58 protein-coding genes (1 of these 58 running past the window's edge) are annotated in these 53,090 nt (G+C 68.4%); 21 read left to right on the top strand and 37 right to left on the bottom strand.

Annotated features, from left to right (window positions below):
* Positions 1-1,412 carry the 5' portion of an amidase gene (locus tag ACN6PJ_RS26050; RefSeq protein ID WP_427998681.1) on the bottom strand. It extends 160 nt beyond the left edge of the window, so only the first 1,412 of its 1,572 coding nucleotides appear in the window; its start codon is at positions 1,410-1,412; its stop codon lies beyond the left edge, outside the window.
* A 164-nt stretch (positions 1,413-1,576) separates the two neighbouring features.
* On the opposite strand from ACN6PJ_RS26050, the gene ACN6PJ_RS26045 reads away from it, so the two are divergent.
* On the top strand, positions 1,577-2,266 hold the full coding sequence (locus tag ACN6PJ_RS26045) for a FadR/GntR family transcriptional regulator (RefSeq protein ID WP_427998680.1): 690 nt from the start codon (positions 1,577-1,579) through the stop codon (positions 2,264-2,266).
* 20 nt (positions 2,267-2,286) lie between these two features.
* On the opposite strand, the gene ACN6PJ_RS26040 is transcribed toward ACN6PJ_RS26045, so the two are convergent.
* The 3 genes from ACN6PJ_RS26040 to ACN6PJ_RS26030 are packed head-to-tail and all read right to left on the bottom strand — an operon-like array spanning position 2,287 to position 4,823.
* Positions 2,287-2,868 carry an amino acid synthesis family protein gene (locus tag ACN6PJ_RS26040; protein WP_427998679.1) on the bottom strand — a complete coding sequence of 194 codons (582 nt, stop codon included), beginning with the start codon at positions 2,866-2,868 and terminating at the stop codon, positions 2,287-2,289.
* Between the two features lie 34 nt (positions 2,869-2,902).
* Positions 2,903-3,871, bottom strand: coding sequence for a Bug family tripartite tricarboxylate transporter substrate binding protein (locus ACN6PJ_RS26035; RefSeq protein WP_427998678.1), 969 nt, complete (start codon positions 3,869-3,871; stop codon positions 2,903-2,905).
* A 43-nt stretch (positions 3,872-3,914) separates the two neighbouring features.
* Positions 3,915-4,823 carry an NAD(P)-dependent oxidoreductase gene (locus ACN6PJ_RS26030; protein ID WP_427998677.1) on the bottom strand — a complete coding sequence of 303 codons (909 nt, stop codon included), beginning with the start codon at positions 4,821-4,823 and terminating at the stop codon, positions 3,915-3,917.
* Positions 4,824-4,948: 125 nt separating this feature from the next.
* Here ACN6PJ_RS26030 and ACN6PJ_RS26025 point away from each other — a divergent pair, with 125 nt between their 5' ends.
* A complete protein-coding gene (locus ACN6PJ_RS26025; protein WP_427998676.1) occupies positions 4,949-5,848 on the top strand; it encodes a LysR family transcriptional regulator in 900 nt (299 codons plus the stop codon).
* Between the two features lie 17 nt (positions 5,849-5,865).
* Here the strand turns inward: ACN6PJ_RS26025 and ACN6PJ_RS26020 are convergent, their stop codons facing one another.
* Positions 5,866-6,729, bottom strand: coding sequence for a pirin family protein (locus ACN6PJ_RS26020; protein ID WP_427998675.1), 864 nt, complete (start codon positions 6,727-6,729; stop codon positions 5,866-5,868).
* A gap of 174 nt (positions 6,730-6,903) precedes the next feature.
* Between ACN6PJ_RS26020 and ACN6PJ_RS26015 the strand changes: the two genes are divergently transcribed.
* From ACN6PJ_RS26015 to ACN6PJ_RS26000, 4 genes are all read left to right on the top strand, one after another.
* Positions 6,904-7,443: a DNA-deoxyinosine glycosylase gene (locus ACN6PJ_RS26015; RefSeq protein WP_427998674.1), complete on the top strand. Its 540-nt coding sequence runs from the start codon at positions 6,904-6,906 to the stop codon at positions 7,441-7,443.
* Positions 7,444-7,570: 127 nt separating this feature from the next.
* Positions 7,571-8,341, top strand: coding sequence for a sulfate reduction electron transfer complex DsrMKJOP subunit DsrO (gene dsrO / locus ACN6PJ_RS26010; RefSeq protein WP_427998673.1), 771 nt, complete (start codon positions 7,571-7,573; stop codon positions 8,339-8,341).
* A 19-nt stretch (positions 8,342-8,360) separates the two neighbouring features.
* Positions 8,361-9,395 (top strand): NrfD/PsrC family molybdoenzyme membrane anchor subunit, encoded by a 1,035-nt coding sequence (gene nrfD, locus ACN6PJ_RS26005; RefSeq protein ID WP_427998672.1) that lies wholly within the window; start codon positions 8,361-8,363, stop codon positions 9,393-9,395.
* A gap of 30 nt (positions 9,396-9,425) precedes the next feature.
* Entirely contained in the window at positions 9,426-12,626 is a 3,201-nt protein-coding gene (locus ACN6PJ_RS26000) for a tetrathionate reductase subunit A (RefSeq protein WP_427998671.1), read from the top strand.
* 4 nt (positions 12,627-12,630) lie between these two features.
* On the opposite strand, the gene ccmI is transcribed toward ACN6PJ_RS26000, so the two are convergent.
* From ccmI to ACN6PJ_RS25920, 16 genes are all read right to left on the bottom strand, one after another.
* The gene (gene ccmI, locus ACN6PJ_RS25995; protein ID WP_427998670.1) at positions 12,631-13,884 is read right to left on the bottom strand and encodes a c-type cytochrome biogenesis protein CcmI; all 1,254 of its coding nucleotides are present in this window, start codon (positions 13,882-13,884) and stop codon (positions 12,631-12,633) included.
* Positions 13,881-14,348 carry a cytochrome c-type biogenesis protein gene (locus tag ACN6PJ_RS25990; RefSeq protein ID WP_427998684.1) on the bottom strand — a complete coding sequence of 156 codons (468 nt, stop codon included), beginning with the start codon at positions 14,346-14,348 and terminating at the stop codon, positions 13,881-13,883. Before ACN6PJ_RS25990 ends, ccmI begins: the two co-directional genes overlap by 4 nt.
* Complete coding sequence (locus tag ACN6PJ_RS25985; protein ID WP_427998669.1) at positions 14,348-14,869, bottom strand: DsbE family thiol:disulfide interchange protein; 522 nt, start codon at positions 14,867-14,869, stop codon at positions 14,348-14,350. The genes ACN6PJ_RS25990 and ACN6PJ_RS25985 overlap by 1 nt, the downstream gene beginning before the upstream one ends.
* Positions 14,869-16,878, bottom strand: coding sequence for a heme lyase CcmF/NrfE family subunit (locus tag ACN6PJ_RS25980; protein ID WP_427998668.1), 2,010 nt, complete (start codon positions 16,876-16,878; stop codon positions 14,869-14,871). The genes ACN6PJ_RS25985 and ACN6PJ_RS25980 overlap by 1 nt, the downstream gene beginning before the upstream one ends.
* The gene (ccmE, locus tag ACN6PJ_RS25975) at positions 16,875-17,339 is read right to left on the bottom strand and encodes a cytochrome c maturation protein CcmE (RefSeq protein ID WP_427998667.1); all 465 of its coding nucleotides are present in this window, start codon (positions 17,337-17,339) and stop codon (positions 16,875-16,877) included. Before ccmE ends, ACN6PJ_RS25980 begins: the two co-directional genes overlap by 4 nt.
* The gene (gene ccmD, locus ACN6PJ_RS25970; protein ID WP_427998666.1) at positions 17,336-17,527 is read right to left on the bottom strand and encodes a heme exporter protein CcmD; all 192 of its coding nucleotides are present in this window, start codon (positions 17,525-17,527) and stop codon (positions 17,336-17,338) included. Before ccmD ends, ccmE begins: the two co-directional genes overlap by 4 nt.
* Entirely contained in the window at positions 17,524-18,306 is a 783-nt protein-coding gene (gene ccmC / locus ACN6PJ_RS25965) for a heme ABC transporter permease CcmC (RefSeq protein ID WP_427998665.1), read from the bottom strand. Before ccmC ends, ccmD begins: the two co-directional genes overlap by 4 nt.
* A gap of 22 nt (positions 18,307-18,328) precedes the next feature.
* Entirely contained in the window at positions 18,329-18,994 is a 666-nt protein-coding gene (gene ccmB / locus ACN6PJ_RS25960) for a heme exporter protein CcmB (protein ID WP_427998683.1), read from the bottom strand.
* Complete coding sequence (gene ccmA, locus ACN6PJ_RS25955; protein ID WP_427998664.1) at positions 18,960-19,643, bottom strand: heme ABC exporter ATP-binding protein CcmA; 684 nt, start codon at positions 19,641-19,643, stop codon at positions 18,960-18,962. The genes ccmB and ccmA overlap by 35 nt, the downstream gene beginning before the upstream one ends.
* On the bottom strand, positions 19,630-20,268 hold the full coding sequence (locus ACN6PJ_RS25950; protein ID WP_427998663.1) for a cytochrome c3 family protein: 639 nt from the start codon (positions 20,266-20,268) through the stop codon (positions 19,630-19,632). The genes ccmA and ACN6PJ_RS25950 overlap by 14 nt, the downstream gene beginning before the upstream one ends.
* Positions 20,269-20,284: 16 nt before the next feature.
* Positions 20,285-20,761 (bottom strand): nitrate reductase cytochrome c-type subunit, encoded by a 477-nt coding sequence (locus ACN6PJ_RS25945; RefSeq protein WP_427998662.1) that lies wholly within the window; start codon positions 20,759-20,761, stop codon positions 20,285-20,287.
* Between the two features lie 20 nt (positions 20,762-20,781).
* Positions 20,782-23,277 (bottom strand): periplasmic nitrate reductase subunit alpha, encoded by a 2,496-nt coding sequence (gene napA / locus ACN6PJ_RS25940; RefSeq protein WP_427998661.1) that lies wholly within the window; start codon positions 23,275-23,277, stop codon positions 20,782-20,784.
* A complete protein-coding gene (locus ACN6PJ_RS25935; RefSeq protein ID WP_427998660.1) occupies positions 23,261-23,578 on the bottom strand; it encodes a chaperone NapD in 318 nt (105 codons plus the stop codon). Before ACN6PJ_RS25935 ends, napA begins: the two co-directional genes overlap by 17 nt.
* 23 nt (positions 23,579-23,601) lie before the next feature.
* Positions 23,602-23,760 carry a periplasmic nitrate reductase, NapE protein gene (napE, locus tag ACN6PJ_RS25930; RefSeq protein WP_042793085.1) on the bottom strand — a complete coding sequence of 53 codons (159 nt, stop codon included), beginning with the start codon at positions 23,758-23,760 and terminating at the stop codon, positions 23,602-23,604.
* 200 nt (positions 23,761-23,960) lie between these two features.
* The gene (locus ACN6PJ_RS25925) at positions 23,961-24,815 is read right to left on the bottom strand and encodes a 3-keto-5-aminohexanoate cleavage protein (protein ID WP_427998659.1); all 855 of its coding nucleotides are present in this window, start codon (positions 24,813-24,815) and stop codon (positions 23,961-23,963) included.
* On the bottom strand, positions 24,812-25,774 hold the full coding sequence (locus ACN6PJ_RS25920) for a 3-hydroxyacyl-CoA dehydrogenase family protein (RefSeq protein WP_427998658.1): 963 nt from the start codon (positions 25,772-25,774) through the stop codon (positions 24,812-24,814). Before ACN6PJ_RS25920 ends, ACN6PJ_RS25925 begins: the two co-directional genes overlap by 4 nt.
* Positions 25,775-25,895: 121 nt before the next feature.
* Here ACN6PJ_RS25920 and ACN6PJ_RS25915 point away from each other — a divergent pair, with 121 nt between their 5' ends.
* The gene (locus ACN6PJ_RS25915; RefSeq protein ID WP_427998657.1) at positions 25,896-26,804 is read left to right on the top strand and encodes a LysR family transcriptional regulator; all 909 of its coding nucleotides are present in this window, start codon (positions 25,896-25,898) and stop codon (positions 26,802-26,804) included.
* Positions 26,805-26,846: 42 nt separating this feature from the next.
* Here the strand turns inward: ACN6PJ_RS25915 and ACN6PJ_RS25910 are convergent, their stop codons facing one another.
* The 4 genes from ACN6PJ_RS25910 to ACN6PJ_RS25895 all read right to left on the bottom strand — a co-directional run bounded on the left by ACN6PJ_RS25910 (position 26,847) and on the right by ACN6PJ_RS25895 (position 29,435).
* A complete protein-coding gene (locus ACN6PJ_RS25910; protein ID WP_427998656.1) occupies positions 26,847-27,233 on the bottom strand; it encodes an AraC family ligand binding domain-containing protein in 387 nt (128 codons plus the stop codon).
* Positions 27,234-27,301: 68 nt separating this feature from the next.
* Positions 27,302-27,667: a hypothetical protein gene (locus ACN6PJ_RS25905; RefSeq protein ID WP_427998655.1), complete on the bottom strand. Its 366-nt coding sequence runs from the start codon at positions 27,665-27,667 to the stop codon at positions 27,302-27,304.
* A 113-nt stretch (positions 27,668-27,780) separates the two neighbouring features.
* Entirely contained in the window at positions 27,781-28,335 is a 555-nt protein-coding gene (locus tag ACN6PJ_RS25900; protein ID WP_427998654.1) for a cytochrome b, read from the bottom strand.
* Positions 28,332-29,435 (bottom strand): catalase family peroxidase, encoded by a 1,104-nt coding sequence (locus ACN6PJ_RS25895; RefSeq protein WP_427998653.1) that lies wholly within the window; start codon positions 29,433-29,435, stop codon positions 28,332-28,334. The genes ACN6PJ_RS25900 and ACN6PJ_RS25895 overlap by 4 nt, the downstream gene beginning before the upstream one ends.
* A 155-nt stretch (positions 29,436-29,590) precedes the next feature.
* Between ACN6PJ_RS25895 and ACN6PJ_RS25890 the strand changes: the two genes are divergently transcribed.
* Both ACN6PJ_RS25890 and ACN6PJ_RS25885 read left to right on the top strand, forming a co-directional pair.
* Positions 29,591-30,160, top strand: a complete 570-nt coding sequence (locus tag ACN6PJ_RS25890; protein WP_427998652.1) for a sigma-70 family RNA polymerase sigma factor — start codon at positions 29,591-29,593, stop codon at positions 30,158-30,160.
* Entirely contained in the window at positions 30,157-30,906 is a 750-nt protein-coding gene (locus ACN6PJ_RS25885; RefSeq protein WP_427998651.1) for an anti-sigma factor family protein, read from the top strand. The genes ACN6PJ_RS25890 and ACN6PJ_RS25885 overlap by 4 nt, the downstream gene beginning before the upstream one ends.
* Here ACN6PJ_RS25885 and arsH read toward each other — a convergent pair.
* The 6 genes from arsH to ACN6PJ_RS25855 form a co-directional block, all read right to left on the bottom strand.
* A complete protein-coding gene (gene arsH, locus ACN6PJ_RS25880; protein WP_427998650.1) occupies positions 30,903-31,601 on the bottom strand; it encodes an arsenical resistance protein ArsH in 699 nt (232 codons plus the stop codon). The genes ACN6PJ_RS25885 and arsH overlap by 4 nt on opposite strands.
* A gap of 119 nt (positions 31,602-31,720) precedes the next feature.
* Positions 31,721-32,908 (bottom strand): MFS transporter, encoded by a 1,188-nt coding sequence (locus ACN6PJ_RS25875; RefSeq protein ID WP_427998649.1) that lies wholly within the window; start codon positions 32,906-32,908, stop codon positions 31,721-31,723.
* A gap of 3 nt (positions 32,909-32,911) precedes the next feature.
* Positions 32,912-33,991: an ACR3 family arsenite efflux transporter gene (arsB, locus tag ACN6PJ_RS25870; protein ID WP_427998648.1), complete on the bottom strand. Its 1,080-nt coding sequence runs from the start codon at positions 33,989-33,991 to the stop codon at positions 32,912-32,914.
* 4 nt (positions 33,992-33,995) lie between these two features.
* On the bottom strand, positions 33,996-34,496 hold the full coding sequence (locus ACN6PJ_RS25865; RefSeq protein WP_427998647.1) for an arsenate reductase ArsC: 501 nt from the start codon (positions 34,494-34,496) through the stop codon (positions 33,996-33,998).
* Positions 34,497-34,504: 8 nt separating this feature from the next.
* The gene (locus ACN6PJ_RS25860) at positions 34,505-34,999 is read right to left on the bottom strand and encodes an ArsI/CadI family heavy metal resistance metalloenzyme (RefSeq protein ID WP_427998646.1); all 495 of its coding nucleotides are present in this window, start codon (positions 34,997-34,999) and stop codon (positions 34,505-34,507) included.
* Between the two features lie 13 nt (positions 35,000-35,012).
* Positions 35,013-35,339, bottom strand: a complete 327-nt coding sequence (locus ACN6PJ_RS25855; RefSeq protein ID WP_427998645.1) for an ArsR/SmtB family transcription factor — start codon at positions 35,337-35,339, stop codon at positions 35,013-35,015.
* A gap of 225 nt (positions 35,340-35,564) precedes the next feature.
* Here ACN6PJ_RS25855 and ACN6PJ_RS25850 point away from each other — a divergent pair, with 225 nt between their 5' ends.
* Positions 35,565-37,244 (top strand): methyl-accepting chemotaxis protein, encoded by a 1,680-nt coding sequence (locus ACN6PJ_RS25850; protein ID WP_427998644.1) that lies wholly within the window; start codon positions 35,565-35,567, stop codon positions 37,242-37,244.
* 27 nt (positions 37,245-37,271) lie between these two features.
* Here ACN6PJ_RS25850 and ACN6PJ_RS25845 read toward each other — a convergent pair whose 3' ends face one another.
* On the bottom strand, positions 37,272-37,661 hold the full coding sequence (locus ACN6PJ_RS25845) for an OsmC family protein (protein WP_427998643.1): 390 nt from the start codon (positions 37,659-37,661) through the stop codon (positions 37,272-37,274).
* A gap of 160 nt (positions 37,662-37,821) precedes the next feature.
* Between ACN6PJ_RS25845 and ACN6PJ_RS25840 the strand changes: the two genes are divergently transcribed.
* Positions 37,822-39,558, top strand: a complete 1,737-nt coding sequence (locus ACN6PJ_RS25840; RefSeq protein WP_427998642.1) for a SulP family inorganic anion transporter — start codon at positions 37,822-37,824, stop codon at positions 39,556-39,558.
* A 46-nt stretch (positions 39,559-39,604) separates the two neighbouring features.
* Here the strand turns inward: ACN6PJ_RS25840 and ACN6PJ_RS25835 are convergent, their stop codons facing one another.
* Positions 39,605-40,336, bottom strand: coding sequence for an IclR family transcriptional regulator (locus ACN6PJ_RS25835; protein WP_427998641.1), 732 nt, complete (start codon positions 40,334-40,336; stop codon positions 39,605-39,607).
* Between the two features lie 137 nt (positions 40,337-40,473).
* Between ACN6PJ_RS25835 and ACN6PJ_RS25830 the strand changes: the two genes are divergently transcribed.
* The 8 genes from ACN6PJ_RS25830 to ACN6PJ_RS25795 all read left to right on the top strand — a co-directional run bounded on the left by ACN6PJ_RS25830 (position 40,474) and on the right by ACN6PJ_RS25795 (position 47,716).
* Positions 40,474-41,721 (top strand): CaiB/BaiF CoA transferase family protein, encoded by a 1,248-nt coding sequence (locus ACN6PJ_RS25830; protein ID WP_427998640.1) that lies wholly within the window; start codon positions 40,474-40,476, stop codon positions 41,719-41,721.
* Positions 41,721-42,881 carry a thiolase family protein gene (locus ACN6PJ_RS25825; protein ID WP_427998639.1) on the top strand — a complete coding sequence of 387 codons (1,161 nt, stop codon included), beginning with the start codon at positions 41,721-41,723 and terminating at the stop codon, positions 42,879-42,881. The genes ACN6PJ_RS25830 and ACN6PJ_RS25825 overlap by 1 nt, the downstream gene beginning before the upstream one ends.
* A gap of 9 nt (positions 42,882-42,890) precedes the next feature.
* Complete coding sequence (locus tag ACN6PJ_RS25820; protein ID WP_427998638.1) at positions 42,891-43,292, top strand: Zn-ribbon domain-containing OB-fold protein; 402 nt, start codon at positions 42,891-42,893, stop codon at positions 43,290-43,292.
* A gap of 27 nt (positions 43,293-43,319) precedes the next feature.
* Positions 43,320-44,474: an aminotransferase class V-fold PLP-dependent enzyme gene (locus ACN6PJ_RS25815; protein ID WP_427998637.1), complete on the top strand. Its 1,155-nt coding sequence runs from the start codon at positions 43,320-43,322 to the stop codon at positions 44,472-44,474.
* Between the two features lie 67 nt (positions 44,475-44,541).
* On the top strand, positions 44,542-45,444 hold the full coding sequence (locus ACN6PJ_RS25810) for a transporter substrate-binding domain-containing protein (protein ID WP_427998636.1): 903 nt from the start codon (positions 44,542-44,544) through the stop codon (positions 45,442-45,444).
* 16 nt (positions 45,445-45,460) lie between these two features.
* Positions 45,461-46,240, top strand: coding sequence for an amino acid ABC transporter permease (locus tag ACN6PJ_RS25805; RefSeq protein ID WP_427998635.1), 780 nt, complete (start codon positions 45,461-45,463; stop codon positions 46,238-46,240).
* 5 nt (positions 46,241-46,245) lie between these two features.
* A complete protein-coding gene (locus ACN6PJ_RS25800; protein ID WP_043545821.1) occupies positions 46,246-46,938 on the top strand; it encodes an amino acid ABC transporter permease in 693 nt (230 codons plus the stop codon).
* Positions 46,939-46,966: 28 nt separating this feature from the next.
* A complete protein-coding gene (locus ACN6PJ_RS25795; RefSeq protein WP_427998634.1) occupies positions 46,967-47,716 on the top strand; it encodes an amino acid ABC transporter ATP-binding protein in 750 nt (249 codons plus the stop codon).
* A 31-nt stretch (positions 47,717-47,747) separates the two neighbouring features.
* Here the strand turns inward: ACN6PJ_RS25795 and ACN6PJ_RS25790 are convergent, their stop codons facing one another.
* On the bottom strand, positions 47,748-48,173 hold the full coding sequence (locus ACN6PJ_RS25790; RefSeq protein ID WP_427998633.1) for a GNAT family N-acetyltransferase: 426 nt from the start codon (positions 48,171-48,173) through the stop codon (positions 47,748-47,750).
* Between the two features lie 146 nt (positions 48,174-48,319).
* Here ACN6PJ_RS25790 and ACN6PJ_RS25785 point away from each other — a divergent pair, with 146 nt between their 5' ends.
* Positions 48,320-49,132, top strand: a complete 813-nt coding sequence (locus ACN6PJ_RS25785; RefSeq protein WP_427998632.1) for a class I SAM-dependent methyltransferase — start codon at positions 48,320-48,322, stop codon at positions 49,130-49,132.
* 112 nt (positions 49,133-49,244) lie between these two features.
* On the opposite strand, the gene ACN6PJ_RS25780 is transcribed toward ACN6PJ_RS25785, so the two are convergent.
* Positions 49,245-50,474 (bottom strand): GGDEF domain-containing protein, encoded by a 1,230-nt coding sequence (locus tag ACN6PJ_RS25780; protein WP_427998631.1) that lies wholly within the window; start codon positions 50,472-50,474, stop codon positions 49,245-49,247.
* Positions 50,475-50,866: 392 nt separating this feature from the next.
* On the opposite strand from ACN6PJ_RS25780, the gene ACN6PJ_RS25775 reads away from it, so the two are divergent.
* Positions 50,867-51,442, top strand: coding sequence for an isochorismatase family cysteine hydrolase (locus ACN6PJ_RS25775; protein ID WP_427998630.1), 576 nt, complete (start codon positions 50,867-50,869; stop codon positions 51,440-51,442).
* A gap of 59 nt (positions 51,443-51,501) precedes the next feature.
* Here ACN6PJ_RS25775 and ACN6PJ_RS25770 read toward each other — a convergent pair whose 3' ends face one another.
* Together ACN6PJ_RS25770 and ACN6PJ_RS25765 are read right to left on the bottom strand one after the other, a co-directional pair.
* Positions 51,502-52,185: a GntR family transcriptional regulator gene (locus ACN6PJ_RS25770; protein ID WP_427998629.1), complete on the bottom strand. Its 684-nt coding sequence runs from the start codon at positions 52,183-52,185 to the stop codon at positions 51,502-51,504.
* Positions 52,186-52,196: 11 nt separating this feature from the next.
* Positions 52,197-53,090: dihydroxy-acid dehydratase (locus ACN6PJ_RS25765; RefSeq protein WP_427998628.1), on the bottom strand; the 894-nt coding region annotated here is incomplete at its 5' end.

The following is a 53,090-nucleotide window of genomic DNA, read 5'->3' as shown; positions in this document are numbered from 1 at the left end:
AGCCCGGTGACGGCGGTGTGCAGCGGCACTTCCTGGCCGCCGATGACCACCGCGCCGGCGCCCGAACGCGGCGGCTCGATGCGCAGGGTGGGCGTGACCAGCACGTCCACCGCCTCCATGGCCTGGTCGAACGCGCGCGCCAGCACCGCGCGGCCGCGCTGCGCCCGCGTATACCAGGTGGCGGGAAAGAACTGGCCGATCTCCAGCCGCACCCGCACGTCGGCGCCCAGGGTGTCCGGCTGGTCGATGAGCCGGCGCCAATGGATGTCGGTGGCTTCGCTGCACAGGGTGGCGAACTGCAGCGCGGCGCTGTGCTCGACGCCGGGCAGGTCCACCGGGACGAGCGTGGCCCCGTCCGCCTGCATCAGCGCCAGGGCGCGGTCGACGGCCTGGGCCACGTCGTCGGCCAGGGGGGCATAGAAGTAATTGCGGGGCACGCCCACGCGCAGCCCGGTCAATGCGCCGACGCTGACCGTGCGCTCAGCCTGGCCCGCCATGATCGAAAAGGCCAGCGCCGCATCCGCCACGCTCGCCGCGATCGGCCCGAGGTGGTCCAGGCTGGCGCCCAGCGCCTGCGCGCCGTCGCGAGAAATGGCGTCGAAGGTGGGCTTGAAGCCGACCACGCCGCAGCAGGAAGCCGGGATGCGGATGGAGCCGGCCGTATCGGTGCCGATCGCCAGCCGCACGATGCCAGCGGCCACCGCCGCCGCCGAACCGCCGCTGGATCCGCCCGCCGTATAGCCCGCCGCCCGCGGGTTGCCCACCCAGCCGTAATGCGGGTTCTCGCTGGTGATGCCGTAGGCAAGCTCGTGCAGATTCGTCGTACCGACCACCAGGGCGCCGGCGTCCCGCAGCCGCGCCACCGCAAGCGCGTCGCGCAGGGCGGGGGGCGGCTTCAGGCCGCCGCTGCCGTTGGTCTGGGAGAAGCCGGCGACCTGCATCAGGTCCTTGACGGCGAACGGCACGCCCATCAGCGGCATGGCGGCGCCTTCGCGCAGCTTGCGGGCCGCGGCGGCGGCGGCGCCGTCCAGCGCCGGCGTGTCCGACAAGGCGATGAAGGCGTTCAGGCCGGCCTGCTGGCGCGCGGCGGCCAGCGCGGCCTTGGCCGCCTCGGCCGCGCGTTCGGGGGCGTCCCGGCATTCGCGCGCGATGGCGGCGATGCCGGCCACATGGCGCGAGACGGCGATGCCCCGGCCCGCCTGCGCGGCGGGGAGCGCGTCGCCGGGCGCGGCCGGGGGCGGGGCCAGGTAGCCCAGATCCGCATCCGGCGCCAGCGCATCCAGCATTTCCAGTTCGGGGAGGTTGACGCGCAGCCGGTCCAGCCAGGCCTGGCGCCGCTCGGGATAGGGGTAGTCGCCCAGTCGGGCGAGGGCGTCGACGGCGCGGGCGAATCGGTCGTGGAGGTCGGTCATGAGCGGCGCTTAATAGAGGTTGGGGCGGGGCCCCGGCGGCGCGCCGGGGGTGTTGTCCGGCCCGGTTTTATCCTTACCGGTCAGACCAGTTGGGTGTCATAATGCCCAGGCAGGATTTGGCTGTCAACGACCTCCGAGGCGCCCGCGCATTGAGGAATTCCACGATGAACACCGTCGAACACATCGCCCAGCAATTGCAGGCCCGCATCCGTTCGAGCGAATGGGCGGCGGCGGGCAAGCTGCCGGGGCAGCGCCAGCTGGCCGAGTCGCTGGGCGTCAGCCGCGCCTCGCTGCGCGAGGCCATCACCATGCTGGAAGGCCTGGGCATGCTGCGCAGCGAGGCCGGCCGCGGGGTGTTCATCGCCAGGCCCGGGGAAAAGGGCCTGGGCAGCGCCTACGGACGCTGGCGCTTCCAGGGACGCTATGCGTTGCGCGACGTCTATCTGGTGCGCAACCAGCTCGAGGAACTGGCGGCCGGCCTGGCGGCCAGCGTCGTGACCCAGGCGGGGCTGAGCCGTCTGCACGCGACCATCGAACAAATGGAACAGGCGGCCGACGCCGGCGACCTGGTCACGATGTCGGAGGGCGACCACGCCTTCCATGCCTGCCTGTTCGAGATCGCCGGCAGCCCGATGCTGCTGGATCTGGCCGAGAGCATCGGCGATGTGGTCGACGGCAGCCGCCAGGTTGCGTTCGCGGATCCGGCGAGGGTGCGCGAACCCATCCGCGAGCACGCCGAGATCGTCGGCGCGCTGGCCACGGGCTCCCCCGAGGCGGCGCGCCGCGCGATGCGGGCGCACATCTGCAACGTGGCCGACCGCGCGGGGCTGTCCCTGACGATTCCGGGCGCCTAGGCCTGGCGCCCGGCCCGGCCTTAGCGCTGGCCGTCGTGGACGCAGACCGCTTCCTTGGTCAGCCCGCCCAGGCGCGAATGCACGCGGCCGCCCGTGCCCATGACCAGCGCGAACAGGATCTCGTTGGCGCGCGGCGCGTCCTGGATGCCGATCTCGATGCTGTTGAAATGGCTGCGCACATAGGAGGCGTGGATGTAGTGCACCGGCACCATCATCCGGTAGCCCGCCACGGCCACGGCCTTCACTGCGGGCACCATGGCCTTGGGTTCGCCCAGCACGCTGCGCATCGCCCAGCCGCCGGCTTCGTGCCAGACCGCGCCGTGTTCCATTTCTCCGTCCAGGCCGACGATGGCGGCCTTGCTGTAGACCTCGACCTTTTCCTTGCCGCCCAGCGTCTCGACCAGTTCCGTGGCCAGCAGCGTGCCCAGGCTGCGCAGTTCGGCCATGAAGGGCATGAGATCCGCCTCGTACCGGCCGGCGTAGGGATTGCGGATGACGGCGCAGGAGGCGGCGAGCTTGAGGGGCTGCGCCGGCGCCGGGCCGTTTTCATGGAAGGTGGTTTCGACGATGAGGCAGCGCTTGCGGATATCGATCAGCGACATTGAGGGAATTCCTGGAAGGGGTTGAAGGCGTGGATCATTGCGGCGGAATGCCGGTTTCCTTGACGATGGCGGCCCATTTGTCGATTTCGGTCCGGACGAAGCCGCCGAATTCGGCAGGGGTCTGCGTCTTGACGGTCAGGCCCTGGCGCGCATAGGTCTGCTTGAGTTCGTCGTTGGCCAGGGCCTTGCGCAGCGATTGGGACAGGCGGTCGAGCACCGGCCCCGGCAGGCCCGCCGGACCCATCAGGCCGAACCACACGGTCAGGTCGAAGCCGGGCGCGCCGGTTTCATTGAGCGTAGGGATGTCCGGCGCCAGCGCGAAGCGTTCCGGCGTGCTGACTCCATAGGTCTTGACCTTGCCGGCGCGCGCCTGCTGCAGGCCGTTGGCCAGGTCGGTGAAGGTGAGGTCCACGGTGCCGCCGATCACGTCGGTCAGCGCTTGAGGGCCGCCGCGATAAGGCACCGGCGTGACGTTGATCTTGCCCATGGCGGCCAGCTTGGCCCCGAAGACCTGGGCGCTGCCCGATCCGTACGCATAGGTCAGCTTGCCCGGATTCTGGGTGCCGTAGGCGAACAGATCGGACACCTTGGTGCCCGGCATGCGCGGCGAGCCCACGAGCAGATACGGGGTCTCGGCCACGGCGCCGATGGGGGCGAGATCGGTGGCGGGGTTGTAGGGCAGGTCCTTGAAAAGGCTCACGCCGCTGGCGGCCGTGGACACGCCCACCACCACCAGCGTGTAGCCGTCGGGCTTGGCGCGGGCCACGTCGTGGGTGCCGATGATGCCGTTGGCTCCCGGTTTGTTTTCCACCACCACGGGCTGGCCCAGGTCGTCGCTCATGGCCTTGCCCAGGCTGCGGGCCACCACGTCGGTGATGCTGCCTGGCGGAAAGGGCACGACCATGCGGATGGGGTGGTCGGGATAGGGCGCGGCGCGGGCGCCGGCGGCGGCAAGCAGGGCCGCGCCCAGGCCGAGCGCCAGCATGGCGGCGGATCGTTTCATGTCTGTCTCCTGTCGGTGTCGTTATGGTCGGCGCGAGGACGGTTCAGTCCGGCGCGGGGGCGTTCAGGCGCCCCAGGTAGCGGTGGATCTCGGTGTTGTCGGCCCCGGCGGGCAGCGCCTCGCGGGCGCGCTGCCACAGTTCCGTGCACAGCGACAACTGCGTCGCGGACACGCCGGCCAGCGCCTGCAGCGAATCGGCGGTGCGCAGGTCCTTGGCCATCAGCGCCAGCGCGAAGCCGCCGTTGTAGGCGCCCGGCACGATGAACTGGCGCAGCTTGGTCTCGGTGGCGACGTTGCGGCCGCTGGAGGCGTTGAGCACGTCGGTGAATACGTCCAGGTCCAGGTCCATGCGCTGCGCGATCAAGAGCGCTTCGCTTGCCGCCAGCAGGCCGGCGGCGTAGACGTAGTTGTTGAGCGCCTTCATCGCATGCGCCGAGCCCACCGCGCCGGTATGGATGAGCGAGGCGCCCATGCGCGAGAGCACCGGGCGCACGCGCTCCAGGCCGGCGGCATCGGCCCCGATCATGATGGCCAGCGTTCCCGCGGCGGCCTTGGCCACCGCGCCCGACACCGGCGCATCGATCAGCGTCACGCCCGCTGCGCGCAACCGCGGCGCCAGCCGCAGCGTCTCGGCGGGGTTGGACGAGCCCATGTCCAGCAGCACCGAGCCCTCGCGCATGACGGCGGCCAGGCCGTCCTTGCCTTCGATCACCGCGTTGGTGACGGCGCTGTCCGGCAGCATGGTAATGACGATGTCGCAGCCGGCCAGCGCCGGCAGGCTGGCGGCGGGGTTGAGCGTCTTGCCCCAGGCGGGATGCGCCGCCAGGCGTTCCAGGCGCGCCGGATCGCGGTCATGGGCCAGGATGTCGAAACCATCCCCGCCGCGGGCGAGGTTCTCCAGCATCGGCAGGCCCATCATGCCCAGGCCGACGAATCCTATCTTCAATGTCATGCATTCCCTTTATCGAATCGCTCTGAAAAGTGCGCTAGGCGCCGTCAGGAATGCTAATGAATGCTTAGGTTTTACAGTTATGCTAAGTTGGCCAGGGGATATAACAAACGATTATCGGATCAGCCATGCGTTTCAAGCTCAGGCAGATGGAAGTGTTCCGGGCGGTGATGTTGACCGGCTCCATGAACGGGGCGGCCAAGCTGCTTTTCGTGTCGCAGCCCGCCATCAGCCGCCTCATCGCCCATACGGAGCTCAGCCTGGGCCTGCAACTGTTCGAGCGCGACAAAGGCAAGCTCACGCCCACGCCGGAGGCGCACCGGCTGTTCCAGGAAGTGGGCCCGCTGTTCGAGGAAGCGCTGCGCATCGATGAGCTGGCCCGCGACCTGGCCGAACGGCCGGAAGGCGCATTGACGCTGTGCTCCAGCCCCAGCCTGGCGCTGAACTTCGTGCCGCCCGTCATCGCGCAATACCTGGAGCTCTATCCCAACGTCAGGCTCAAGTACCACACCACGCTGCTGGCCGACATGGCGCACGAACTGCTGGGGCGCAAGGCCGAGCTGGCCATCTCCGTGCTGCCGATAGACCATCCCAATTTGGTGGTGGAGCCGCTGGCCACCGGCGAGATGGTCTGCATTCTGCCGCAGGGACATCCCCTGGCGTCCCAGCCGACGGTGGGGCTGGCCGAGCTGGCCCGCTGCCGGCTCATCCTCTACAGCCGCAATATCCCCTTCGGGCAGTTGGTGGCCGCGGCCTTCCAGCGGGCCAATGTGAGCTGGACCTCGGCGGTGGACATCGTGCGCGCGGAACTGGCCTGCGCCCTGGTGCGCGTGGGGGCGGGCGTGGCGATCGTCGATCAGTTCTCGGTCGGGGAGCAGGGCTGGCCCGGCGTGGTGACGCGGCCGCTGCGCGAATCGATACCGCTGTCGCTGAGCCTGGTGCGTTCGCGCTTCGAGCGTCCCGGCCGGCAGGTGCAGCGTTTCATGCGCCTGATCAAGGAGCATGCGCGCGCGGGGCCGGCCCGCTAGGGCCGGCCCCGCGCCGCTCAGTGCATCCTGCCGTAGCGGCCGGCGTTGAAGTCCTGGATGGCTTCGACGATTTCGGCCTGCGAGTTCATCACGAACGGGCCGTAGCCGACCACCGGCTCATCGATGGGCTCGCCGCTGAGCACCAGGAACATCGCGTCGTTGTTGGCTTCGACGGTGATGTCCTCGCCCTCTTGCGAGAACAAGGCCAGTTGCGCGTCGCGGGCGACGGATTCGCCGTTGACCAGCACCGTGCCGCGCAGCACCACCAGCATGCTGTTGCGGCCCGCGGCGACCGGGAAGGTCGCGGACTTGCCGGCGGCCAGCTTCACGTCCCACACGTCCATGGGCGTGAAGGTGCGCGCCGGGCCGGCCTGGCCGGCGTAGCTGCCCGCGATCACGCGCAGCGTGCCGGCATCGTCCGGCAGCGCCACCGCGGGGATGTCCGCGTTGAGGATGCCTTGGTAACCCGGCGCCGCCTTCTTGTCCTTGGCGGGCAGGTTGACCCAGAGCTGCACCATTTCCAGCTCGCCGCCCTTGCGGGTGAACGCCGGGGAATGGAATTCCTCATGCAGGATGCCCGAGGCCGCCGTCATCCACTGCACGTCGCCGGGGCCGATGACGCCGCCGTTGCCGGTGGAATCGCGGTGCTCGACTTCGCCGCTGTAGACGATGGTCACCGTTTCAAAGCCGCGGTGCGGATGCTGCCCCACGCCGCGCGGATGCTCGGCCGGCTCGAACTGGGCCGGGCCGGCGTAGTCCAGCAGCAGGAAGGGGCTGGTGTGCTTGTCCTTGTCGTTGTAGGAAAACATCGAGCGCACGGGAAAGCCGTCGCCCACCCAGTGGGGGCGGGGGCTGGCGTGCAAACCGAGGATTTTCTTCATGGTCGTATTTCCTGTTGCGCGGCCCCTGCGGGGCCGTTCGTCATGGTTATGAAGATAAGGGCGCAACGCCGCTGGCGGTAGTCCCCGCCATTGATAAGCACTGTTCCACCTATCGGACGGTGAGCAGGCGGGGGGAGGCCTGCCCGGCCTGGCGGCCTCGCGTATCCTGTCGCCATGCACACCATCACGGACCCGGCCCGGGCAGGGCAGAACGACCAGGTGCAAGGCTTCGAGCCGGTGGCGGCGCCGGACGCCCGCATCCTGGTGCTGGGCTCCATGCCCGGCGTGGCCTCGCTCAGGCAGGCCAGGTATTACGCGCACCCGCGCAACGCCTTCTGGCCCATCGCCGCAAGCGTGTTCGGCTTCGATCCCGGCCTGGACTACGCGCAGCGCCTGCAGGCGCTGCAGGCGGCCGGCGTCGCCTTGTGGGACGTGCTGCAGGCCTGCGAGCGTCCCGGCAGCCTGGACGCCCACATTCGCGGGGACACGCTGGTCCCCAATGATTTCGCCGCATTCCTGGAACGCCACCCGGGCATCGTGCGCGTGTGTTTCAACGGCGGCAAGGCCGCCTCCCTGTACCGCAGGCATGTCCTGCCCGGCTTGGCGGCCGGACTGGAATACATCGACCTGCCGTCGACCAGCCCCGCGCACGCGGCGGTCTCGTTCGAGCAGAAGCTGGCCGCCTGGAACCGGGCGCTCACGCTTCGGGATTGAGCGCGGAAGCCCGCTAAAGGACGGGAAAACCCGAGTAATCTGTCCCCGGTTGATTCAAATCAAGCCTCTATATAACTCCAGGTGATAAGTTAATTCTCGTAACAGATATGTCGCTTGGAGAACCGTGATGCATACCCCCGCCAGCCCCCCGGAAACGCCTTTGCCGGGTAAACGAGGCTTCCTCAAAGGACTACTTGGGCTGGGGGCGGCGGCCACCGTCATACCCATCCGCGCCGAAGCGACGGGTTTGAACGGCCAGCCCCCGCGCCGCCCGGGCATGCCCGGCAAGCGCTACGGCATGGTCGTCGACATGCGCAAATGCATCGGCTGCCAGTCCTGTACGGTCAGCTGTTCCATGGAAAACCTGCCTCCCATCGGGCAGTTCCGCACCACCGTCCTGCAATACGAAGTCACGCCCGCCGCGGGCGGCCCCGCCTCCATGGTGATGCTGCCGCGCCTGTGCAACCACTGCGACAACCCGCCCTGCGTGCCCGTCTGTCCGGTGCAGGCCACTTTCCAGCGCGAAGACGGCATCGTGCTGGTCGACAACGAACGCTGCGTCGGCTGCGCGTACTGCGTGCAGGCCTGTCCCTACGACGCCCGCTTCATCAACCATGAAACGCAGACCGCCGACAAGTGCACCTTCTGCGAGCACCGTCTCGAAGCCGGCCTGCTGCCCGCCTGCGTGGAAAGCTGCGTTGGCGGCGCCCGCGTCATCGGCGACCTGAACGATCCCGATAGCGCGATTTCCCGGCTGCTGGCCGAGCACAAGGCCGACATCAAGGTGCTCAAGCCCGAAATGAAGACCGATCCCCACGTCTATTACATCGGCCTGCCCGATGCGTTCGTCCATCAGGTCGATGGCCAGGCCGGCGTGCGGCTGGCCGGCGGCCATTGAGCCATCGAAGGGGATATCCATGCAGATCTCGGAATTGCTCACACCGGTCTACGACGCGGCCTGGCTGCCCTGGGCCGTGCAGTACTTTTTCCTCATCGGTATCAGCGCAACGACCGCGCTGACCGCCGCGTTCTCGGCCTTCGGGCGCGCGGACTCGCCGGCGCGCCGGTTGCTGCCCGCCGCCGTGACGGTGCTGTTGGTCAGCGCCATCGCGGCGCCTGTATCGCTGTTGGCCGACCTGCACCAGCCGGGGCGCTTCTGGCATTTCTACGCGCACGTCACGCCCTGGTCCTGGATGTGGCTGGGCGCGCTGCTGCTGCCGGTGTTCGTGATCCTGTCGCTGTTGTTCTGCGCCGCCTGGTGGCGGGGCCGCGACAGCGGGATGCGCGCGGTGGGCGCGGCCTTGGCCGTCTCGGCGCTGTCGATCCTGGTCTACACCGGGGCCGAAGTCATGGTGCTGCGTTCACGGCCCCTGTGGCACACGGTGTTCCTGCCCGTGAATTTCGCGCTGACTGCTTGGCTGGGCTCGCTGGGCGCCATGTTCCTGATGGGCCGCTGGCTGCCGGGCGGCATGCGCGCCATGCCGGTGGACATGCTGCGCCGGCTGAGCCTGACCGCCGTCGCGATGATGGCGCTGGGCGCCGGCGCCTGGGCGCTTCTGGGCATGCTGGGGATGGATCCGTCCTTCGACGCGGCCCTGCGCCTGTTCGCCGAGTTCCCCATCTGGCGCATCAGCCTGGCGGGCGCGGTGATCACCGCCTTCTGCATGATCGCGTTGCTGCAGCGCCCCGCCCGGACACTGGCCGAGTCCCTACCGTCGGCCGCGCTGGCGCTGACCATGCTGGCCGCCGCCTGGATCTTCCGCTGGGTCGTATTCATGAGCGTGCAGGGCGTGCCGAAATACGGCGCCGGCCTTTATCTGTACGACATGCCCTGGGGCAGCGACGGCCTGCTCGGCATGGTGGGCGTGCTGGGCCTGTGCGTGGCGCTGGTCGCCGCCGTGACCTACGCCCTGGAGCTGTTCCCCGCGCGCGAGCGGGGCACGGCGGCCTGACGCAAGCAAAAGAACCTGGAAGAGTAAGCAATGGACAAGCAACACAAAGACGACAAGCCTGGCGCCGCGGGCGCCGACGCGCCGGAACAGCCGCGCGACGAGGCGCGGCGCAAGCTGATGGTGCGCGGCGGCCTGGTGGCCGGCGGCATGGCGGCTTTTGCGGCGGGCTACGGCGAAACCGTGACCCGCGCGGTCAAGGGCCTGGCGCAGGGCACGGCCGGCGTGCCGACAGCCCATGCCGTGCGAGGCAATTCGCTGACTCCCGAGTTCCGAATCGATCCCGTGACGGGCGCGCTCGGCGCCCAGCCTGGCCAGACGGTCAGCCCGTCGAGCTGCCTCGGCTGCTGGACCCAGTGCGGCGTAAGGCTGCGCGTGGATACGAAGGAAAACCGTATCCTGCGCGTGGCGGGCAATCCGTACCACCCGCTGGCCACGACCCGGCCCGCCGCGATGGAAACACCGGTGCGCGAGGTCTACGCGCAGCTGGGCGGCGACAACGGCCTGGAAGGGCGGGCCACCTCATGCGCCCGCGGCTCGGCCATGCTGGAGCAGATGAACAGCCCCTTCCGCGTGCTGCAGCCGCTGAAGCGGGTGGGCGCGCGCGGCGAGGGCAAGTGGCAGACCATCTCGTTCGAGCAACTGGTGCAGGAGGTCTGCGAGGGCGGCGACCTGTTCGGGGAAGGCCACGTGGACGGGCTGCGCGCGATCTTCGACCGCGAGACGCTGCTGGACCCGCAGAACCCCGAGTACGGCGCCAGGGTCAACCAGTTCCTTTTCACCGACGCCTCCAACGAAGGCCGCACCCCGCTGATCCAGCGCTTCGCGGGCCAGTCGTTCGGCACGGTCAACTTCAGCAACCACGGTTCCTATTGCGGCCAGAGCTTCCGCGTGGGGGCGGGCGCCGCCCTTGGCGACCTGAAGGGCATGCCCCACGGCAAGCCGGATTGGGACAATGCGCGCTTCGGCCTGTTCATCGGCGCCGCGCCGGCGCAAGCGGGCAACCCGTTCCAGCGCCAGGCCCGCCAACTGGCCGAGGCCCGCGTGCGTCCGGAAGACAACGGGTTCAGCTATGTGGTGGTTTCGCCGATGCTGCCCGCGTCGTCCAGCCTGTCGGCCGGATCGGGCAACGAGTGGGTGCCGGTCAACCCGGCGAGCGACCTGGCGCTTGCCATGGGCCTGATCCGCTGGATCCTGGAGCATGAGCGCTACGACGCCAGGATGCTGTCGCAGCCCGGCCCCGCCGCCATGAAGGCCGCGGGCGAGGCCTCCTGGACCAACGCGACCCACCTGGTGGTGGCGGAAGCGGGGCATCCGCGCCAGGGCAGCTTCCTGCGCGGCGCGGACCTGGGCTGGCCGCGGCCGGCCGATGCCGGCGAGAAATGGGAGGACGTGTACGTCGTGCGCCTCGAAGACGGCACGCTGGCGCCGCATACCGCGGCCTCGCCCGCCGCGCTGTTCGTCGACGCCACGGTGGCCGCGCCGGGCATGGAGGGCGCGCCGCAGGCGCTGCGCGTCCGGTCCTCGCTGTCCTTGCTGCGCGAGGAAGCGCAGCGCAAGACGCTGGACGAATACGCCGCGCTGTGCGGCGTGCCGGCCGCGAAGATCGCTTCGCTGGCCGAGCGCTTCACCAGCTACGGCAAGCGCGCAGTGGCCGACGCGCACGGCGGGACGATGAGCGGGGCTGGCTTCTACACCGCTTACGCCATCGCCATGCTGAACACGCTGGTGGGCAATCTGAACGTGGAAGGCGGGCTGGTGCTGGACGCCGGCCCGTTCCCGCCCTACGGCCAGGGGCCGCGCTACAACATCGCCGGTTTCGCCAACCGCGCCACGCCCAAGGGCGTCGGGCTGTCGCGCAACCGCTTTCCCTACGAGAAGTCCAGCGAGTTCAAGCGCAAGAAGGCGGCCGGCCAGCCGGCATATCCGGCGGACGCGCCCTGGTACCCGGCCACCGGCGGGCTCAGCTCGGAGATGCTGGCCTCCGCGCTTGCGGGTTATCCGTACCGCGCCAAGGTCTGGTTCAACCACATGAGCAACCCGCTCTACGGCATCGCCGGCCTGAAGCGCGTCGTCATCGACAAGCTGAAGGACCCGAGCGTCCTGCCCCTGGCGGTGTCGATCAACCCCTTCATCAACGAAACCAACGCCCTGGCCGACTACATCGTGCCGGACACGGTGACCTACGAAAGCTGGGGCGTGTCCGCGCCCTGGGCGGACGTGGTGGCCAAGGCCTCCACCGTGCGCTGGCCGGCCGTGCAACCGCGCGTGGCGCGCACCGCTGCCGACGAGCCGGTCTGCCTGGAGACCTTCCTGATCGCCTGCGCCAAGCGGCTGGGCATGCCGGGCTTCGGCGCGAACGCCATTTCGGACAAGGACGGCGTCAAGTACGCGCTCGACACGCCGGAGGACTTCTTCCTGCGCGGGATGGCCAACATCGCCTTCGCGGCGGGCCGGCCGGTGCCGCAGGCCAGCGACGACGACATGGCGCTGACCGGCGTGGACCGCTACGGCGACTTGCTGCGGCAAAAGCTCAAGCCGGACGAATGGCGCCAGGTCGCGATGCTGATGAGCCGAGGCGGCCGATTCGACAGGATGGAGGACGCCTGGGCCGGCGAGGGCGCGGCGCGGCAGACGCGCCTTGCCTATCCCAAGCCGCTGCACGTCTGGAGCGAGGAGCTGGCGGGCTTTCGCCATTCCATGACCGGCGAGCGCTATAGCGGCTGCCCGACCTGGTATCCGACGCGCCTCGCGGACGGCCGCGACATGCGCGCGGAATACGGCGAGCAGGACTGGCCCTTCCTGCTCAGCTCGTTCAAGTCCAACCTGATGAGCTCCATGTCCATCGGCGTCAATCGCCTGCGCCAGGTGCATCCCCACAACCCGGTGTCGATCAACCGGCAGGACGGCGACCGCCTGGGCATACGCAATGGCGACGCGGTGCGCATCGTGACGCCGGGCGGCGCGGTGACGGGGCTGGCGCTGCTGCGCGACGGCATCCAGCCGGGCGCGGTCGGCATCGAGCACGGTTATGGCCATACGGAGCTGGGCGCCCGCGCCCACGTGGTGGACGGCAAGCCCATGCCGCACGATCCGGCGCTGAGCGCGGGCGTGAACCTGAACGATCTCGGCTTCGGCGACGCCACGCGCGGCGAGCACGCCAACGTCTGGATCGATTGGGTGTCCGGCGCGGCCGTGCGCCAGGGGCTGCCGGCGCGGATCGAGCGCGCCTGAGGCCCTAGCGCACGACGGTATCGGCCACCAGATCCAGTCCGTCGGCATGGATGCCGATACCGGGCAGCGCGCCGCCCAGGTCTCCAGGGCTGGCGGCCGCCGTGCCCGAGCGGCTGACGCGGATCTCCACCCGCACCTTGCCGGCGCGCGACAGCGTTGCGTCCGGCGACATCGCGCTGCTGTCGTCCAGCACGAAATCGCGGGGCAGGTCGGCCACCCGCATCCGCAGAATGGCCAGCGGCATGCGCGGACCGTCTTCCGGCCGCGCCAGGATGAACACGGTATCGGTGGGCGCGACCTGGCCGCGCAGCGCGTCGGCGATGCGGGCGCGTCCGCGGATGCGGGCGGCGGGGGCGGCGGCGCCCGGCGCCGCCTCCGCCGCTGCCACAGGGGCGGGAGGAGAGCCCGCCATGGCGCGGGCCTGGGCGATGTTCGATTGGATCTGCCTCGCCGCTTCCGATCCCGGCGGCAACACCGCCTGGAGGCGTTCCCAGTGCGCCAGCGCTTCGGCCGCGTCGCCCCTGCGCAGGGCCATCATGCCGGCCAGCGCCAGGGCCTTCGGCTGGTCGGGCTGCGCCGCCAGGGCTTGCGCGACCGCCGCAACGGAGGCCGCATCGGGCGCGCCCTGGTTGGCGGACAGGAGCGCGTCGGCCAGGTCGGCCAGCACGGCGGCCTGGCCCGGCACCAGGCGCAATACCTGCTGGTAGGCGGCCACGGCGTCGGCGTAGCGGCCCAGCGTTTCGTAGGACCGCGCCAGCATGTACCAGCCATCCGCGTCATCGGGCGCGCCTCGCAGGCGCTGGGCCAGCGCATTGATCGCGAGCGCCATGTCGTCGCCCGAAGCGCCGGACGCTCCCGCGTGCGGTTCAGACGGAATGGCGGCGGCGCCCGCGGCCGCGCGCGGATTGCCCAGCTGGCCGTACAACAGCACGGCGGCCACGGGAATGAGCACACTGAGCAGGCAGGCCGCGGCCACGCCCGCGCGCTGGCCGGCCCGGGGCGCGGCGCGCGCGCCGCGCAGTTCCAGGTCCTGCAGCAGGTCGCGCTGCATTTCTTCCTCGGCGCGCGCCCGGGCCTCGGCGCTGAGGCTTCCGTTCTTCACATCCCGCTGCAACTGTTCGCGCTGCGCCAGGTAGAACGCGCGCACATTGTCCTCGGCGGCCGGTTGCGCCGCGGGCGCGCGGCGCAGCAAGGGCGGGATCAGGCAGAGCAGGGTTGCCAGCAGCAACACCACGACGATCAGCCAGAGCGCGGTCATGGGCCGGTATCCAGGAAGCGGGCGGCGCGTTCGCGCTCGTCCGCGGTGAGCGGCGCGCGGGGGCCGGAGCGGCGCCTGAGCGTGCGCAGCAGCACGGTAAAGCCCAGCGCCAGCAGGGCGAAAGGCCCCAGCCACAATAGCCAGGTGACGGGCTTGAAGGGCGGGTCGTAGCGCACGAAGTCGCCATACCTGTCCTCGAAGAAGCGCATGATCTGCGCATCCGTCCTGCCTTCCGCGAGCTGGCCGCGGATCAGGGCGCGCATATCGTGCGCCAGCGGCGCGTTGGATTCGGCCAGGGTCTGGTTCTGGCACACCAGGCACCGCAGGCCGTGGGCCAGCTTGTCGGCGCGCTGCTCCTGGGCGGCGGACAGCGCGGGCGCAGAAGGCGCCTGGGCCGGGGCACGGGCCGGACCCAGCAGGGCAAGCGCCAGGGCCAGCGCGGGCAGGCAGGAGGGCCGCCGCATCATTGCAGCGCCTCGATCGCCGGCAGCATGTGGCTGCGCCAGATTTCCGGGGTGATCAGGCCCAGCTGCCGGTAGCGGATGCGGCCGTTCTTGTCGATCACGAAGGTTTCCGGCACGCCGTAGACGCCGTACTCGATGCCGACGCGGCCGTCGGCGTCGCTGGCCGAGGCGATATATGGATTGCCGTTGCGCGCCAGCCAGGCCGTGGCGTCTTCCGGCTTGTCCTTGTAGTTCAGGCCGTAGAGCGGAATGCCGTGGCGCTGGGCGGCGTCGCGCAGCACGGGAAGCTCGTCGCGGCATGGACCGCACCAGGAGGCCCACACGTTCAGCATCCAGACCTGTCCGCGCAGCGCCTGCACGTCCAGTTTCCGGCCGGGCGCCAGCAGGACGGGCAGGTTGATGGCGGGGGCAGGCTTGTCGATCAGGACGGAAGGCACCGCCCGCGGATCGCGGGACAATCCCAGCGCCAGGAACACGGCCATCGCCAGGAAGGCGGCCAGCGGCAGCAGGTAGCGCAGCATCAGGCTCCCTCCCGCGTCGGCCGCACGGTCTGGGGGCCGGCCTCGTCGCGCGCCCGCATCCGCGTTTCCTGCGCGCGGCGATAGCGCTTGTCGCCGGCCGCCAGCAGCCCGCCCAGCGCCATCAGGATGCAGCCCGACCAGATCCAGGTCATGAACGGCTTGACCTGCAGGCGCACGGTCCAGGCATTGCCACCCACCGGCTCGCCCAACGCCACGAACAGATCGCGGGTAAAGCCGCTGTCGATGTCCGCCTGGCTCAGCGCCATGTCCTGCACGGTATAGAGGCGCTTTTCGGGATACAGGGTGATTACCGGCCTGCCCCCGCGCGTGACGGGGAAGACGGCGCGCTGCGCGCTGTAGTTGGGGCCGGCGGCCGGCCCCACGCTGGCGAAAGTGAACCGGTAGCCGCCGGCCTCGCGCGTTTCGCCCAGCTCCATCCGCAGTTCCTGTTTGACTTCATAGCCGTTGGCCAGCGTGACGCCCGCGATGAAGACGCCCACGCCGGCGTGGGCCAGCAGCATGCCGTACCAGGCGCGCGGCTGGCGGCCCAGCCGGCGCAGCCAGCCGCCGTCGCCGCCAGCCAGGCGCTGCCGGGCATGGGCGGCAGCGCTCGCCACCGACCACGCCGCCAGCCAAAGCCCCAGGATGACCATGGGAGATCCCAGCCGCGCCGGGCCAGGCATGGCCAGCGGCAGCAGCACGGCCGTGGCCACGCTGACGGCGAAGGCCGCGCGCAGGCGGCGGCCGAGGTCCGGCAGTTCCGCCTGCTTCCAGCGGGCGACCGGCCCCACCCCCATCAGGAAGATGGCGGGCGTCATCAGCGGCACGAACACGGCCTCGAAATAGGGCGGGCCGATGGAGATCTTGCCCCATTCCAGCACGTCCAGCGCCACCGGGTACAGCGTGCCCAGCAGCACGGAGCCCGCCGCCACGGTGAGTACCACGTTGTTCGACAGCAGCAGGGATTCGCGCGACAGCAGCGAGAAACCGCCGCCCAGTCCCACCGTGGGCGCCCGCCAGGCGTACAGCGTCAGCGAGCCGCCCACGATCACGGTCATGAAGGCCAGGATGTACAGCCCTCGCCCGGGATCCACCGCGAAGGCGTGGACGGAGGTCAGCACGCCGGAGCGCACCAGGAAGGTTCCCAGGATGCTGAGCGAGAAGGCGCAGATGGCCAGCAACACCGTCCAGCTGCGGAACGCGCCGCGCCGCTCGGTCACGATCAGGGAGTGGATCAGCGCGGTGCCCGCCAGCCAGGGCATGAAAGAGGCGTTCTCCACCGGGTCCCAGAACCACCAGCCGCCCCAGCCCAGCACGTAGTAGGCCCAGGCGCTGCCCAGCAGGATGCCGACGGTCAGGAAGGTCCAGGCGGCCAGCGTCCACGGCCGGACCCAGCGGGCCCACATGGCGTCCAGTTCGCCTGACAGGAGCGCCGCGATGGCGAAGGCGAATGCCACGGAAAAGCCCACGTAGCCCATGTACAGCATGGGCGGATGCACGATCATGCCGGGGTCCTGCAGCAGCGGATTCAGGTCCCGTCCGGCCATGGCCGGCGGCATCAGGCGTTCGAAGGGATTGGACAGGAACAGCAGGAACAGCAGGAAGCCCACGCTGATCCAGCCCATCACCGCCAGCACCCGTCCGACGAAGGGCAACGGCAGCCGGCGGCTGCACAGCGCCACGGCCAGGGTCCAGGCGGTCAGCAGGTAGAGCCACAGCAGCAGCGAGCCCTCGTGCCCGCCCCAGATCGCCGCGAAACGATAGCCGGCAGGCAGATCGGCGTGCGAGTTGGCCGCCACGTAAAGCACGGAGAAATCGTTGTCCAGGAAAGCCCAGGCCAGGCAGCAGAAGGCCACCGTGGTCAAGCCGAACTGCCCGACGGCGGCGGGCCGGGCCACCCGCAGGCCCGCCTGCCAGCCGGTAGCCGCGCCGACCAGCGGGAGGACGCCCAGCGCCAGCGCCACCAGCAGCGCCAGGATCAGGCTGAACAGGCCGATCTCGGGAATCATCGCGCCTGCGCCCGCATGGCGCCGGCGGGCGCCGGGCCCGGACTGGCCCGCTTCAGCGCGTCGGCGGCTTCGGGCGGCATGTAGTTCTCGTCATGCTTGGCCAGCACCTCGGTCGCGCGGAATACACCGTCGGGCCCCAGCTTGCCCGCCACCACCACGCCCTTGCCCTCGCGGAACAGGTCCGGCAGCAGCCCCTGGTAGCTCACCGGCACCGTATGCGCCGTGTCCGTCACCACGAAACGCAGCGTCAACCCGTCGGCCTCGCGGCGCAGCGACCCTTGTTCCACCAGGCCGCCGACGCGGAAGCTGCCGCTGCCGGGCGCTTCCCGGGCGACGACCTGGGTCGGGCTGAAGAAGAACACCAGGTTGGATTGCAGCGCGTTGAGCACCAGCGCGACGGCCAGCGCCAGCAGGCCCAGGCCGCCGGCGATGGCCAGCGCGCGGCGCTTGCGCGGACTCATGGCCTGGCTCCATCCGCGCGGCCCGCGGCTTCGCGGGGGCCGGGCCGCACATGCGGCGCCAAGCGACGGGCGCGGGCCCGGCGCCACAGCACGAAGGCCTCCAGGCCGATCAGCGCCAGCGTCATTCCGTAGGCGCCCAGCAGGTAAGGGCCGTGGCCCTGCAGCGAGAACAGCGCGTCCCAGCTCATCGCGCCTCCCGCGGCGGGCGCGCCGCGCGCGCGGCGGCGGGTTCGCGCTCGGCGATGATGCCGCGTACCCTGGCCAGGCCCGCCGCCGCGCTGTAGAGCCAGAACGCCGCCACCATGAGCAGCATCGCCGCCAGCATGATGTTCGCCATGCTGGGCGCGGCGGTGAGATTGATGGAGGCGCCCTGGTGCAGGGTGTTCCACCAGCGGACCGAGAAGTAGATGATGGGTACGTTGATCACGCCCGCCAGCAGCAGAATGGCGCCGCCGCGGTCTGCCCGCTCGGTGTCGTCGTCGGCGGCGGCCTGCAAGGCCATGAAGCCCAGGTACAGGAACAGCAGGATCAGCTCGGAGGTCAGGCGGGCGTCCCATACCCACCACGTGCCCCAGGTCGGTTTGCCCCACAGCGCGCCGGTCCACAGCGTCAGGAAGGTGAACAGCGCGCCGGTGGGCGCCAGCGCCCGCATCATCATGAACGAGAGACGGGTGTGGAAGATCAGGCCCAGCGCCGCGTACAAGGCCATGACCAGGTACAGGAACATCGACATCCAGGCCGCCGCCACGTGGATGAAGAGGATGCGGTAGACCTCGCCCTGCTGGCTGTCGACGGGCGCGACGGCCAGCCCCACGTACAGCCCGGCGCCCGCCAGCAGCGCGGCGGCCAGCGCCAGCCACGGGATCAGCCGGCCGGCCAGGGGGTAGAACAGGGCGGGCGAGGCATAGCGCAGCCAGCCCGGGGCGGCGGGGGAAGGACGGGATTCCAGGGCGGGGTGCTTGTGCATGGCGTCTTTGTCTCTCCACGCGCTAGTCCAGCGCTACGCGCAGCGCCGCGGAAGTGCTCCAGGGGCACAGCAGGATGGCCAGGCAAAGGCACGCGCCCAGCAGCGACAGCTGCGGCGCCGCGCCCAGGCCCGCATGCGTGGCCGATACGGCGCCCGCGCCGAAGATCAGCACCGGCACGTACAGCGGCAGCACCAGCAGCGGCAGCAGGGCGCCGCCGCGCAGGCCGAGCGTCAGCGCCGCGCCCAGCCCGCCCACGAGCGCCAGGGTGGGGGTGCCCAGCAGCAGGGACAGCGCGAGGATGCCGATGGCGTGCGGCGACAGGCCGAATTGCAGGGCCAGCACGGGGCTCGCCAGGATCAGCGGCAGGCAGCTGCTGAGCCAGTGGGCGGCCAGCTTGGCGCCCACCAGCAAGGGCAGCGGGTGCGGCGACACCAATAGCTGCTCCAGCGCGCCGTTGTCGTAATCCTGCGCGAAGGGGCGGTTCAGCGTCAGCAGGATGCCCAGCAGCGCGCAGACCCACAGCACGCCCGGGCCGATCGCGAGCAGCAGCGCGGGATCGGGCCCCACCGCCAGCGGGAACATCGCGCCCGTCACGATAAAGAACAGGGTGGCGCCCAGCGTATCCGCCGGCCGTCTCCAGGCCTGCCGGATTTCACGTAACGCCAACTGCGACAGCGTAGCCAGCATCCGCGTAGTCATCCATGTCCAGGGTTTGGGTCTGGGCGGCCGCCGTGCCCGGTTCGCGGTGAGACGCGACCACGGCGGCTCCGCCGCCGGCCAGGTGGGCGTCCAGCGTCAGGCGCAGCCGCTCCAGGCTGGCGGCGTCCAGGCCGGCGTCGGGCTCGTCCAGCAGCCACAGGGGCTTGCCGCCCAGCACGATTGCCGCGAGCGCGAGCCGCCGGCTCTGTCCCTGGGACAGGCGCAGGGCGGGAAGGCCGGCGCAGCGATCCAGCCGCCAGTCGCGCAGTGTTTCGGCGATGCGCGGCTCCTGCCGCGGCGTGCCCGCCACGTGCAGGGCGTAGCGCAGATTCTCGGCCGCGCTCAGTTCGCCGCACAGGCCATTGCCATGCGCCAGGAACGACATGCCGGCGAAATAGGCCGATGGGTTGCGGCGCACGTCGCCGCCATGCCAGAGCACGCTGCCCGCCAGCGGCCGCAGCAGGCCGGCCAGCATGCGCAGCAGGCTGGTCTTGCCGCTGCCGTTGGCGCCGCGCACGTGCAGCAGCTGACCGGCATGCAGTTCGAACTCCACCGGGCCCGATCCCCGCGGGCCGCCGCGGCGGCTGACCAGCCCGCGCGCGCAGAGAACGGGAGGCGGCGCGTCAGCGGGCCGCATGCGCGACCTCTTTGCCGGCTCCCGCTGGCTCGGGCGCCATCGAAGTCTGGCCGGGCCCCATGTTGGGCAGCTTGTGGGCAATGCCCTTGTGGCAGTCGATGCAGGTCTTGCTCTTGTCGGCCAGGTAGGTGGAGTGCATGTTCTGCGCGCGCACGCTCTGGCGCGTGAAGTCCATGTAGTCGTAGTTGTGGCAGTTGCGGCATTCCAGCGAATCGTTGGCCTTGAAGCGCGCCCATTCGTGCTGCGCCAGTTCCAGCCGCTTGTCCACGAACTTCTCGCGGGTGTCGATCGTGCCGAAGATCTTGCCCCACACTTCCTTGGACGCCTGCATCTTGCGCGCGATCTTGTCCGTCCAGTTGTGTGGAACGTGGCAGTCCGAGCACAGCGCCCGCACGCCCGAGCGGTTGGTGAAGTGGATGGTGCCCTTGAGTTCCGCGTAGACGTTGTCGCGCATTTCGTGGCAGCCGGTGCAGAACTTCTCCGTATTGGTGAGCTCCATGGCGGTGTTGAAGGCGCCCCAGAACAGGATGCCGCCGATGAACCCGCCCACCGTCAGGAAGCCCAGGCTGAAGTGCACGCTGGGCCGGCGGATGATGTTCCAGTAGCGCTTGATGAGTTTGACCATGGCAGCCTCCCGTCCCTTACTTCTTGTCGGACGCCGGAGCGGTCAGGCGCTTGAGGATCACATCGATGTCCTGGTAGGTGTTGGTCACCAGCGGCTTGGCTTCGGCCTGCGGCACGTGGCATTGCACGCAGAAGTAGCGCCGCGGCGACACCTCGGCCAGCACGTTGCTGTCGCGGTCCATGTAGTGGGTCACGCTAAGGGGCGGGGCCTGGGTTTCCTCGGTGTTGACCCGGGCGTGGCAGGACAGGCAGCGGTTGAAGTTCTTGTCGATCTGGTAGCCGTCGATCTTGTGCGGGATGGTGGGTGGCTGCATCGAATACGTGCGCATCCGCTTGATGTCCTTGTTCTCGATCGGGCTGATGAGAGGCGGGTCGGTCTCCTGCGCGACAGGGGTGGGGCCGCGCATCGGGTCTTCCACTTCCAGCGGCGGCGCTGCCCAGGCGGCGGAACCGAGGACGACGCACACGGTGAGGGTGAGGGCGCGTAGGTTCATGGCTGTCTCCGGTTCGCCTTTCAGACCTTGACGATCTTGACCGCGCACTTCTTGAAGTCGGTCTGGAACGAAATCGGGTCGGTGGCGTCCAGCGTGACCTTGTTGATCAGCTGGCCGGCGTCGAACCAGGGCACGAAGACCAGGCCGCGCGGCGGCTTGTCGCGTCCGCGCGTTTCCACGCGCGTGCGCATCTTGCCGCGCCGCGACACGACTTCGACCTCGACGCCGCGCCGCAGGCCCATTTCCTGGGCGTCGTCCGGATGCATGAAACAGACGGCGTTGGGAAACGCCTTGTACAGCTCCGGCACGCGTCGCGTCATGGAGCCGGAATGCCAGTGCTCCAGCACGCGCCCGGTCGATAGCCAGAACGGGTACTCCTTGTCGGGAGATTCCGCCGGCGGTTCATAGGGCAGGGCGTAGATGACCGCGCGGCCGTCGGGATTGCCGTAGAACTCGAAGCCGGCGCCGGGCTTCACGTAGGGGTCGCTGCCTTCGCGGTAGCGCCACAGTGTCTCCTTGCCCTTGACCACCGGCCAGCGCAGGCCGCGCACTTCGTGATAGGTGTCGAAGGGCGCCAGGTCGTGGCCATGGCCGCGGCCGAACTCGGCGTACTCCTCGAACAGGCCCTTCTGCACGTAGAAGCCGAAAGCGTCCGATTCCTGGTTGGCGTAATCCTTGGCGCGCTCGGTGTTGGGGTACCGGTTGACCTTGCCATTGGCGAACAGCACGTCGAACAGGGTCTTGTCGCGGTATTCGGGCTTCTTGGCGAGCAGGTCGGCGGGCCATACCTCCTCGACCTTGAAACGCTTCGAGAACTCCATGAGCTGCCAGAGGTCGGAGCGGGCCTGGCCCGGCGCGTTAACCAACTGGTGCCAGAACTGGGTGCGGCGCTCCGCGTTGCCGTACGCGCCCTCCTTCTCCACCCACATGGCGGCGGGCAGGATCAGGTCGGCGGAGATGGTCGTGACGGTGGGGTAGGCGTCCGACACCACGATGAAGTTCTCGGGATTGCGGTAGCCCGGCAGGCCCTCGTTCATCAGGTTCGCGGCGGCCTGCATATTGTTATTGACCATCACCCAATAGGCGTTGATCTTGCCGTCCTTGAGCATGCGGTTCTGCAGCACGGCGTGCGCGCCCACCTTGCTGGGGATGGTGCCGTCGGGCAGCTGCCAGATCTCTTCGGCATGGGCGCGGTGCTTGGGGTTGGTCACCACCAGGTCGGCCGGAAGACGGTGCGAGAACGTGCCCACTTCCCGCGCCGTGCCACAGGCGGACGGCTGGCCCGTCAGCGAGAACGGGCTGTTGCCCGGCGTGGAGATCTTGCCCGTCAGCAAGTGGATGTTGTAGACCATGTTGTTGGCCCATACGCCGCGGGTATGCTGGTTGAAGCCCATGGTCCAGAAGGACGTGACCCGCACCCTCGGATCGGCATAGAGTTCGGCCAGGTCCTGCAGCTGCTTCTTGGGCACGCCGCTCAGCTTGGACGTGTAATCCAGGTCGTACTTGGAGACGAACTTGGCGAATTCCTCGTAGGTGATCGGATGCGAGCCGCCCGCCTTGTCGGCGTTCTTGGCCGCTTTTTGCAGGGGGTGGTCGGGGCGCAGCCCGTAGCCGATGTCCGCGTTGCCTTCGTGGAACACCGTGTGCTTGTCCACGAAATCGCGGTTCACCCGCTTGGTCTGGATGATGTGGTTGGCGATGTAGTTCAGGATCGCCAGGTCCGTCTGCGGGGTGAAGGTCAGGGTCAGGTCGGCCAGCTCGTACGAGCGGTGCTCGAAGGTGGAGAGCACGGCCACCTTGGTCTTGGGAGCCGACAGGCGGCGGTCGGTGACCCGCGTCCACAGGATGGGGTGCATCTCCGCCATGTTGGAGCCCCATAGCACAAAGGCGTCGGCGTTCTCGATGTCGTCGTAGCAGCCCATGGGTTCGTCGGCGCCGAAGGTGCGCATGAATCCCACCGCGGCCGAGGCCATGCAATGGCGAGCGTTCGGATCCAGGTTGTTGGACCGGAAGCCCGCCTTCATCAGCTTGAGCGCGGCATAGCCTTCCCAGACCGTCCATTGCCCCGAGCCGAACATGCCCACTGCCTCGGGGCCCTTGTCCTTCAGCACCCGCTTGAATTGCTCGGCCATGACGTCGAAGGCCTGGTCCCAGGACACCGGCGCGAACTCGCCGTCCTTGGCGTATTTGCCGTCCTTCATGCGCAAGAGCGGCGTGGTCAGCCGATCGTTGCCGTACATGATCTTGGACAGGAAGTAGCCCTTGACGCAGTTCAGCCCCTTGTTCACCTCGGCGTTGAAATCGCCGTGCGTGGCCACGACCTGGTTGTCCTTCACCGCGACGTTCACGCCGCAGCCGGTCCCGCAGAACCTACAGGGCGCCTTGGACCACTTGAGCTTGGCGGCCTCGGATTCGGTGACGATGTTCTGCGTATAGCCGACGATGGGAATGCCGGCCACGGTGGCGGCGGCTGCGGCGGCGGACTGCTTGATGAATTCTCTACGAGCCATTGCCATCGTCAATCTCCTCGTTCATCGCGTCCAGCGTGTCGGAATGCTGGTAGACCAGCGCCGACGCCAGCACGCCATCCAGGCGCTGGATCTCCGAGATCCGGCCCATCATGTCGTCGGTTGAGGATGCTTCCAGGGTGACCACCAGTTTCCCGGTGTCGGAAGCGCCATGGATTTCGGCGCCCGCGATGGCGAGGATCGCTTCGCGGACGCCGGGCAGACGGTGCGGCGCGGCATGCACCACCAGGCTGGCGATGTGCAGCTCCGGGGGCGCCGCGGGCGGCGCAGAATGGGGAAGGGCGGACATGGAAGGGGTTCCGTCGCGTTGGCTCAGCTGCCGGGAGGGCCGGCGAACAGCTGATAGAACCAAACGAGGAAACCGTAGCCCGCCACGATGATGACCGACAGGACGGGGGCCATGACTGCCGTCAGGAACAGGAAACTTCGGAGTTCCTGCGGTTTTGTGTAGCCATCAGACTCGTTTTGCACACACCACCTCGCGACGACGTTGGGGCATTGCGTTTAACGTGCGGATGTCGAAGTTTTTAGCAGATGGCCTTGAGCGGCGTCAATGTTGCGCCACGGCAAACGGCACCGTCCGTTGCGCGATGCGGACGGGCGCGAAACGGCCGGAAAAAAGCCGGCGGACCCCGTCCGCCGGCTTTCCGGAGGCTTGCCGGAATGCGTTCCTAGCGCACCGCCCCATAGATGCGGCGCGCGTCGGCCGCGGTGGCGAGCGGCCGGCCCAGGGCCTTCGCGCCTTGCGCCGCCTGCGCCACCAGCGCCGCATTGCCGGGCGCGAGGCTGCCGTCGCGCAGCTTCAGGTTGTTCTCGAAGCCGACGCGCATGTGGCCGCCGAACGCGGCGGCGGTCGTGACACAGGCGTTCTCCTCCGGGCCGAAGGCGCAGACCGCCCACGGGAGGGACTGGTCGTACGCATTCAGGAAGGGCAGCAGGTCATGGGCCGACGAGGTCTGGCCCGCGCTGTAGCGGCCCAGCACGAACAGCACCGACCACGCGCCCGGCGGCACCATGCCGCGCTGCCGCAGCGATAGCCAGCGCCGCACGTCGCCTTCATCGTACAGAATGATCTGCGCCATGATGCGGCGCTCGGCAATCCAGGCCAGGAAGGCCGCCAGTTCCGTCTCCGGGATGTCCGGCACGGCGATCTCGCGCAGCCCGATGGAGACCGCCTCGGGCTGCAGCTCCCGCACCAGGCCGATCTGCTCGGCCGCTTTGTACACGCCTGCGGCCTCGCTCGTCACCTGCACCAGCAATTCGTCGCCCACGGCGCGGTGCACGGCGGCCAGGGCGTCGCGATAGGCCTGCGCATCCAGCAGGTGGCTGCCGTCGGGCTTGCGGACGTGCATGTGCATCATGGCGGCGCCCGCGTCCAGGCAGGCCCGGGCTTCCCGCGCCAGGGCGTCCGCGGTCAGCGGCACGGCCGGATGGTCGGCCGCCTGCTTGTAAGCGCCGTTGGGCGCCACGGTGACGATGACCGGAGCGTCGGCCAGCGGCGCGGGGACGAAGGGAAGGGCGCTCATGGCTGGATCTCCGGCAGTTCGGGAGCGATCAGGTCCAGGCCGGCGCGCAGCAGCCGGTCATAGCGCTCGCGCTCGGCGGCGATGGTCTCGGGCGTCCAGGCGTAGAAGCCTTCGCCGGCCTTCATCCCGTGGCGGCCGTCCTGCGCGCGCTCGGTCAGGCAGCGTGCCGGATGGTCGGCGTTGCAGAACGTGGGGTACATGGTCGCGCCAGCGGCCGCGTGCACGTCGATGCCCGCGTGGTCGCGCTGCATGACGGGGCCGGCCGCCAGGAAACGGAAGCCGAAACCGAAGCGCACGGCCGCGTCCACGTCCTCCGGCGAGGCGATGCCGCGGTCGATCAGGTCGAAAGCCTCGCGCGACAGCGCGTGCTGCAGCCGGTTGGCGAGGAAGCCGGGCAGGTCCTGGCCCACTTTGACCGGCACGCTGCCGCAGCGCCGCATGAAGGCGATGAGCGCGTCCGCGCAGGCGGGGTCGCTGGCTGCGCCCAATACCACTTCGACCAGCGGCACCAGGTGCGCGGGCATGAAGAAGTGCAGGCCCAGCATGCGGCCGCGCGTGGCCAGGCCCTGGCCGATCGCGCTGATCGGAAAGCTGGAGCTGTTGCTGGCCAGGATGGCGTCCGGCCGGGCGCGCCGCTCCAGGTCGGCGAACAGCGCCTGCTTGATGTCCAGGCGTTCGGGAATGCACTCGATGACGAGATCGACGCTGGACCAGTCCACGGCGTCCAGGTCCGGCGCCGTGGCCAGCAGGGATACGTTTTCCTTGCGGCCGATGGTGTCCAGGTTCGCGGCGACGCGCGCCGGCAGGCCCGCCGCGCGTTCGGCGTTCGACTCGATCACCGTCGTCCGGCAGGACGCGCGGGTCAATACCACGGCGACGTCGGCGCCCATCGTGCCGCCGCCCACCACCACCGCGTGCGCCGAGCCCGGATTGGGCAGCGCTTTCGCGTCCGTCTGCATGGTTTGCTCCTTGTCTTGAAACTACGCTGAAGCCGAGTGTAGAGAAGCCGCTTTGATTGATGAATCAGATTTTTTGGATAGAATGATCTTTAAATCAGATCAATAGCGAATGACGGGCCCCATGCAGATCAACCTCTCGATGCGCGATATCGACACGACGCTGGTCCTGGGCCGCACGCTCAACTTCCGCCAGGCGGCGGCGCAGTTGCACCTTTCCCAATCGGCCCTATCCACGCAGATACAACGCATCGAGGATGCCCTGGGCGTGCGGCTCTTCGACCGCACCACGCGCACTGTCCGGCTCACCGCGGCGGGAGAGGTCTTCATGCAGCAGGCGGCCAGCCTGCAGGTGGCGTTCCGCGACGCCGTGGCCGCCGTCAGCGGCATCGTCAATGCGGAGCAGGGGCAGGTCTCGGTGGCGGCATTGCCCTCGGTGGCCGCGCGGTTGCTGCCGCGCGTACTCATGGCCTACCGCCAGGCCCACCCGCTGGTGGCGCTGAAGGTGCGCGACACCTTGTCGGGGCCGGCCTTCGACCTGGTGCGCGCAGGCGAGGTGGACTTCGCGTTGACGGCCGCCGACCCCCAGCACGCCGATCTGCACTACGTGCCCCTCATGTCCGACAGCTTCCTCCTGCTGATCCCCGAAGCGCACCCCCTGGCCCGCGCGCGCGGGCCGCTGCGCTGGGCGGACACGGCCGACGCCGCGCACGTATCCATGGTGCAGCCCAGCAGCGTGCGGCAATACACCGAATGGGCGTTCCTGCAGAACCGCATCCGCTTCTCGCCCGCGTTCGAAGCCGAGCACCTGACCACCATCGTCGCCATGGTCGAGTGCGGATTCGGCGTCGCCGCGCTGCCCGAAATCGCCGCCGGCGCCGTGGCGCAGAAGGGGATCGTGCAGCGTCCGCTGATCGGTCCGGTGGCCGAACGCTCGATCGGCCTAGTCACCTCGCGCAACCGCAGTCTGTCGCCCGCCGCCGCGGCGCTGGTGCAGGCTTTGAAGGACTACCTGGCCGCTCAGCAGCGCTAGGCCTGCCGGCGGACAAGCAGTACGGATGGCGCGTCGGATGATCTAGCCGCGCGCGGCGTCCTCGCCGCCGCCGTCCCTGGGGCGCCAGGCGCCCGGGGGATTGTGCACCAGGGTCAGGAGCACGATGGCCGGCACGGGCGCATGAAGGCTGTGGGGTTCGTCGCCTTGCAGCATGACCAGCTGCCCTTCGGCGAGGGTGCATTGGCGTTCCGGGGTTTCCACATCGACACGCCCGGCGAGGCACTGGAGCGTCAGCACGCCCGGCACGTGATGCGAGGGCATTCGGTGCCCGGCGGGCAAGACGAGCCGGATCAGCTGCAGTTCGGTGGTGCGCAGCAGGCTGATGCTGACGGGCGGTTCCGGTTCCAAGGATGGCTGTCGATGAAACAGGTCGATGACTTCCAGGGGACTCGCATGCTTCAGCGCCATGGGCGACTCCGGTATCGAGGACGGGAACGATGGAATTGTACCGGGCAGGCCTCCCGGCCCTCCGACGGTCATTGCCTGCGTTCCAGGATGTACCGGCTTCCTTCCCGCCGGTATGTCAGGCTGTCCCGGTGGGTTTCATACAGGTTCTCTATCAGCGCGGCGGTGCAGGCGCCGCGGATCGGCTGCGAGACCACCAGGGATTCTGCGCCGCCCCTCAATGGAATGTCCGCGGTGGCGTTGCGGCGCAAGGCCTCCGCGATGGATCCCAGCGTCCTGGGCGCGCCGTCGAATCCTTCACCGTCCGCCGGAAACTGGCTGTCCAGGCGCATGTAGGCGAATACCAGCAGGGCGGCGCACAGCAGCAGGCCGAGCACGGGAACGGGGGCATCCAGGTGGAAGTCGCCCCAGCGCACGGGCACCTTCCGCTCCCACATCCCGGGATTCTTCGCCAGGCGCGGCCCTGCACGAAGCCCGGGTTGCGCGGGAGATAGTGCGACCAGCCGACGCCGTGCTCGCTCCGGGAACGAGCACGGAAATCTGCCCGGCCTCAGCGCCCGCGCGTCATCGATTGCAGCACGCCGTCACGCCGTATCCATCCATGGAACAGCGCCGCCGCGAGATGCAGCAGCACCGTGGCAAACAGCAGGAAGGCCAGATAGCGGTGCGCGCCGCGCAGCCAGGCGAACAGGGCTGCGTCGGCGGGCGCGATGGGCGGCAATTGCCAGCCGCCTACCATCACCGGATACCCGCCGGCCGATACCATCGCCCAGCCGATCAGCGGCATCGCGAACATCAGCCCGTACAACAGGACGTGCGAGGCCAGCGCCGCGTGGCGCTGCCACGCCGGCATGTCGGCGGGCAGGGCGGGCACTCCTTTGTACAGCCGCGCGCCCAGGCGGATGCACACCAGCGCCAGCAGCGCCACGCCCAGGGGCTTGTGGATCTGCAGCAGCCATTGATGCCGTTCGGAGACCGAGGCCACCATGCCCACGCCGATGAACAGCATGGCGATGATGCCGATCGCCATCAGCCAGTGCAGCAGACGGGAAAGCAGGCTGAACCGGGCCGCAGGCCGATGAATTGGATAGTCGGACAGGCTCATTGCGCGCGCTCCGGTTGGGTCGAGTGGGAGGACGCCTGGGCGCCACGGGGAGGCCCTTCGCCGGTGCGGCGTTCATAGGACGCGGCATAGGCGGCCGAACGCGCCGGCAATAGCGGGTCGTCGGAAATGGCGATGCCGCGCGGCAATATGGTCGGGTCGTAGTTCACGTCGCGGCAGGGGCCTTCATCCTGCGAGGCGCTGCGGGTGATCACCACGGTGCCGGCGTCGACGGTGGGGCGGTCCGCCGGCCATTGGCGGGTGGCGTCGCGGGTGGAATCGTCCGCGGCTCCCAGCGTGACCAGCAGGCGCCAGCGCAGAGGCCCCTGCGCCAGGCGTCGCTGCAGATCGGCCTGCAGGTAATCGGCGCCATGCCCCGGCTCGGCCAAAGGCGCGGCCGCGGCTTCCAGCGGCGCCAGGCGCCAGCGCACGGGCTGCCGCTTGCCTTGCGCGTCGACGAAATAAAAGGCGTTCAGGCCGTAGTAGCTTTCGGTGGCATAGCTGGCCGAAGGCTTGGCGGTCTTGGCCCATGCCAGGAATGCCGCCGTCTCGGGGTGCGCCGCGAAAAAGGCCTGCATGCGCCGCGGGTCGGGCTTGCCCGTCTTGGGATCGGGCCGCGCGGCAAGCTGCTGGTCGTAGAACGCCTGCGGCGTGTTGAGCGGGAACACCGGCATGCTGTTCATGCCGGTGCGCCATTGTTCGCCGTCGGCGGAGGTGAATTGCAGGGCGAAACTGCGGATGGGAACGCTGGAATCCGGCGCAAAGGGATTGCCGCCGGGCAGGGCCAGCCGGCCCACCACCGGCGTGTTGCCGGGTGCGAAAACCGCTGCCGTGGACAGCGCCTGCGCCGCGCCGCTGCTCTCGAAGCGGCCGACGACACAGACCCCTTTTGCGTGATTGCGGCGAAAGCCCGCATGAACGCCGCTATTGGCTTCCAGGGCGTCCACCACCCGTTCCGGGGTGAGCCGTTGCGGGTCCAGCCAGCCGCCTACGTAGGCGAATGCCGCTCCCGAAAACAGCACAATGGCGCCGATCGCGCCCAGGCGCAGGCAGGTTTGCCGGGCATTTAGCGGCCTGGCTTCGCTGTTGGGGGCTTGCTGCATGAGGCTCCTTGCCCGTGGGGCGCTGAATACCCCTGTAAGACGGCCGGCCAAAATAAATATTCCTCCGGGGAATAAATCCGCGCGGGCGGCGTCTTACTGGATTGGCCTGTAAGCTTGTGACGCCACGGGCGCAGGCCTGGACGGGGAACCCCGACATGATTCGACTGGCACGCATGCCGACACATGACCCGGTATCGATAGACGACGCAGCACCGGCGGACGAGTTGTCCGACGCCGTGCTGCGCCAGCTATTGCCGCGCCTGCGGCGGTTCGCCCTGCGCCTGGCGCGCGACCCGGTATCGGCCGACGACCTGGTGCAGTCCACCCTGGAAAGGGCCTTGACGCGCTGGCCCGGCCGCCGCCCGCAAGGCGATGTTCGGGCCTGGCTGTTCACCATCCTGTACCGGCAGTTTCTGGACTCCCAGCGCCGGACGCGCCGTTATGCGCGGCTGCTCGACTGGTTTGCCGGGTCCGACGCGGCCGCGCCCTCGGCGGAGCGCGAGGCGATTGCCCGGTCTTCGCTGGATGTTTTCGAGCGCTTGCCCGAAGCCCAGCGCACGCTGCTGTGGCTGGTTTGCGTGGAGGGCCTGAGCTACAAGGCCGTGGCCGACCTGTTCGACGTTCCGCTGGGCACGGTGATGTCGCGCCTGTCGCGCGCGCGCAGCGCCCTGCGCGACCTGCACGAAGGCCAGGGCGGCGAGGCCCGCCTGAGGATACTGAAATGAGCAACGGACCTATCGACGATCTGGCCCGCAACGCGTTCGTGGACGGGCAACTCGACCCGGCGCGGCGGCAAGAAGTGCAAGCCTACTTGCGGGCGCACCCCGATCAGGCGCGGGAACTCACCGCCTGGCAGCGCGATGCGCAACGGCTGCGCGATATGGCCAGCCAGGACAGCCTGCCGCCCAATCCCGCGCTGGACCCCGCCGCGGTGCGTGCTCGGCTGCGCGCCCGTTCGCGCCGCCGCCTGGCGATGGCGGCGAGCCTGGCCATGGCCGTGGCGATAGGCGGCATCACGGGCTGGAGCGCGCGCGACATGGCCGCCGCGAACCGCGTGCTGCCCATGCAGGACGCGATGCAAGCCTATCGCATGTTTGCCTCGGCGGACGCGCCCCGGCCGGATCTGCGCGCCGATGCCCGCGATCTCCAAGCCTGGCTGGACGACTACTTCTCCCGCGCCCAGCGCCTGCCTGACCTGAGCGCCAGCGGTTTCCAGCCCGTCGCCGGGCGCCTGCTGGCCACCGATCAGGGGCCGGCGGCCCTCGTGATCTACGAAAACGCCGGGCAGCGCGCCACGTTCTACATCCGCCCGCCCGGACCGGGCAATCAGTTCCTGCCGCGGGGCAGCCGTCGCGACGGCGAGTTGCTGGCCCGCTATTGGTCGGGGCAGGGCTACAACTATGCGCTGGTGACGTCGGGCGACGACGCATCGGGCCCGTCCGCGCTGGTTCCCAATGCCGTGCCCAGCTAGGCGGCTGCCGCGCTCTCTTTGCGTTCGCTATAGCGATCCACCAGATACGGCGCCGCATCGCGCGTCAGCAAGGTGAATTTCATCAGTTCCTCGACGACGTCCACCAGCCGGTCATAGTAGGGAGACGGCTTCATGCGCCCCGAGTCGTCGAACTCCTGATAGGCCTTGGCCACCGACGACTGGTTGGGGATGGTCAGCATCCGCATCCAGCGGCCCAGCACCCGCATCTGATTCACGGCGTTGAAGGACTGGGATCCGCCCGACACCTGCATGACCGCCAGCGTCTTGCCCTGGGTCGGGCGCAGCGCGCCTACCGACAGCGGAATCCAGTCGATCTGCGTCTTCATCAAGCCCGTCATCGCGCCATGGCGTTCCGGCGAACTCCAAACCATACCCTCCGCCCATTGGACCAGTTCATGCAATTCGCGGACTTTGGGATGGCCCTCGCTGGCGGCATCGTCGACCAGCGGCAGGCCGGAGGGGTTGAACAAGCGGGTTTCGCCGCCCAGGGCCTGGAGCAGGCGGGCGGCCTCCTCGGCGGCCAGGCGGCTGTAGGATCGCTCGCGCAACGATCCATACAGCAGCAGAAAGCGCGGCGGATGGGAGGCCCGCCGGGACGGGAACAGCGCGGCCGCGTCGGGGCGCTGGAACTGGGAGCGATCGATGTTGGGAAGATCCGCGTAGGCGTCAGACATGATGGCCCTCCGCGACGGCGAGCGGCTGCGCGCGCGTGCATCGGGACGCTCCGCGGGCGGGGTTGCAAACGATGGTGATGGAATTCATGAGATGCCTCTGTCGATACAAGAGTGAAACGTCAGTCGGCCGAAGGTTGGGCGCGCAACAGCATCAGCGCCGCGCAGGCCGTCAGGCCGATGGCTCCCGAGAGCCATAGCGCCCGGGCTCCCCAGGCGTCCAGAGCCAGTCCGAAGAGAAACGGAGCCAGCGCTTGCGCGATCCGGGCCGGCATCATCAGCCAGCCTTGGCGCGCGCCATAGCCGTGAGGGCCGAAAAGCGCGAGCGGCAAGGTGCCCTTTGCTATGGTCAGGATGCCGTTTCCCGCTCCGTGCAGAACGGCGAAGGCCGGTGCCATCGCCGGGCCGGCGGACAAGAGCACGGCGACGCCCGCGGGATGCGCCAGCGCGGCAAGGCGCGCCGACAACAGGGGATGGACCCGCCGGAGGAAGCCGAATTCGAGCAGGCGGCCGGCCACCTGCGCGGGGCCGATGAGCGCTCCTACGGCGACCGCCGTTCCCAGGGGGGCGCCCGCGGCTTCCAGCGTCCTCGGCAGATGCGTGGCCATCGCGGTGCTGATGAACCAGGTCGCGGCGAACACGAAGGCAAGGAGGGCGGTGGCGAAACCCCGTGGCGGGGCTGCGGCAGCCGCGAAGGCATTGTCCTGCCCGGCGGGCGCGACGGCCGGGGCTTCCGTCTTTACCGCCTTCAGCGCTTTCGGGAGCCAGGCGTTCAGCGGCAGGCCGATCAACAGATGCAGGGCCGCCCAGCCAAAGCACGCGCCGCGCCAGCCGAACCGAGCCTCCATCCAGGCGGACAGCGGCCATCCGACGGTGCTGGCGAAACCGGCAATCAGCGTGATGCCCGTAATGGCGCCGCGCGCGTGCCGGCCATACAGGCGCACCAGACTGGAGAATGCAGCCTCGTAGAGCCCGGAACCCATCGCCGCGCCGAGCACGAGCCAGGCGGCAATCATGCTCCAGAAGCCCTGGGCGACGCCGAGCATGCCCAGGCCCATCGCGAACATCAAGCTCGTTCCGACCAGCACAACGCGGCCGCCATGACGGTCGATAGCCCGTCCCGCCCCTGGGCCGATCAGCGCCGACGCGATCATGGCGACGGAAAATGCCGCATAGATCATGGGCGCGGACACGTCCAGCTCGCGGGCCATCGGATCCGCCAGCATCGCCGGCAGGTAGTAGGACGACGCCCAAGCCAGCGTCTGGGCCGTGCCCAGCGCGCCGACGACTCGAACGGGAGCTCCCGCCACGGATCAGTTCCGTCCGAGGCCGGCGTCATACCAGCCCTTGCTCTGGTTGACGACGCGCACGACCAGTAGCATCACGGGCACTTCGATGAGCACGCCCACCACGGTGGCCAGGGCGGCTCCCGACTGGAATCCGAACAGGCTGATCGCCGCCGCCACGGCCAGTTCGAAGAAGTTGGACGCTCCGATCAGCGCGGAAGGGCACGCAATGCTGTGCGGTTCGCCAACGCGGCGGTTGAGCCAGTACGCCAGGCCGGAATTGAACAGCACCTGGATGAGTATGGGCACGGCCAGCATCGCGATCACCAGCGGCTGGCCCATGATGGCCTCGCCCTGGAACGCAAACAGCAACACCAGCGTCAGCAGCAAGGCGGCCATGGCGTACGGGCCGATCCGCGCCAGCGCCGCGTCGAAAGTCGCCCGCCCGCGGCGCAGCAGAGCGCGGCGCCAGAACTGGGCAAGAATGACGGGGATGACGATGTACAGCCCCACGGATACCAGCAGCGTATTCCATGGCACGGTAATGGCCGAGAGGCCCAGCAACAGGCCGACGACCGGGGCGAAGGCGAACACCATGATCGTATCGTTGAGCGCGACTTGCGACAGCGTGAAAACCGGATCGCCGCCGGTCAGCCGGCTCCAGACGAAGACCATGGCGGTGCATGGCGCCGCCGCCAGCAGGATCAGGCCCGCGATGTAGCTATCCAGCTGCTCGGCGGGCAACCAGGGGGCGAAGACCTGGCGTATGAACAGCCAGCCGAGGAAGGCCATCGAGAACGGCTTGACCGCCCAGTTGATGAATAGCGTCACGCCGATGCCGCGCCAGTGCTGCCGGACCTGCCCCAGAGCGCCGAAGTCCACGTTGAGAAGCATCGGGATGATCATTGCCCAGATAAGGATCCCGACGGGCAGGTTGACCTGGGCGACTTCCAGGCGCCCTATGGCCTGGAACCACGCCGGCATGAGCTGGCCGAGCGCCACGCCCAGCACGATGCAGAGAAAGACCCACAGCGTCAGATAGCGTTCGAACCCGCTCATCCCCGGGCGCTGGCGCGGAGCCGAGGCCGCCTGTGCGCTGGACGACATCCGCTTACTCCCGCGACTTGCCGATGCCGCGCAGCTCGGCCTGGAGCGACATCGCGTCCAGGCGGTCGAGCGGCAGCGAGAGCAGGAGTTCGATACGGCGCTTGAGCATGCGCGCCGCGTCATGGAAGGCCTTGAGCCGCTCCTCCTCGCTGCCCTCATGGGCGGCCGGGTCCGGCACGCCCCAGTGCGCCGTCATCGGATGCCCGGGCCACACGGGGCAAACTTCCCCGGCGGCGTTGTCGCACACCGTGATGATGAAGTCCATTTTCGGGGCGCCGGAGGCCGCGAACGCATCCCAGCTCTTGCTTCGGTAGCCGTCGGTCGGAAGAGAATAGGACTGGAGGGTGGCGAGGGCTAGCGGATGGACTTCGCCTTTGGGTGTGCTGCCGGCGGAATACGCCTGGAAGCGATCGCCGGCCAGGCCTTTGAGCAGCCCTTCGGCCAAAATCGAGCGAGCGGAGTTGCCCGTGCAGAGAAAGAGCACATTGAAGGTCGGGTGCGACATGGAGCGTCCTAGCAGCAGCGTGGGGAAGTATCGGCCTTCGGGACGCAGCAAGCGGGCCGCGTCGACGCCTGGGCAGAGGGCGGGCAGCAGGCCGCTGCCGAGGGCCGGCCGGCGTGCGTGTCCTGCGATTTGCCGTAAACGGGAATGTCGCCGAGCGTGTGGAAGTGCTCCCAGGCCAGGCCCTGCGGATCGGTGATCCAGTATTTCTCGCTGCGGGCATAGCAGCAGGATGTTGCGCCCTGATCTTGCAGGGCCAGGCTGGCTGCCTGCGCCCTGGACTTCAATGCCGATAGATCCTGCGCGTTCTCGGCCTGAATGCCGAAGTGATCGACCCCTGGGCCCGCGCCACGCGTGGATATCGCGAAATTCACGGGAGGGTCGTCGAGCATCCATTTCGCGTAATCCGATTCGACGCGGGCGGGCTCCCGGGCGAACAGCCGGGAGTAGAAGCCGATGTTCCTGGCCAGGTCATCGACGCGCAAATGGACGTGAAAGCGCTTCATGGGCAGTTCCAGATCAGCAGATGGTGCACGCGCCGGGGGCGGAAGCCTCGCAGGGCGCGCCTTGGCAGCAGTGTTCGGTGAGATAGCCGAGCAAGCCATTCATGCGGGAGAAGTCGGCGCGGTAGATCAGGTTGCGGCCTTGTTGTTCGATGGTCACCAGGCCGGCATGCGATAGCTCTTTCAAATGGAACGACAGCGTGTTCCGCGCGATGCCGAGCCGGTCGGCCAGGACGCTTGGAGTGAGGCCGGGAAGGCCCGCCACGACCAGGGCGCGGAAGGCGCGCAGCCGCTGTGGGTGGGCAAGGCCGGCAAGGGCGGAGATGGCGACGTCTTCGTTCATGGTTCGATAATACAACGTTTATTGAATTATCTTCCAGCTTATTTTCGACTTCGCGCGGCAACGCGCGGGGCCGGCGTATATCGAAAAATTGCAACACATAATGAAATATTTATTCAACAATGTACGTAGTCTGTATAAGATTGGCTGCATTCCCCCATGGTGACCCCATGGTTCGCCGGACCCGGGAAATGCCCGCTGGCCGTGCCTCACGTCGTGGAGTATCGAATGCGCACCAATCTGCCTATTACCCAGAACTGTTACGACTTTCCGGCGGATCAGACACTGATTTCGATCACGGATCTGAAGGGGCGTATCACTTATTGCAATGCCAACTTCATCGAGGTCAGCGGCTTCACGCACGCTGAACTTATCGGCCAGCCGCACAACCTGGTCCGCCACCCCGACATGCCGGAAGAACCGTTCCGCGACATGTGGGAAACGATTCAGGCGGGGCTGCCCTGGACGGCGTTGATCAAGAACCGCCGCAAGAATGGCGACTACTACTGGGTGCGCGCCAACGCCACGCCCATGCGCAACGGCAGGAACATCGTGGGTTACCTGTCGGTGCGCACCCACGCCCCGGAGGACGAAATCCAGGAGGCCGAGGCCCTCTATGCCGACATGCGGCACGAGGCCGAGCGCGGCCGGCGCGTGCATGTGCTGCATCACGGCGCCGTGCTGAACAACAGCCTGTTCGGACGTCTGGGGCGGATGTTTTCCTTCGGCCTGCGCGGGCACATCGTCCTGTCTTCGCTCTTCATGGCCGCGGTGCCGCCGCTGGCCCATTTCCTCGGCAAGCCCTACGGCGCGCCGGAGTGGGCGCCGGCCGTGGCGGGCCTGATCGCCGCCATGCTGGCCGCCCGCCACCTGATCGGCATCGGCGTCAAGCCGATGCGCGAAGTCATTTCCACCGCCAACGTGCTCGCGGCCGGCGACCTTACCCAGAATGTCCGGGTCGATGGCAAGGCGGAAATCGGCCAGCTGCAGCTGGCCCTGGCGCAGCTGACGGTATCCATGCGCACCGTGGTGCGCGACGTGCGCGAACAGGTCGCCCACCTGCGCGGCGGCGCGCGCGAGATCGCCGGCGGCAACCGCGACATGTCCGCGCGCACGGAATCTCAGGCCAGCAGCCTCGAAGAAACCGCGGCCGCCATCGAACAGATCAACGGCACCGTGCGGCAGACCACCAGCATGGCCGACTCGGGCGCCAACATGGCGCGCGAGACCGTCGGCGCCGCGCAGCGCAGCCACGAGGCCGTGCAGAACGTGGTGACGACCATGCACGAGATCTCCCGGGCCTCGCAGCGCATCGGCGACATCATCCAGGTGATCGAAGGCGTGGCGTTCCAGACCAACATCCTGGCGCTCAACGCCGCCGTCGAGGCGGCGCGGGCTGGCGAGCAGGGCAAGGGCTTCGCCGTGGTCGCCAGCGAAGTGCGCGCGCTGGCGCAGCGCACTACCCAGGCCGCCAAGGAAATCCGCGTATTGATCGAAGAGTCCGGGCAGCGCGTGCACATGGGCGAGCAGCGCGCCGACGAGGCCAGCTCCCGCATGGACGAGGTGGTGGACGCCATCAGCCGCGTCACGGATTCGCTGGAACACATCAATAACGCCAGCCAGGAGCAAGCCTCGGGCATCGGCCAGGTCAACACGGCCGTTTCCCAGCTCGATCAGATCACGCAGCAGAATGTGTCCATGGTCGAGCAACTGGCCACCGCCGCCAGCTCGCTGAACGATCAGGTCAGCATGGTGCACGACACGATCCGTGTCTTCCGGCTGACCGACCAGGACAAGTCATTGGCCGAGGTCGACGCCGTCGCGCTGCGCAAGCAAAGCCGGGAGGACCGCGCCATCCCCGAACAGCCGGGCGCGCGCCGGCGGGACCTGGCCTTGATAGCCGCCTGAGCCCTGGCCGGGCTCTCCCGGCGCCCGTCAATCCACGGCGATCCTCGCGGCGCTTATCCTCACGGGCTTTCCCAGCGTCCGCGCAACGGGCGAGGTCCGCGCCGCCTCGGCCGCCAGCGCTTCCTGCTCCGCAGACGGCGCGGTCGCGAAGCCCAGCGACACGTCGAACGCGGTTTCGCTGTCCTGCCGGTCTATGGACACGCCGACCGTGAAGGCGGGAAGCATGACGCCGGCGCGTTCGGCGGCCATGTCGATCGACATGCAGAGGCAGGCCGCCAGGGCGCTTTCCAGCAGTTCGTGCGGACGCATGCCCGCGCCGCCGCCTTTGCCGCGCTTGCGCGTGTCCGCAAGCACGAGGTCGCGTCCATTGCTCAGTTGCACGCAATAGGCCTCGCCCATCCGCGTCGCCGTGATCATGAGGGTCTCCCGGTACGAAAACAGGGGTATTTTCGGCTCGCCGCGCATAGTGCGTAAGGCAAGGGGATATCCGGGTATGGCAGGTGACAGGGAACATGCCGTTCGCATTGCGCCTCCAGTAGAATCAACGCCCGGCGTCCCACTTTTCATGAGAGCTTGCATGGCTTCCAATGCGCGCGCCCGCGTCGATAAGCCCGCCCGGAACTGGCTGCGCTGGCTGCCCGGATTGGCGATGTTGAGGTCGTACCAGGCGGCCTGGCTGCCGAAGGACGTGGCCGCGGGCCTGGTGCTGGCGACGATGCTGGTGCCCGTCGGCATCGCCTATGCCGAGGCGTCGGGGGTGCCGGGGGTCTATGGCCTGTACGCCACCATCCTCCCGATGCTGGCCTATGCGCTGTTCGGCCCAAGCCGGATCCTGGTGCTGGGGCCGGATTCGGCGCTCGCGCCGCCGATCCTGGCGGTGGTGCTCAGCGTTTCCGGCGGCGATCCGATGCGCGCCGTGGCGGCGGCCGGTTTGATGGCCGTGGTTTCCGGCCTGTTCTGCGTCGTGCTGGGCCTGCTGAAGCTGGGCTTCATTACCGAGCTGCTGTCCAAGCCGATCCGCTATGGCTATATGAACGGTATTGCGCTGACGGTGCTGGTGAGCCAGTTGCCCAAGCTGTTCGCGATTCCGATCGACGACGCCGGGCCGCTGCGAGAGCTTTGGCAGATGGTGCTGGCCGTGTTCAACGGCGAGACCAACTGGCACAGCTTCGGCGTCGGGACGGCCACGCTGGCGGTGATCCTGCTGCTCAAGCGCTTCGACCGCGTGCCCGGGACCCTGGTCGCGGTGATCCTGGCGACGCTGGCGGTCAGCATCTTCCAGCTGGACGCCCGCGGCGTGAAAGTGCTGGGAGAGATCCCGCAGGGTTTGCCGGCCTTCGCGCTGCCGTGGCTCAGCAACGCGGACCTGGTCAAGATCGTGCTTGGTGGCGGCGCCGTGGCGCTGATCGCATTTGCCGATACCAGCGTGCTGTCGCGCACCTATGCCGCGCGCACGCACACGCGAGTGGATCCGAACCAGGAAATGGTGGGTCTGGGCGTGGCGAACCTGGCGGCCGGCTTCTTCCAGGGCTTCCCGGTCAGCAGCAGCGCGTCGCGCACGCCGGTGGCCGAGGCGGCGGGTTCGCGCACGCAGCTTACGGGAGTGGTGGGCGCGATCGCGGTGGCCGCCTTGCTGCTGGTGGCGCCGAACCTGCTGCGCTATCTGCCCAACAGCGCGCTGGCCGCCGTGGTGATCGCCGCGGCCATCGGCCTGTTCGAATTCAGGGACCTGCGGCGCATCTTCCGCATCCAGCAATGGGAGTTCTGGCTCTCGATGCTGTGCTTCGCCGGGGTGGCGGTGTTCGGCGCGATTCCCGGCATCTGTCTGGCGGTGGTCATTGCCGTGATCGAATTCCTGTGGGACGGTTGGCGGCCGCATTTCGCGGTGCTCGGCCGGGTGCCGAACCTGCGCGGCTACCACGACCTGAAACGCTATCCGCATGCCGCGTTGATCGACGGGCTGGTGCTGTTCCGCTGGGACGCGCCGCTGTTCTTCGCCAACGCCGAACTGTTCCAGCAGCGGTTGATGGAAGCCGTGGACGCGTCGCCCACTACGGTGCGGCGCGTGGTGGTGGCGGCCGAGCCTGTCACTAGCGTCGATGTCACCTCGGCGGACATGCTGCGCGAGCTGAGCCGCCACCTGGCGGAGGCGGGCGTCGCGCTGCATTTCGCCGAGATGAAGGATCCGGTCCGCGACAAGCTCAAGCGCTTCGAGCTGACCGAGATATTCAGCGACGACCGCTTCCATCCCACGGTGGGCAGCGCCGTGGACGCGTATCTTGAAAGCGTGGGCGCCCGGACGGAGCAAGGCTAGGGCCTGCGCGAAGGCCTCAATGGTGTGAACGGGCCCCGGGACGCTTTCAATCCGCCGCGGCGATGGCCGCGGCGATTTCGGCGGCCGCGGCTTCCATGGGTTGGCGGAATTCGGCCAGCCCATCAAAGGCCACGCGCGCGCTGGGCACCGAAATCCCCAGGCCGGCGATGAGCTTGCCTTGCGCATCGCGGATGGGCACTGCGCAGCCGACCACGCCGGCGATCACTTCCTCGTCGCTGGCCGCCCATTGCTCCTTGCGGACCTTGTTGACCACCTTGCGCAAGGCGTCGGGCGAAACGATGGTGTTCGGCGCAAGCGGCTCGAGCACGGCGTGCCCCAGCCACCATTCGAACTGGTCGGGAGGCATTTCGGAGAGGAACAGCTTGCCTATCGACGTGCAATACAGGGGCGAGCGATGCCCGTGCTCGAAGTACAGCCCCTGCGAGCGCGTGGCCCACGCCGCGTCCGCGTAGAACACTTCGTTGTCCACCCGCTGCCCGATCTGGCAATGCTCGCCGATGCGGTTGGCCAGGGCCACCAGGATCTGGTGGCTCTGGTCCCCGCGCATGGCGGCAGAGACGGCCGCCATGCCCAGGTTCACCAGCGCCGCGCCGACCGCCAGCTTCTTGCTGCCCAGCACGCGCTTGAGCATGCGCCTCTCTTCCAGTTGAGCGACGAGCCGATGAACGGTAGGCACCGGCAGGCCGCAGGCGGCGGCCACATCGGTCATGGTGATGGGGCGGTCGGCATGCGCAACCACGTCGAGGACGTGCAGCAACCGGTCTAGGGGTTGATCCCTAGGGACAGCCTGTGAGTCGCTGATCATAATTAATCCAATTAGTGAAAGAAAAACTTCCAATATTCGGAAGTTTAACACAAGGCGGATTTTCCTTCCAAGTGAGATCGGAACCTACCATGTCGACTTTCCCCGAGACCGCAAGCAGCGCCAAGCCAGTGGCGGACACAACTCGCAAGGGCCCGCTCGCGGGACTGCGGGTGATCGATGCGGGCAACATGATCGCCGGGCCGCTCGCGGCCACCCAGATGGCGGACTTCGGCGCCGACGTCATCAAGCTGGAACTGCCGGGGTCCGGCGATTCGATGCGCCACTGGACGCCGATGAAAGAGGGCCTGTCGCTGTGGTGGAAGGTCATCGCCCGCAACAAGCGGCTGATCACGCTGACGCTGTCCAATCCGCGCGGGCAGGAACTATTCCGCGAACTGGTCCGCGAGGCCGACGTGCTGATCGAGAATTACCGTCCCGGCACGTTCGAGCGCTGGGGGCTCGGGTACGAGGAGCTGGCGCGCATCAATCCGCGCCTGGTCATGGTGCGTGTCTCGGGGTTCGGCCAGACCGGCCCCTACGCCAAGCGCGGCGGCTACGGCACGATCGCGGAGGCGTTCTCCGGCATTCCATCGTTCACGGGCTCGCCCGACAGGCCGCCCACGCTGCCGGGCTTTCCCATGGCGGACTCCGTGGCCTCGACCTTCGCCGCCATGGCGGCGATGTTCGCGGTCTATAACCGCGATCACGGCAACGGCCGAGGCCAGGAGATCGACGTCAGCCTGTATGAGCCCCTGTTCCGCCTGGTCGAATCCCAGGTGATCGGTTTCGATCAGCTGGGCATCGTGAAGCAGCGCCTGGGCAACCGGCTGGCGGAGGATTCCCCGCGCAACACCTATCAGACGCTCGACGGGCGCTGGGTGGGCATTTCGGCCAGTTCGCAGCGCACGTTCGAACGCCTGGCCCAGGCGCTCGGCATGCCCGAACTCATCACGGACCCACGTTTCGTCGACAACGCTTCGCGTTGCGAGCACGACGCGGCGCTGGACCGGATCATCGCCGGCTGGTTCCGCGAGCGCGACTGCGCGGCCGTCATGGCGCTGTTCGAGGAGGCCGAGGTGGTCGCGGGCCCGGTGCTGGACATCAGCGACATCGTGCGCGATCCGCACTACCAGGCGCGCGAGAACATCGTCTCGGTACGCGACGACGATTTCGGCGAGGTGCGCATGCAGGGGGTCGTGCCGCGGTTCCTGGATACTCCTGGAGAGGTGCGCCATGCCGGGCGCGCGCTGGGCGCCGACAACCGCGAAATCTACCAGGGCATGCTGGGCCTGTCCCAGCAGGAATTCGACGCGCTGACCGCGCAGGGAGTGATCTGATGGCCGGGATGTTCGAAGGGGTGCGGATCGTGGGCGCGGGGCAGGCGCCTTACGCCAAGCGTTCGGAACGCGGCGTGCAGCGCCTGATGTACGAGGCGGGAGCGGCCGCCCTGGCCGACGCGGGGCTGCCATGGAGCGCGGTGGACGGACTGGCCGTCACGTGCTTCCTGCTGCCGCCCGACAATGCGCCGACGGTGGCCGAACACCTGGGCATCGAGGCGCGCTTCCTGTTCCAGGGCCTGTATGGCGGCGCCTCGGGCATCATCGGCATGGCGCACGCGGCGCGCGCCATCCGCGACGGCGCCTGCGACGTGGCGCTGGTGCTCGCCGCCGACGCGTTCGACGTGGCGGCCCACAATGAAACGCTGGACCACTTCAACGGCTCCATCAAGGAATACATGTCGCCGCAGGGATTCGGCGGCGCCAACGGCATGTTCGCGCTGCATACGCGTCTCTATATGGAGCGGCACGGCGCGAGGCGCGAGGATTTCGGCCGGTTCTGCGTGGCCTTGCGCGAGAACGCGCTGCGCAATCCCAATGCCTTGTTCCAGAAGCCGCTCACGATGGAGGACTATCTCAACGCCAAGCCGATCGCCGATCCCTTGCGCTTGTACGACTGCGTGATGCCGTGCGTCGGGGGAGATGCGATCGTCCTGGCTTCGGAGCGGGTGGCCGCAGGGCTGAAGGGGCCGTCGCTGCGCATCCGGGCGGCGGAGGAAATCCACAACTATCCGGCCAACGATCCCTATGCCGTGCCGGGCGGCTGGTCGGGGCTGGCGGATCGCCTCTACCAGCGCGCCGGCGTCGAGCCGGCGCAGATGCAGTTTGCCCAGCTGTACGACGACTATCCCGTGATGGCCTTCGTGCAGATGGAGGGGTTGGGGCTGTGCGAGCCGGGCCGCGCCCACGAGTACGTGCGCCACAACGACGTGAGCTGGCGAGGCGCGCTGCCCGTCAACACCGGCGGCGGCCAGCTTTCGGCCGGCCAGGCCGGCGCCAGCGGCGGAATGATCGGCGTATACGAGGCCGCCGCCCAATTGCTGGGACGGGCCGCGGGCCGGCAGCTGGACTGCCGGCTGGGCCTGGTGTCCGGCTACGGCATGGTGGCCTATGGCCGCGGCCTGTGTTCCAGCGCCGCCATTCTCGAACGCGTCCATTGAGGAGTCGAAATGCTCAAGCCCCAACCTCGGGTCAATGCCTTGAACCAGCCCTTCTGGCAGGGGTGCAACGAAGGCAGGCTGATGATCCAGTATTGCGACGCGTGCCGGCGGCATGTCTTCTATCCGCGCGTGTGCTGCCCATTCTGCCGTGAAGACGGCCTGCGCTGGGTGGCCGCCAGCGGACGCGGCAAGGTGATTTCGCACACCACCGTGCGCCGCACGCACCATGACGGATTCAATGCGGAGGCGCCCTATGTGTTCGCCGCCATCGAACTGGAGGAGGGGCCCTGCCTCTATGGCCAACTGCCCGGCGCGCCGACGGAGGGCGTATCGCTGATCGGCCAGGCGGTATTGGCCGAGTTCGTCGAGCATGGGCCGGGGCGGAAGATCGCGGCCTTCCGCCTGGCCTAGGCGCATTCCTTTCTTGGTAGACCCGCCATGTCCGATTTTCATTCTTGCGCCACGGTGCGCCAGGATTTTCCAGCAAGCGCCAGGATGCTGTACCTGGATACCGCCCACCAGTCTCCCCTTGCCACCAGCGTGCGCCGGGCCCTGGAGGCCTTCTACCAGGAGGCCAACGACAACGGCGGGCCCAAGCCGGTCTGGCTTGAGCGCGTGGAGCGGGTGCGCGCGCGCGTTGCAGGCTTCCTGGGCGCGCAAGCCCGCGAAATCGCCTTTACGAAGAACACCTCCGAGGGCCTGAACATCGCGGCCAATGCCATCGATTTCGAGCCGGGCGACAACGTGCTGCTGATCGAGGGGGACCATCCCAACAACGCGTACGCCTGGCTGAACCTGAAGCGGCGCGGCGTGGAGGTGCGCTTCGTCAGGCTGGGACAGGGGGTGGCAGACGCGGCGCTGTTCGCGCCGCACGTGGACGCGCGCACGCGGGCGATTTCGCTCTCGCACGTGACATTCCACGCCGGCCATCGGCACGACGTCGCCGACATAGGCCGGCTGTGCCGGGAGCGCGGGATCTATCTGGTGGTGGACGCGATGCAGTCGGTCGGGGTGCTGCCCGTGGATGTCAAGGCCATGGGCATTTCGATGCTGGCCGCCGGTTGCCACAAGGGCCTGCTGGTGCCGCAGGGGCTCGGCCTGCTCTACGTCGACGCGGCGCTGACGGAGCTGCAGCCTGTCTATCTGGCCACGGCGGGGCTGGCCCGCCCGCCGGCCGACCTGATCGCCAATCCCGATGACCTGGCCTTGCGCGAGGATGCCGGCCGCTTCGAGATCGGCAACTACAACCTGCCGGACATCCACGCCCTGGACGCCGCGCTGGACCTCATCGCCAGCGTGGGCATCGCCAATATTGAACGCCACGTGCTGGCGCTGGGCGACCGGCTGATCGAACGCCTGGACGCGCTGGGCGTCGGCCTGGTGGGGCCCCGCGAGCGCGCCCGGCGCGCCCATATCTACGTGCTGGACCTTCCCGTGGAGAAATGGGTCGGCTATCTGGCGCGGCAAGGCGTGCGCGTTTCGCCCGAGCGCGACGGGGTGCGCGTGTCTTTTGGTCTGTTCAATACCCCGGACGATGTCGATCGCGTCGCCGGGATCATCGCCGCCGGCCTGCAGGAGCCTGTATCGGCTTGAGGAAGACGCGCAGCCTGCGACGCTAATCGCCCGGTCCCGAGGCCGGGCTTGAATCAAGGGGTATGACATGCAAAAAAACACGTTCTTCCGCTACGGCGCCGCCTGCGCGCTGACGCTGGCCCTGTCCTGCGCCTGGGCCGAGGACCTGGGGCCCACCCTGCAGAAAATCAAGGAGACCGGTTCGGTCACGCTGGGCTACCGCGAATCTTCGGTGCCTTTTTCTTTCCTGGACGGACAGCAGAAGCCGGTGGGTTTCTCGTTGGACCTGTGCGCCGTCATCGTCAACCGCATCAAGCAGCGGCTCAGCCTGTCCGACCTGGCGGTCAAGCAGGTGGCGGTGAACTCGTCCAATCGCATTCCGCTGGTGGTCAACGGCACCGTGGACATCGAATGCGGCGGGACCGCCAACAATCTGGCGCGGCAGAAGCAGGTGTCGTTCTCGGTCGCCACGTTCGCGAGCCAGCCCCGCTGGCTGGTGCGCGCCGATTCCGGCATGAAGCGGCCGGCCGATCTCAAGGGCAAGACCGTGGTGGTGACGCAGGGCTCCAATGCGGTGGGCTTCGTGCGGGCCGCCAACGACAAGGACAAGCTGGGCGTGAACGTGATCCAGGCCAAGGACCACGGCGAATCCATGCTCACGCTGAGCAATGGGCGGGCGGTCGCGTTCCTGGAGGATGACATCCTGCTGGCCGGCGAACGCGCGAACGCCCGCGACCCGGCGGCCTTTACTTTCCTCGAAGGGGGCTACGACCCCGGCTACTACGGCCTGATGTTCAAGAAGGACGATGCGCCGTTCAAGGCCCTGGTGGACGGCGTGCTGACCGGAATGATGAAGGACGGCACCTTCGAGCAGGCATACCGGAAATGGTTCGAGTCCCCGATCCCGCCGCGCAACGTCAACCTGAACTTCCCGGTCCCGGAGAGGCTGCGCGAACGCATCGCCTCGCCCAGCGACAAGGTCGATTTTTGAATACGGCGGGACTGCCATGTTCAGCGTGCTACTCGAAGAAGTTCCGGAAGGCGGCGAACGCTATCTGGATTGGCTGCTGACCGGACTGGGCTGGACGCTGTTCCTGGCCCTGGCGGGATGGGCCATCGCCTTCGCGCTGGGCGTGGCGGTGGGCTGCGCGCGCACCGCGCGCAAGCCTTTCGTCGCGGTGCTGGCGCGCCTGTACGTCGAGGTATTCCGCAATATCCCGGTGATCGTGCAGATGTTCATCTGGTATTTCGTCATGCCCGAGCTGCTGCCCCGCGCCTGGGGCGACGCGGTCAAGGCCATACCGCCGCCCTGGGGCAGCGTCATCCCGGCGCTGCTGGGCCTCGCGCTGTACACGGCGGCCCGCGTCGCCGAGCAGGTCAAGGCCGGAATCGAAGCGCTGCCGCCGGGCCAGCGCAAGGCCGCGGAGGCGCTGGGCATGCGCAGCCTGCAGGTCTACCGCCTGGTGCTGTTGCCGCAGGCCTTGCGCATCATCATGCCCACCTTGACCAGTGAGGTCATGGGCATCTTCAAGAACAGTTCGGTGGCGCTGACCATCGGCGTGCTGGAGCTGACCGCCCAGGCGCGCCAGATCAATGAGTTCACCTTCCAGACGTTCCAGGCCTTCGGCGCGGCGACGCTGCTGTACCTGCTGCTGGCCTGCCTGGTGTACGTCTGCATGCGCCTGATCGAACGCCGCCTGCGCATTCCGGGCCTGCAGGCGGAACCCGAACCGCGCGGGCCCGCGCGCAGCCGCCTGCGCTGGCGCAAATCGCTCAAGGAGGTGTGAACGCCATGAACAGCTTCGACTTCGGCGCCGTCGAGCGCGCGGCGCCCTATCTGCTCGACGGCCTGGGATTCTCGCTGCAACTGACCCTCAGCAGCTTCGCGGGCGGACTGGTGCTGGGCGTGGCGCTGGCCCTGGCGCGCCACCTGCGGGTGCCGCTGCTGGCGCCGCTGGCCACCGCCTACATCACGCTGATGCGCGCCATCCCGCTCATCATGGTGCTGTTCTGGTTTTTCTTCCTGGTGCCCATGCTGCTCATGTGGGCCACCGGCGCGCCGCGGCCGGTGCCGGTGGGGCCGGTGTATACGGCGTTCATCACGTTCGCGATGTTCGAGGCGGCCTATTACGCCGAGATCATCAGGGCCGGCCTCAACGCGGTTCCGAAAGGGCAGTACGAGGCCTGCCGGGCGCTTTCCATGTCCACGGCAAAAACCTATTGGCTGGTCATCCTGCCGCAGGTGCTGCGCTCGGTCAGCCCCATCCTGCTCACGCAGACCATCATCCTGTTCCAGGATACTTCGCTGGTCTACGTCCTTTCCATTACCGACATGCTGGGCGCCGCCTCGAAAATCGCCCAGCGAGATTCCAGCCTGGTCGAGATGTACATGACCATCGCGGCGACCTACCTGCTGATCTGCGTCGTGGCTTCGCAAGCCGTCGCCTATCTCCGCAAACGCAATGCCCCGGCCGTCCACGCCTGAGCTGCCCGGCCCATCCTGGAGAACTACCATGACTACGATGACCGCCACGCCCGCCGTCCAGCTGCGCCGGCTGAACAAGCACTATGGCGAATTCCACGTCCTGAAGGACATCGACCTGGAGGTGGCGCAAGGCGAGCGCGTCATCGTCTGCGGCCCGTCGGGTTCGGGCAAGTCCACCATGATCCGTTGCGTCAACGGGCTGGAGAGCTACACCGATGGCGAGGTCCTGGTGCTGGGCCGTGCCCTGGCCCACGACGGCGCGGCGCTGTCGCGCGCCCGCCAGGAAGTGGGCATGGTGTTCCAGAGCTTCAATCTCTTCCCGCACCTGACCGTGCTGGAAAACTGCATGCTGGCGCCGGTGCATTGCCAGGGCGTGCCGCGGGCCGAAGCGCGCGAGCGCGCCTCGCACTACCTGGACCGCGTGCACATCGCCGACCAGGCGGGGAAGTATCCCGGCCAGCTGTCGGGCGGGCAGCAGCAGCGCGTGGCGATCGCCCGCGCGCTTTGCATGCGGCCCAAGGTCATGCTGTTCGACGAGCCCACCTCCGCGCTGGACCCGGAGATGGTAAAGGAGGTGCTGGACACCATGCTGGCGCTGGCGGCCGATGGCATGACGATGATCTGCGTCACCCACGAAATGGGTTTCGCGCGGCAGGTCGCCGACCGGGTGGTATTCATGGACCAGGGGCAGGTGATCGAGCATGGCTGCCCTGGCCAGGTTTTCGATGCGCCGGTGCACGAGCGCACGCGGCGGTTTCTGGAGCAGGTCGTGCATTGAGGGAGGGCGCGGCGGCGCGCGGCCCGGAATGTTACAGCCGCTTCATCAGATATTTCGGCGATTCCTCGTAGCCCTGCCGGTAATAGAAGCGATGAGCGTCCGCGCGGCGTTCATGGCAATGCACCTCGATGCGGTCGCAGCCGCGGGCCCGCGCCTCGGCCTCCGCGGCTGCTTCCAGCTCCCGTCCGACGCCAGCGCCGCGCGCCGCGTCGCCGACGCAGAAATATGTAATACGGCAGAAATCGCCCGGCAGCGCGAGCTGCGCCACGAAGTGCAGGCCGATGAATCCCAGCAGCCGTCCCTCGTCGTCTTCGGCCACGCGCAGCCAGGCATCGGGGTGCGCCAGCAGTTGCGCCATTCTCCCGGGCAGAAAGGACTCCGTGCCGGGGTAGCCGAGCTGGGCGAGCAGGCCGGCCAGGGCGGGGCTGTCTTCCAGGATGGCGGGGCGCAGGCGCATAGGGCAGGAAAACCGGTCAAAACGGACACTCTAGCGCGGGTTTGTGTAGCGGGTGTGACATTGCCTTGACGAGGCCCGCGGGCGGCGCGACGATATTCAATCGCCGCCAGCGCCACGCCGGGCGGCGGATCGGCGGAGGTGCCATCATGGACGCAAGCGACAAGATCTTTTCGGGTTCGATCCCGGAGTGCTATGACAAGCTGATGGTCCCGCTGATCTTCGAGGCCTATGCCGCCGACACGGCGGCGCTGGCCGCGGCCTATGCGCCCGCTTCCGTGCTGGAAACCGCCGCCGGCAGCGGCGCCGTCACCCGGGCGCTGGCGCCCAGGCTGGCCGCCGGCGCCCGCTACGTCGTGACCGACCTCAACCCGTCCATGCTCGATTACGCCGCCATGCGGCAGGAGCCGGACGAGCGCATCGAATGGCGTGAGGCGGACGCGCTGGCCCTGCCTTTCGAAGATGCGTCTTTCGATCTGGTGCTGTGCCAGTTCGGCGCCATGTTCTTTCCCGACCGCCCGGCGGGCTATGCCGAGGCGCGCCGAGTGCTACGGCCCGGCGGGCGCTATGTGCTGAGCGTCTGGGACAGGATCGAAGAGAACGCCTTCGCCGACGAGATCACGAATGCGGTGGCCGAGCTCTTCCCGCAGGACCCGCCGCGGTTCCTCGCCCGCACGCCTCACGGCTACCACGATGTCGCGAGGATTCGCGCGGACCTGGGCCAGGCGGGGTTCACCGACATCCAGATCCGGACGCACGAAAAGTCGAGCCGGGCGCCCACTGCCCGCCTGGCGGCGCTGGCCTATTGCCATGGGACGCCGCTGCGCAACGACATCGAGGCGCGCGACGCCAGCCGGCTGCCGCTCGCCATCGAGCGCGCGGCCCAGGCCATCACCGCCCGCCATGGAGCCGACCCGGTGACCGGCAAGATCCAGGCGCATGTGATTGTGGCGGCGGGCTAGGGCCCACAGGCAGGCGTGATCGAACGGCTGAACGTGGAGGGCGTGCGCGACGGGAGGCTCGGGGCCGCGGCGGCGGATTGCCCGTTGCTGCTGGCCTATCGGAAGGAGGGGGCTACCGAACTGGTGGAGAGGTTTGCGGAGTTGGCCGGGAGGGGGGCGGGGGCATGCCGCTGAACCTGGCGAGGCCATGCGCGGCGCCGCCTGGCGCCGCTCCCGCAACCGTGCAGTTCCGTCCTCGCCGCTTCGCCGTGTAGAGCAAATCGTCTGCGCGCTTCAACGCATGCGCGAAAGGTTCGCCCGCCTGGGTCAGGGTCACCCCGATGCTGGCCGTGAAACGCGAATTGGGCGCGTGCGGAGCCCAACGCTGCGCGACGAAGTTCGCGCGGATCTCCTCGGCGATTGCGGTGGCGCTCTCCAGGGTCGCTCCCGGCAGCAGCAGCAGGAATTCTTCCCCTCCCAGCCGGGCAGCGCAAAGGTGCGCGTCTGCCTTTGGCCGGAGCAGGGCGCCAAACCGCGCCAGCACTGTGTCGCCAAACGCGTGGCCGAAGACATCGTTGATGTGTTTGAAGTTGTCGATATCGGCCATGATTACCCCGGTCGGGGCCGCCTCCGACAGGGCGCCCCGGGAAACCGAGGCGAGAAGGCTATCGAGTCCCTGTCGGTTCAGCAGGCCCGTCAACGCGTCGGTGTGGGCCTGGCGCCGGTACTTCTCTATGGCGTCGTAGCTGGTCGCGATGAAGACCGCGAAGGTCAGAACAATGCTGCCGAGCAGCCCGGTGTATTGGATCAAGGTCCCCCAGACGGATGTTCTCCATTCTCCCATCGCGAGAAGAGGCGTCGGGGCGCCAATGTACAAGACGCATTGGCCCGTCAACACGAGCGCGATGAAGAGAAACGCGGTGGCGAGCACCTTGTCGGACGTGGTTTCGACTTGCCGTGCAAAGGGAAGCGTGCTGCGCCAGATCACGAACGCGCAACAGGCCTGGACGAAAAAGGTTTCCAGCTTCGCGCTGGCAAACAGCACGACCGAGACGATCACCATTGCCGTTGAGGCCAGCAGGACCGCGACGTCGACGTAGCAAGAGGTCTGCCCGCGGCGACGGCTCTGCAATGCGCGGCAGGCCAGAATGACGCCGCCCAGGATGAAAGCGTCCTCGACGGCCTGCTTGTAGGGGGATAGCTCGCTGGCCTGCACGAGCATGATGGCGTAGCCTGTGCCCAGGCAGGCGAGGGCGCAGCCCCACCGTAGGGTGTTGAAGCCGACGAATCGGGCGGCGCACAGTCCGGTGGCGCACAACAGGATCGCCGCGGGCACAGACCATTCAAGCAGGGTTGCAGGCATAAATAGGCGAATACATGGAACAGGTGGGGCGCAGGCGCGGAGACTATTTGGCGTATCAAAGGAGCCTGCCAGTCCGATGTGCCGTTTTGCCTGAAGCCTGGCGCCGGTCCAGGTGACACAGTGTGTGTTGGAAAATATTACGTTGTGTCGCAATGTATCGCCAGGGCTCAACAGTCAAGGATTGTCAAGCGATGCTGGGCGCGGCCTGAGCGCGAAGCGCGCCGGCGGAGGGCCGTTCTGCTAGATTGCTGGAACCGATAACGCCGCGCGCTGGAGCCAGCCGCTATTCCGACGTCCTGGCATCAGTCCATGGCCGCGCCAGCGCGCCCGTGACGTTTCATCGGACGCAGTTTGGGCTCAGCCACCTCCATCCACAAAACCGGATCACATCCATGTCTCTCACGACGCTCATTCCCTCCAAGACCGCGCTGCTTGTGATGCACTACCAGACGGACATCATGGATTTGTTTCCCTCGGCAGCGCCGGCGCTGCTCGCGAACACCCGCAAGCTCTGCGACGCGGCGCGGGACAAGGGCGTGGGAGTTTATTTCGCGCAGATCGGCTTCGGCGCGGGATATCCGGAGGTCAGTCCGTTGAACAAGAACGGACAGGGGATCAAGCGGCTGGGTTTGTTCGTGAGCGACACCGTCTCGCCGGAGTTGGGCAGGAGGGAGGATGAACCCTTGATTCTTGCGCGGCGGGCCAGCGTGTTCTTCGGGACGGAGCTGGAGCTGCGCCTGTCGGCGGCGGGGGTGGATACGCTGGTGATGGTGGGGATTGCGTCGACGGGCGTGATGTTGTCGTCGATCGCTTATGCCAGCGACGCGGATTTCCGCTTGTTTACGGTGAAGGATTGCTGCTACGACCCGGATGAGGTGGTGCATGAACGCCTGTTCGCAACGGCGTTCGAGTCGCGCACGACGGTGTTGTCGCTGGACGAGGCGCTGTCCTTGCTGGAATCGGCCTAGGGTTTCATCGAGACGCCGCGGGGCATGGCGATAGGCCGGTCTCGGCCGGCTGCCGGCGGTCAGACGCCCGGGCGGGCCTGTTCGGACGCCAGGTAGGCGTCGCGCGAGGGCACGAGGTGGTTGCGGCAGACGGCCATGAGCGCTACGCGGTCGCCGTCGCGCAGGGCGTTGATGAGGGCCCAGTGTTCCTGCCTGGCGCGTTCGCGGTAGGCGGCGCTGGTGAGCGAGCCGAAGCGGATGGGGTGCGTGCGGCGCGCGTATTCTTCGATGGCCTGGCCAAGGACGGCGTTGTCCAGCAGGCCGAAAAACTCATGATGAAAGCGCTGGTTGCTGCGGAAGACGCGGCGGGCGTCGCCGTCGGCCACGGCGGCGTCGTGCTCGCGCTGCACGGCCATCAGCGCCGCCAGCCGCGCTGGCGGCACGGGCAGGGGAATGAGGCTGGCCGCGTGGACTTCCAGGACCTCGCGCAGCGCATAGAGCTCCATGACTTCGCGCGCCGAGAAGGCGCGGACGACGGCGCCCACGTTGCGTTTTTTCTCGACGACGCCCAGCAGTTCCAGGTCCGCCAGCACCTGCCGCACGACGTGGCGCTTCATGGAAAAGCGCGCCATCAGGTCGTCTTCGGTCAGCCGTTCGCGTGGATGCAGCCGGCCGAAAACGATGTCTTCCTCCAGGGCCGCCACGGCGGCTTGCACGGCGCCGGGTGCCTGCGCCTGCAGGGCGTCGGACGTGATGGCGTTCATTGGGACAGGGCCTATTTCTTCGGAACGGTGTCGCGCGTGACGCCGGCGCGCAGGAAATCGAAGTCCACGCCCTGGTCGGCCTGGGTCACGGATTGCAGGAACAGCTTGCGGTAGCCGCGCTCGGCGACGGGGCGGCTGACCGGCTGGGCCGCGGCGCGGCGCGCGAGCTCGGCGTCGTCCACCAGCAGGGAGATCTCGCGGCGTGCCACCGACAGGCGGATGCGGTCGCCGTTCCGGACGTGGGCCAGCGGGCCGCCGATGGCGGCCTCGGGCGTGACGTGCAGCACGATGGTGCCGGCCGCGGTGCCGCTCATGCGGCCGTCGGAGATGCGCACCATGTCCTTCACGCCGGCGCGCGCCAGCTTCTTGGGTATGGGCATGTAGCCGGCCTCGGGCATGCCGGGCGCGCCGGTCGGGCCGATGCGCTTGAGCACCAGGATGTCGTCGGCGGCCACGTCGAGCGCCTCGTCGTCGATGCGCCGCGCCATGTCCTCGGCGTCCTCGAAGACCACGGCGCGGCCTTCATGTTCCATCAGCGCGGCGTTGGCGGCGGACTGCTTGATGATGGCGCCGCCGGGCGCCAGGTTGCCGCGCAGCACGGCCAGGCCGCCCACGGGGTAGATGGGCGAGGCCGCCGTGCGGATGACGTCCTGCTTGAAGGCGGGCGGCGCGTCGTCGAGTTCTTCGCCCAGCGTGCGGCCGGACACGGTCAGCGCGTCCAGGTGCAGGTAGGGCCGCAGTTCGCGCAGCAGCGCGGGCATGCCGCCCGCGTGATGGAAGTCTTCCATGTAGTGCTGGCCGGAGGGTTTCAGGTCCACCAGCACGGGAGTCTCGCGGCTGATGCGGTCCAGGCCGGCCAGGTCGATGTCGATGCCCAGGCGGCCGGCGATGGCGGTCAGGTGGAC

Source organism: Achromobacter sp. (assembly GCF_050285585.1).
Classification (GTDB): domain Bacteria; phylum Pseudomonadota; class Gammaproteobacteria; order Burkholderiales; family Burkholderiaceae_B; genus Achromobacter.
The sequence above is the reverse complement of the archived record's forward strand: the minus strand, read 5'-3'. Positions and strand labels throughout refer to the sequence as shown.

What these genes read in the sequence shown, in the direction of transcription:
- ACN6PJ_RS26045 (WP_427998680.1), top strand. Translation starts at nt 1,577, where the DNA reads ATGAACACCGTCGAACACATCGCCCAGCAATTGCAGGCCCGCATCCGT.
- ACN6PJ_RS26040 (WP_427998679.1), bottom strand. Translation starts at nt 2,868, where the DNA reads ATGTCGCTGATCGATATCCGCAAGCGCTGCCTCATCGTCGAAACCACC.
- ACN6PJ_RS26035 (WP_427998678.1), bottom strand. Translation starts at nt 3,871, where the DNA reads ATGAAACGATCCGCCGCCATGCTGGCGCTCGGCCTGGGCGCGGCCCTG.
- ACN6PJ_RS26030 (WP_427998677.1), bottom strand. Translation starts at nt 4,823, where the DNA reads ATGACATTGAAGATAGGATTCGTCGGCCTGGGCATGATGGGCCTGCCG.
- ACN6PJ_RS26025 (WP_427998676.1), top strand. Translation starts at nt 4,949, where the DNA reads ATGCGTTTCAAGCTCAGGCAGATGGAAGTGTTCCGGGCGGTGATGTTG.
- ACN6PJ_RS26020 (WP_427998675.1), bottom strand. Translation starts at nt 6,729, where the DNA reads ATGAAGAAAATCCTCGGTTTGCACGCCAGCCCCCGCCCCCACTGGGTG.
- ACN6PJ_RS26015 (WP_427998674.1), top strand. Translation starts at nt 6,904, where the DNA reads ATGCACACCATCACGGACCCGGCCCGGGCAGGGCAGAACGACCAGGTG.
- dsrO (WP_427998673.1), top strand. Translation starts at nt 7,571, where the DNA reads ATGCATACCCCCGCCAGCCCCCCGGAAACGCCTTTGCCGGGTAAACGA.
- nrfD (WP_427998672.1), top strand. Translation starts at nt 8,361, where the DNA reads ATGCAGATCTCGGAATTGCTCACACCGGTCTACGACGCGGCCTGGCTG.
- ACN6PJ_RS26000 (WP_427998671.1), top strand. Translation starts at nt 9,426, where the DNA reads ATGGACAAGCAACACAAAGACGACAAGCCTGGCGCCGCGGGCGCCGAC.
- ccmI (WP_427998670.1), bottom strand. Translation starts at nt 13,884, where the DNA reads ATGACCGCGCTCTGGCTGATCGTCGTGGTGTTGCTGCTGGCAACCCTG.
- ACN6PJ_RS25990 (WP_427998684.1), bottom strand. Translation starts at nt 14,348, where the DNA reads ATGCGGCGGCCCTCCTGCCTGCCCGCGCTGGCCCTGGCGCTTGCCCTG.
- ACN6PJ_RS25985 (WP_427998669.1), bottom strand. Translation starts at nt 14,869, where the DNA reads ATGCTGCGCTACCTGCTGCCGCTGGCCGCCTTCCTGGCGATGGCCGTG.
- ACN6PJ_RS25980 (WP_427998668.1), bottom strand. Translation starts at nt 16,878, where the DNA reads ATGATTCCCGAGATCGGCCTGTTCAGCCTGATCCTGGCGCTGCTGGTG.
- ccmE (WP_427998667.1), bottom strand. Translation starts at nt 17,339, where the DNA reads ATGAGTCCGCGCAAGCGCCGCGCGCTGGCCATCGCCGGCGGCCTGGGC.
- ccmD (WP_427998666.1), bottom strand. Translation starts at nt 17,527, where the DNA reads ATGAGCTGGGACGCGCTGTTCTCGCTGCAGGGCCACGGCCCTTACCTG.
- ccmC (WP_427998665.1), bottom strand. Translation starts at nt 18,306, where the DNA reads ATGCACAAGCACCCCGCCCTGGAATCCCGTCCTTCCCCCGCCGCCCCG.
- ccmB (WP_427998683.1), bottom strand. Translation starts at nt 18,994, where the DNA reads ATGCTGGCTACGCTGTCGCAGTTGGCGTTACGTGAAATCCGGCAGGCC.
- ccmA (WP_427998664.1), bottom strand. Translation starts at nt 19,643, where the DNA reads ATGCGGCCCGCTGACGCGCCGCCTCCCGTTCTCTGCGCGCGCGGGCTG.
- ACN6PJ_RS25950 (WP_427998663.1), bottom strand. Translation starts at nt 20,268, where the DNA reads ATGGTCAAACTCATCAAGCGCTACTGGAACATCATCCGCCGGCCCAGC.
- ACN6PJ_RS25945 (WP_427998662.1), bottom strand. Translation starts at nt 20,761, where the DNA reads ATGAACCTACGCGCCCTCACCCTCACCGTGTGCGTCGTCCTCGGTTCC.
- napA (WP_427998661.1), bottom strand. Translation starts at nt 23,277, where the DNA reads ATGGCAATGGCTCGTAGAGAATTCATCAAGCAGTCCGCCGCCGCAGCC.
- ACN6PJ_RS25935 (WP_427998660.1), bottom strand. Translation starts at nt 23,578, where the DNA reads ATGTCCGCCCTTCCCCATTCTGCGCCGCCCGCGGCGCCCCCGGAGCTG.
- ACN6PJ_RS25925 (WP_427998659.1), bottom strand. Translation starts at nt 24,815, where the DNA reads ATGAGCGCCCTTCCCTTCGTCCCCGCGCCGCTGGCCGACGCTCCGGTC.
- ACN6PJ_RS25920 (WP_427998658.1), bottom strand. Translation starts at nt 25,774, where the DNA reads ATGCAGACGGACGCGAAAGCGCTGCCCAATCCGGGCTCGGCGCACGCG.
- ACN6PJ_RS25915 (WP_427998657.1), top strand. Translation starts at nt 25,896, where the DNA reads ATGCAGATCAACCTCTCGATGCGCGATATCGACACGACGCTGGTCCTG.
- ACN6PJ_RS25910 (WP_427998656.1), bottom strand. Translation starts at nt 27,233, where the DNA reads ATGGCGCTGAAGCATGCGAGTCCCCTGGAAGTCATCGACCTGTTTCAT.
- ACN6PJ_RS25905 (WP_427998655.1), bottom strand. Translation starts at nt 27,667, where the DNA reads ATGTGGGAGCGGAAGGTGCCCGTGCGCTGGGGCGACTTCCACCTGGAT.
- ACN6PJ_RS25900 (WP_427998654.1), bottom strand. Translation starts at nt 28,335, where the DNA reads ATGAGCCTGTCCGACTATCCAATTCATCGGCCTGCGGCCCGGTTCAGC.
- ACN6PJ_RS25895 (WP_427998653.1), bottom strand. Translation starts at nt 29,435, where the DNA reads ATGCAGCAAGCCCCCAACAGCGAAGCCAGGCCGCTAAATGCCCGGCAA.
- ACN6PJ_RS25890 (WP_427998652.1), top strand. Translation starts at nt 29,591, where the DNA reads ATGATTCGACTGGCACGCATGCCGACACATGACCCGGTATCGATAGAC.
- ACN6PJ_RS25885 (WP_427998651.1), top strand. Translation starts at nt 30,157, where the DNA reads ATGAGCAACGGACCTATCGACGATCTGGCCCGCAACGCGTTCGTGGAC.
- arsH (WP_427998650.1), bottom strand. Translation starts at nt 31,601, where the DNA reads ATGTCTGACGCCTACGCGGATCTTCCCAACATCGATCGCTCCCAGTTC.
- arsB (WP_427998648.1), bottom strand. Translation starts at nt 33,991, where the DNA reads ATGTCGTCCAGCGCACAGGCGGCCTCGGCTCCGCGCCAGCGCCCGGGG.
- ACN6PJ_RS25865 (WP_427998647.1), bottom strand. Translation starts at nt 34,496, where the DNA reads ATGTCGCACCCGACCTTCAATGTGCTCTTTCTCTGCACGGGCAACTCC.
- ACN6PJ_RS25860 (WP_427998646.1), bottom strand. Translation starts at nt 34,999, where the DNA reads ATGAAGCGCTTTCACGTCCATTTGCGCGTCGATGACCTGGCCAGGAAC.
- ACN6PJ_RS25855 (WP_427998645.1), bottom strand. Translation starts at nt 35,339, where the DNA reads ATGAACGAAGACGTCGCCATCTCCGCCCTTGCCGGCCTTGCCCACCCA.
- ACN6PJ_RS25850 (WP_427998644.1), top strand. Translation starts at nt 35,565, where the DNA reads ATGCGCACCAATCTGCCTATTACCCAGAACTGTTACGACTTTCCGGCG.
- ACN6PJ_RS25845 (WP_427998643.1), bottom strand. Translation starts at nt 37,661, where the DNA reads ATGATCACGGCGACGCGGATGGGCGAGGCCTATTGCGTGCAACTGAGC.
- ACN6PJ_RS25840 (WP_427998642.1), top strand. Translation starts at nt 37,822, where the DNA reads ATGGCTTCCAATGCGCGCGCCCGCGTCGATAAGCCCGCCCGGAACTGG.
- ACN6PJ_RS25830 (WP_427998640.1), top strand. Translation starts at nt 40,474, where the DNA reads ATGTCGACTTTCCCCGAGACCGCAAGCAGCGCCAAGCCAGTGGCGGAC.
- ACN6PJ_RS25825 (WP_427998639.1), top strand. Translation starts at nt 41,721, where the DNA reads ATGGCCGGGATGTTCGAAGGGGTGCGGATCGTGGGCGCGGGGCAGGCG.
- ACN6PJ_RS25820 (WP_427998638.1), top strand. Translation starts at nt 42,891, where the DNA reads ATGCTCAAGCCCCAACCTCGGGTCAATGCCTTGAACCAGCCCTTCTGG.
- ACN6PJ_RS25815 (WP_427998637.1), top strand. Translation starts at nt 43,320, where the DNA reads ATGTCCGATTTTCATTCTTGCGCCACGGTGCGCCAGGATTTTCCAGCA.
- ACN6PJ_RS25810 (WP_427998636.1), top strand. Translation starts at nt 44,542, where the DNA reads ATGCAAAAAAACACGTTCTTCCGCTACGGCGCCGCCTGCGCGCTGACG.
- ACN6PJ_RS25805 (WP_427998635.1), top strand. Translation starts at nt 45,461, where the DNA reads ATGTTCAGCGTGCTACTCGAAGAAGTTCCGGAAGGCGGCGAACGCTAT.
- ACN6PJ_RS25800 (WP_043545821.1), top strand. Translation starts at nt 46,246, where the DNA reads ATGAACAGCTTCGACTTCGGCGCCGTCGAGCGCGCGGCGCCCTATCTG.
- ACN6PJ_RS25795 (WP_427998634.1), top strand. Translation starts at nt 46,967, where the DNA reads ATGACTACGATGACCGCCACGCCCGCCGTCCAGCTGCGCCGGCTGAAC.
- ACN6PJ_RS25790 (WP_427998633.1), bottom strand. Translation starts at nt 48,173, where the DNA reads ATGCGCCTGCGCCCCGCCATCCTGGAAGACAGCCCCGCCCTGGCCGGC.
- ACN6PJ_RS25785 (WP_427998632.1), top strand. Translation starts at nt 48,320, where the DNA reads ATGGACGCAAGCGACAAGATCTTTTCGGGTTCGATCCCGGAGTGCTAT.
- ACN6PJ_RS25780 (WP_427998631.1), bottom strand. Translation starts at nt 50,474, where the DNA reads ATGCCTGCAACCCTGCTTGAATGGTCTGTGCCCGCGGCGATCCTGTTG.
- ACN6PJ_RS25775 (WP_427998630.1), top strand. Translation starts at nt 50,867, where the DNA reads ATGTCTCTCACGACGCTCATTCCCTCCAAGACCGCGCTGCTTGTGATG.
- ACN6PJ_RS25770 (WP_427998629.1), bottom strand. Translation starts at nt 52,185, where the DNA reads ATGAACGCCATCACGTCCGACGCCCTGCAGGCGCAGGCACCCGGCGCC.